44 protein-coding genes and 1 other RNA gene (1 of these 45 running past the window's edge) are annotated in these 57,671 nt (G+C 58.9%); 33 read left to right on the top strand and 12 right to left on the bottom strand.

Translation table 11 applies throughout. The annotated features are described in order from the left end of the window. A protein-coding gene (locus tag MUU53_RS11640; RefSeq protein WP_247261056.1) for a pyrophosphate--fructose-6-phosphate 1-phosphotransferase crosses the window boundary here: on the bottom strand, positions 1–751 show its 5' portion. It extends 461 nt beyond the left edge of the window; only the first 751 of its 1,212 coding nucleotides appear in the window; it begins with the start codon at positions 749–751; its stop codon lies beyond the left edge, outside the window. 338 nt (positions 752–1,089) lie between these two features. Between MUU53_RS11640 and MUU53_RS11635 the strand changes: the two genes are divergently transcribed. The 16 genes from MUU53_RS11635 (at position 1,090) to murB (ending at position 18,622) form a co-directional block, all read left to right on the top strand. Continuing rightward, the gene (locus MUU53_RS11635) at positions 1,090–1,830 is read left to right on the top strand and encodes a J domain-containing protein (RefSeq protein WP_247261055.1); all 741 of its coding nucleotides are present in this window, start codon (positions 1,090–1,092) and stop codon (positions 1,828–1,830) included. After that, positions 1,827–2,600 (top strand): N-acetylmuramoyl-L-alanine amidase, encoded by a 774-nt coding sequence (locus tag MUU53_RS11630; RefSeq protein ID WP_247261054.1) that lies wholly within the window; start codon positions 1,827–1,829, stop codon positions 2,598–2,600. The genes MUU53_RS11635 and MUU53_RS11630 overlap by 4 nt, the downstream gene beginning before the upstream one ends. 17 nt (positions 2,601–2,617) lie before the next feature. Then, positions 2,618–3,808: an FAD-dependent oxidoreductase gene (locus tag MUU53_RS11625; protein WP_247261053.1), complete on the top strand. Its 1,191-nt coding sequence runs from the start codon at positions 2,618–2,620 to the stop codon at positions 3,806–3,808. 43 nt (positions 3,809–3,851) lie between these two features. Further along, positions 3,852–4,278: RNase P RNA component class A (gene rnpB, locus MUU53_RS11620), an RNA gene on the top strand. 496 nt (positions 4,279–4,774) lie between these two features. Next, positions 4,775–5,215 carry a division/cell wall cluster transcriptional repressor MraZ gene (mraZ, locus tag MUU53_RS11615; protein WP_246658444.1) on the top strand — a complete coding sequence of 147 codons (441 nt, stop codon included), beginning with the start codon at positions 4,775–4,777 and terminating at the stop codon, positions 5,213–5,215. A gap of 14 nt (positions 5,216–5,229) precedes the next feature. Beyond that, complete coding sequence (rsmH, locus tag MUU53_RS11610; RefSeq protein WP_247261052.1) at positions 5,230–6,255, top strand: 16S rRNA (cytosine(1402)-N(4))-methyltransferase RsmH; 1,026 nt, start codon at positions 5,230–5,232, stop codon at positions 6,253–6,255. A gap of 2 nt (positions 6,256–6,257) precedes the next feature. Further along, positions 6,258–6,731 (top strand): cell division protein FtsL, encoded by a 474-nt coding sequence (gene ftsL, locus MUU53_RS11605; protein WP_062554134.1) that lies wholly within the window; start codon positions 6,258–6,260, stop codon positions 6,729–6,731. Further along, on the top strand, positions 6,731–8,470 hold the full coding sequence (locus MUU53_RS11600; protein WP_062554135.1) for a peptidoglycan D,D-transpeptidase FtsI family protein: 1,740 nt from the start codon (positions 6,731–6,733) through the stop codon (positions 8,468–8,470). The genes ftsL and MUU53_RS11600 overlap by 1 nt, the downstream gene beginning before the upstream one ends. Before the next feature lie 64 nt (positions 8,471–8,534). Then, positions 8,535–9,989 (top strand): UDP-N-acetylmuramoyl-L-alanyl-D-glutamate--2,6-diaminopimelate ligase, encoded by a 1,455-nt coding sequence (locus tag MUU53_RS11595; RefSeq protein WP_247261051.1) that lies wholly within the window; start codon positions 8,535–8,537, stop codon positions 9,987–9,989. Beyond that, the gene (locus MUU53_RS11590; RefSeq protein WP_247261050.1) at positions 9,986–11,413 is read left to right on the top strand and encodes a UDP-N-acetylmuramoylalanyl-D-glutamyl-2,6-diaminopimelate--D-alanyl-D-alanine ligase; all 1,428 of its coding nucleotides are present in this window, start codon (positions 9,986–9,988) and stop codon (positions 11,411–11,413) included. Before MUU53_RS11595 ends, MUU53_RS11590 begins: the two co-directional genes overlap by 4 nt. A 27-nt stretch (positions 11,414–11,440) precedes the next feature. Beyond that, complete coding sequence (gene mraY, locus MUU53_RS11585) at positions 11,441–12,541, top strand: phospho-N-acetylmuramoyl-pentapeptide-transferase (protein WP_247261049.1); 1,101 nt, start codon at positions 11,441–11,443, stop codon at positions 12,539–12,541. Positions 12,542–12,546: 5 nt separating this feature from the next. Continuing rightward, on the top strand, positions 12,547–13,953 hold the full coding sequence (murD, locus tag MUU53_RS11580) for a UDP-N-acetylmuramoyl-L-alanine--D-glutamate ligase (protein WP_247261048.1): 1,407 nt from the start codon (positions 12,547–12,549) through the stop codon (positions 13,951–13,953). A gap of 1 nt (position 13,954) precedes the next feature. Further along, positions 13,955–15,109: a putative lipid II flippase FtsW gene (ftsW, locus tag MUU53_RS11575; protein WP_062554140.1), complete on the top strand. Its 1,155-nt coding sequence runs from the start codon at positions 13,955–13,957 to the stop codon at positions 15,107–15,109. 5 nt (positions 15,110–15,114) lie between these two features. Further along, positions 15,115–16,239, top strand: a complete 1,125-nt coding sequence (gene murG / locus MUU53_RS11570) for an undecaprenyldiphospho-muramoylpentapeptide beta-N-acetylglucosaminyltransferase (protein WP_247261047.1) — start codon at positions 15,115–15,117, stop codon at positions 16,237–16,239. Further along, positions 16,236–17,648 (top strand): UDP-N-acetylmuramate--L-alanine ligase, encoded by a 1,413-nt coding sequence (murC, locus tag MUU53_RS11565; RefSeq protein ID WP_247261046.1) that lies wholly within the window; start codon positions 16,236–16,238, stop codon positions 17,646–17,648. Before murG ends, murC begins: the two co-directional genes overlap by 4 nt. Then, the gene (murB, locus tag MUU53_RS11560) at positions 17,648–18,622 is read left to right on the top strand and encodes a UDP-N-acetylmuramate dehydrogenase (protein ID WP_247261045.1); all 975 of its coding nucleotides are present in this window, start codon (positions 17,648–17,650) and stop codon (positions 18,620–18,622) included. The genes murC and murB overlap by 1 nt, the downstream gene beginning before the upstream one ends. Positions 18,623–18,696: 74 nt before the next feature. Here the strand turns inward: murB and MUU53_RS11555 are convergent, their stop codons facing one another. Then, entirely contained in the window at positions 18,697–20,001 is a 1,305-nt protein-coding gene (locus MUU53_RS11555; RefSeq protein ID WP_247261044.1) for an MFS transporter, read from the bottom strand. 279 nt (positions 20,002–20,280) lie between these two features. Here MUU53_RS11555 and MUU53_RS11550 point away from each other — a divergent pair, with 279 nt between their 5' ends. The 7 genes from MUU53_RS11550 (at position 20,281) to recN (ending at position 29,356) form a co-directional block, all read left to right on the top strand. Continuing rightward, positions 20,281–21,207, top strand: coding sequence for a D-alanine--D-alanine ligase (locus tag MUU53_RS11550; protein ID WP_247261043.1), 927 nt, complete (start codon positions 20,281–20,283; stop codon positions 21,205–21,207). After that, positions 21,195–22,124, top strand: a complete 930-nt coding sequence (locus tag MUU53_RS11545) for a cell division protein FtsQ/DivIB (RefSeq protein ID WP_247261042.1) — start codon at positions 21,195–21,197, stop codon at positions 22,122–22,124. Before MUU53_RS11550 ends, MUU53_RS11545 begins: the two co-directional genes overlap by 13 nt. Further along, positions 22,121–23,452: a cell division protein FtsA gene (gene ftsA, locus MUU53_RS11540; protein WP_247261041.1), complete on the top strand. Its 1,332-nt coding sequence runs from the start codon at positions 22,121–22,123 to the stop codon at positions 23,450–23,452. The genes MUU53_RS11545 and ftsA overlap by 4 nt, the downstream gene beginning before the upstream one ends. Positions 23,453–23,538: 86 nt before the next feature. Next, positions 23,539–25,389, top strand: a complete 1,851-nt coding sequence (ftsZ, locus tag MUU53_RS11535) for a cell division protein FtsZ (RefSeq protein WP_247261040.1) — start codon at positions 23,539–23,541, stop codon at positions 25,387–25,389. Between the two features lie 256 nt (positions 25,390–25,645). Then, the gene (gene lpxC, locus MUU53_RS11530) at positions 25,646–26,599 is read left to right on the top strand and encodes a UDP-3-O-acyl-N-acetylglucosamine deacetylase (protein WP_247261039.1); all 954 of its coding nucleotides are present in this window, start codon (positions 25,646–25,648) and stop codon (positions 26,597–26,599) included. 206 nt (positions 26,600–26,805) lie between these two features. Beyond that, positions 26,806–27,648 (top strand): outer membrane protein assembly factor BamD, encoded by an 843-nt coding sequence (locus tag MUU53_RS11525; RefSeq protein ID WP_377307367.1) that lies wholly within the window; start codon positions 26,806–26,808, stop codon positions 27,646–27,648. Positions 27,649–27,688: 40 nt separating this feature from the next. Continuing rightward, positions 27,689–29,356, top strand: a complete 1,668-nt coding sequence (gene recN / locus MUU53_RS11520) for a DNA repair protein RecN (RefSeq protein WP_062554150.1) — start codon at positions 27,689–27,691, stop codon at positions 29,354–29,356. Positions 29,357–29,365: 9 nt separating this feature from the next. On the opposite strand, the gene MUU53_RS11515 is transcribed toward recN, so the two are convergent. Next, complete coding sequence (locus MUU53_RS11515) at positions 29,366–29,929, bottom strand: cytochrome b (protein WP_247261037.1); 564 nt, start codon at positions 29,927–29,929, stop codon at positions 29,366–29,368. 300 nt (positions 29,930–30,229) lie between these two features. Here MUU53_RS11515 and ligA point away from each other — a divergent pair, with 300 nt between their 5' ends. Beyond that, positions 30,230–32,386 carry an NAD-dependent DNA ligase LigA gene (ligA, locus tag MUU53_RS11510; RefSeq protein ID WP_247261036.1) on the top strand — a complete coding sequence of 719 codons (2,157 nt, stop codon included), beginning with the start codon at positions 30,230–30,232 and terminating at the stop codon, positions 32,384–32,386. 103 nt (positions 32,387–32,489) lie between these two features. Next, positions 32,490–32,981 (top strand): CreA family protein, encoded by a 492-nt coding sequence (locus MUU53_RS11505; RefSeq protein WP_247261035.1) that lies wholly within the window; start codon positions 32,490–32,492, stop codon positions 32,979–32,981. Positions 32,982–33,052: 71 nt separating this feature from the next. On the opposite strand, the gene MUU53_RS11500 is transcribed toward MUU53_RS11505, so the two are convergent. After that, entirely contained in the window at positions 33,053–33,517 is a 465-nt protein-coding gene (locus tag MUU53_RS11500; RefSeq protein WP_062554154.1) for a chemotaxis protein CheW, read from the bottom strand. Positions 33,518–33,520: 3 nt separating this feature from the next. Beyond that, the gene (locus MUU53_RS11495; RefSeq protein WP_247261034.1) at positions 33,521–35,470 is read right to left on the bottom strand and encodes a methyl-accepting chemotaxis protein; all 1,950 of its coding nucleotides are present in this window, start codon (positions 35,468–35,470) and stop codon (positions 33,521–33,523) included. Between the two features lie 492 nt (positions 35,471–35,962). Here MUU53_RS11495 and MUU53_RS11490 point away from each other — a divergent pair, with 492 nt between their 5' ends. After that, complete coding sequence (locus tag MUU53_RS11490; RefSeq protein WP_247261033.1) at positions 35,963–36,562, top strand: SCO family protein; 600 nt, start codon at positions 35,963–35,965, stop codon at positions 36,560–36,562. 78 nt (positions 36,563–36,640) lie between these two features. Beyond that, a complete protein-coding gene (locus MUU53_RS11485; protein ID WP_247261032.1) occupies positions 36,641–37,528 on the top strand; it encodes a 50S ribosomal protein L11 methyltransferase in 888 nt (295 codons plus the stop codon). Between the two features lie 29 nt (positions 37,529–37,557). Here MUU53_RS11485 and MUU53_RS11480 read toward each other — a convergent pair whose 3' ends face one another. Then, a complete protein-coding gene (locus MUU53_RS11480; protein ID WP_062554157.1) occupies positions 37,558–37,731 on the bottom strand; it encodes a hypothetical protein in 174 nt (57 codons plus the stop codon). A gap of 277 nt (positions 37,732–38,008) precedes the next feature. Here MUU53_RS11480 and MUU53_RS11475 point away from each other — a divergent pair, with 277 nt between their 5' ends. Next, the gene (locus MUU53_RS11475; RefSeq protein WP_247261031.1) at positions 38,009–39,838 is read left to right on the top strand and encodes an aminopeptidase P family protein; all 1,830 of its coding nucleotides are present in this window, start codon (positions 38,009–38,011) and stop codon (positions 39,836–39,838) included. A gap of 6 nt (positions 39,839–39,844) precedes the next feature. On the opposite strand, the gene MUU53_RS11470 is transcribed toward MUU53_RS11475, so the two are convergent. The 4 genes from MUU53_RS11470 to MUU53_RS11455 all read right to left on the bottom strand — a co-directional run bounded on the left by MUU53_RS11470 (position 39,845) and on the right by MUU53_RS11455 (position 42,276). Beyond that, positions 39,845–40,153 carry an AzlD family protein gene (locus MUU53_RS11470; protein ID WP_062554159.1) on the bottom strand — a complete coding sequence of 103 codons (309 nt, stop codon included), beginning with the start codon at positions 40,151–40,153 and terminating at the stop codon, positions 39,845–39,847. Further along, positions 40,150–40,860, bottom strand: coding sequence for an AzlC family ABC transporter permease (locus tag MUU53_RS11465; protein ID WP_247261030.1), 711 nt, complete (start codon positions 40,858–40,860; stop codon positions 40,150–40,152). Before MUU53_RS11465 ends, MUU53_RS11470 begins: the two co-directional genes overlap by 4 nt. A gap of 73 nt (positions 40,861–40,933) precedes the next feature. Next, positions 40,934–41,560, bottom strand: coding sequence for a bifunctional nicotinamidase/pyrazinamidase (pncA, locus tag MUU53_RS11460; RefSeq protein WP_247261029.1), 627 nt, complete (start codon positions 41,558–41,560; stop codon positions 40,934–40,936). A gap of 386 nt (positions 41,561–41,946) precedes the next feature. Continuing rightward, complete coding sequence (locus MUU53_RS11455) at positions 41,947–42,276, bottom strand: hypothetical protein (RefSeq protein ID WP_247261028.1); 330 nt, start codon at positions 42,274–42,276, stop codon at positions 41,947–41,949. A 331-nt stretch (positions 42,277–42,607) separates the two neighbouring features. Here MUU53_RS11455 and MUU53_RS11450 point away from each other — a divergent pair, with 331 nt between their 5' ends. Next, entirely contained in the window at positions 42,608–43,987 is a 1,380-nt protein-coding gene (locus MUU53_RS11450) for a DUF2778 domain-containing protein (protein ID WP_247261027.1), read from the top strand. A 46-nt stretch (positions 43,988–44,033) separates the two neighbouring features. Here the strand turns inward: MUU53_RS11450 and MUU53_RS11445 are convergent, their stop codons facing one another. Next, positions 44,034–45,179, bottom strand: a complete 1,146-nt coding sequence (locus tag MUU53_RS11445) for an amidohydrolase (RefSeq protein WP_247261026.1) — start codon at positions 45,177–45,179, stop codon at positions 44,034–44,036. Positions 45,180–45,196: 17 nt separating this feature from the next. Next, positions 45,197–47,680, bottom strand: a complete 2,484-nt coding sequence (locus MUU53_RS11440; RefSeq protein ID WP_247261025.1) for an ATP-dependent helicase — start codon at positions 47,678–47,680, stop codon at positions 45,197–45,199. A gap of 237 nt (positions 47,681–47,917) precedes the next feature. Between MUU53_RS11440 and MUU53_RS11435 the strand changes: the two genes are divergently transcribed. From MUU53_RS11435 to MUU53_RS11420, 4 genes are all read left to right on the top strand, one after another. Beyond that, a complete protein-coding gene (locus tag MUU53_RS11435) occupies positions 47,918–49,141 on the top strand; it encodes an efflux RND transporter periplasmic adaptor subunit (protein ID WP_247261024.1) in 1,224 nt (407 codons plus the stop codon). Continuing rightward, on the top strand, positions 49,138–52,299 hold the full coding sequence (locus tag MUU53_RS11430) for an efflux RND transporter permease subunit (protein WP_247261023.1): 3,162 nt from the start codon (positions 49,138–49,140) through the stop codon (positions 52,297–52,299). The genes MUU53_RS11435 and MUU53_RS11430 overlap by 4 nt, the downstream gene beginning before the upstream one ends. A gap of 118 nt (positions 52,300–52,417) precedes the next feature. Further along, positions 52,418–53,833 carry an FAD-binding oxidoreductase gene (locus MUU53_RS11425; RefSeq protein ID WP_247261022.1) on the top strand — a complete coding sequence of 472 codons (1,416 nt, stop codon included), beginning with the start codon at positions 52,418–52,420 and terminating at the stop codon, positions 53,831–53,833. Positions 53,834–53,906: 73 nt separating this feature from the next. Next, positions 53,907–57,599 carry an AsmA family protein gene (locus tag MUU53_RS11420; RefSeq protein WP_247261021.1) on the top strand — a complete coding sequence of 1,231 codons (3,693 nt, stop codon included), beginning with the start codon at positions 53,907–53,909 and terminating at the stop codon, positions 57,597–57,599. Positions 57,600–57,671: the final 72 nt, after the last annotated feature.

Here is a 57,671-nt window from a genome sequence, read left to right as displayed (position 1 = left end):
GACGAGCCGCCTCCGCATCCAGATCGAAGGCCATCTCGGGCAGGTAGAGCCCGTCGATGTTCTTCATCTGGGTATTCATCATGAAGCCTTCGACATATTCATTGTTCTTCGTGTCCTGGATATAGGCACGGGCAGTGGCCGCGGTCAGCCAGCCACAGTGACGGCCCATGACCTCGTGAATCACCAGCGTGCGGGGCGCAGCACTTTGTTCATTGCTGACATGGTCGAAGAAGTGTGCGCCAACTTCCGCCGCAGTCCAGGCACCCAGCGACTGCTTGATGGGAACGACATCATTATCAACCGTCTTCGGCAGGCCGACCACAGTAAGGTTGTAGCTGTGTGCGCCGAGATAGGCGGCAAGGTCGGCGGCGGTTGTGTTTGTGTCGTCGCCACCGATCGTATGCAGGATCGTCACGCCATCGGCGGCGAGCCTGTCAGCGGCCACCTTCAGCGGGTTCTCGCCGTCCTTGACAAGGCCCCGCTTCACGCAGTCCGCAGCATTGGTCAGCTTGACGCGGCTGTTGCCGATGGGGGAGCCGCCATAGCGGTGAAGCAGATGCGCCTTTTCGCGCATGTCCTGATTGATTTCGATTCGATCGCCAAGCAGCAATCCCTGATAGCCCGAGCGGTAGGCAATCAACTCGATCTCTGGCGCGATATCGGAATAGCGCTCGATGAGACCGCCGACTGCCGATGAAAGGCATGGTGCCAGTCCGCCTGCCGTCAGCATTGCTACTTTCTGTTTGGCCATCGATCCTCCTTCGCGCCTCAAGCGCCTGTCTCAAAATCTGGCGAATGGATGCGACAGGTCAAACCGGCTGTAAAGTGAATTTCTCAAGAAAATCCGTCATTTCGCTGCTCAAACATGATGCCGACGCAATTCAATCGGTTCAATGAGAGTCGGATATGTTGACTGCTTGTCGGAAGCGGTAATCGTCTGTGGACAAGTCCTTACGGAGATGGCTGCTGCCATGGATCCTGGTTTCCACGAAGATCCGTGAGCATTGAGTTGACGTAAGATGGATAAAGTTTAATGCCACTGTCTTCGTCTTCGCTTGCCATTGCGGGTTAAATTTGGTCTGGTGAGTCATGATTTTCGATTTCGCATGCCTCCAACTCACCTCCCTGTGGGACCGACTGCTGAGCGCAGTGGGCGACGCCGCCACGAACGCGCTGTCGCGTGTGGTGGAGGCTGTCCGCACCTTGTTCGAAGGCGATCCTGAGACTCGCAGACGTGTGTCGTTTTCCATCGCCATCATTGCGCTCTCGGCCAAGATGGCCAAGGCTGACGGCGCGGTGGTTGCCTCTGAGGTCGAGGCTTTCAAGCAGATCTTCGACTTTCCGGAGGAAGAGGCGAAGAATGTTGCCCGGCTCTACAATCTGACCCGTCAGGATGTTGCCGGTTATGAAGCCTATGCCGAGAAGCTCGCAAATCTCTGCGGTTCCGGTGATTGCAACTGCCCCATGCTGGAGAACGTCATCGATGGCCTTTTCCATATCGCCAAGGCGGATGGGATGGTGCATGAGGCCGAACTGGCATTTCTCGCGCGCATAGCGGAAATCTTCCAGATCGACGAAGATCACTTCCGGCGTATCATGGCGCGGCATATCACCATGGATGGCGGCAACCCGTATCTTATCCTTGGCGTGTCGCCGGATCAGGATTTTTCCGAAATCCGCAAGCAATATCGCAGGCTCGTTGCCGAACATCACCCGGACAAGTTGATTGCACGCGGCGTACCCGCAGAATTGCATGCGGCGGCGAATGAGCGCATGGCGGCATTGAACGCGGCCTATGCGGCGATTGCGAAAGAACGCAAGGCAGCATGAAACTCGAGGCAGATTTCGCCGGCGCGCGCGTCGAGCCGTCCCCGAACCATGGCGAACGCAAAGGCTGCGATGCGCCGGATATGATCATCCTTCATTACACCGGTATGCCTGACCACGGTCAGGCACTGTCTTGGCTGAAGAATATCCAGAGCGAGGTTTCCAGCCATTATTTCGTCTGGCCGGATGGTCGCATCGTGCAATTGGTGCCGGAGAGCCGTCGTGCCTGGCATGCGGGCAAAAGTATTTGGGCGGGCGAAACGGATATCAACTCGCGGTCCATCGGCATCGAGATCGCAAATGCGGGCCATCCCGGTGGTTTGCCGGATTATTCCAGCGAGCAGATCGAGGCCGTCATTCGCCTCTGCCAGGACTGTATCGCCCGTTGGCGCATCCGACCAGAGCGGGTGCTGGCCCATTCGGATGTTGCGCCGCGCCGCAAGGTTGATCCCGGCGAGCGGTTTCCGTGGCGGGAGTTGCACCGGCAGGGCGTCGGCCATTGGGTTGAACCTTCTCCCATTCGCAGTGGCCGTTTCTTCCAGAAGGGTGAAAGCGGGCAGCCGATCGAGGCGCTGCAGGGCATGCTGGCACTCTATGGATACGGCATCGAAATCACGGGCGAATTCTGCGAGAAAACAGAAGGCGTCGTTGAGGCATTCCAACGGCATTTCCGGCCTGCCTGCGTGGACGGCATTGCCGATATGTCGACTATTGAAACTTTGCATCGGTTGCTGACCGAGCTGCCGCGTTTTCAAGGGACGGATGAGGTCTGACCTTCCTCCGCAGGCACATGTCGAATTTGTTCAAGTACATTGTTGTGGGTCGTGGAATGATGGGTTCCGCAGCGGCCCGCCATCTTTCACAAACAACCGATGGCGTCGCACTGATCGGTCCGGACGAGCCGAAGGATGCTGGAAACCATGACGGTGTCTTCGGCAGCCATTATGACGAGGCGCGCATTACCCGAACCATTGATCCAGACCCGGTCTGGGCTCGTCTCGCGAACCGCTCGATTGCGCGCTACGCGCAAATTGAGCAGGAGAGCGGTATCCAATTCTACCACGAAGCCGGTTGCCTGATGGTCGGTCCCGAGCGGGCCAGCGGTCACAGCTACATCAAGGGGATTCTCAACGCCGCTGAACAGTTGGGGGTGCAGCCCGAACTTCTGGATGATCCGGGACTTATCTCTCGCTTCGGCTATTTCGGCTTCGAGTCGGGTAGCGAAGGTGTCTTCGAAGCGCGCAATGCCGGTTACGTCAATCCGCGCGCACTGGTATCGGCGCAATCCGAAATTTGCCGAAAACAGGGAGCGACTTTGATTGCGGAGACGGTCGGTTCCATCCGTCGCGAGGGCGATCTGGTCTCGGTGCAGACGCGTGAGGGTTCGGTGTACCGGGCAGAGCGGGTGCTGCTTGCCGCTGGCGGATTTTCCATTGTCGAGAGTCTGTTACCACAACCGGTTCAGATGTCGGTTTATGGTCGAACGGTCACTTTTTTTGAAATACCCGAAAGCGAATTACCTGCCTTTTCCGGTATGCCGTCCCTGATCTACGAGCCACGCGACACGGCTGATCACATCTATCTGCTGCCGCCTGTGCGCTATCCCGACGGCAAGATCTACCTCAAGATCGGTGGCGATCCTGATGATCTGAGGCTGGGATCGCTTCAGGAGTTGCAGCAGTGGTTCAGGAGCGGCGGGCGTGAGGTTGCGCGGGATCACCATGCCCGGATCATACGGTCGCTGGTGCCGCAGATCGACGTTGATCGCATCTCCACGGGCGCCTGTGTGGTGGCGAAGACGGCGACCGCCTATCCCTTCATCGACTTTACGGAAGATCCCGCAATCGCAGTCGTCACGGGCGGTTGTGGTTCGGCAGCCAAAAGTTCCGATGAGATTGGACGGCTGGGTGCGCAATTGATCAAGAACGGCTCGCTGGAAGGCGAGGGCTACCCCGTTTCGTTTGCGGCGCATTTCGCATGAATTTCTATAGCCCTGCGAATGGAAACCGTTTAAGCAGGCGCTGCCAGTTGGCCGGGCAGCCGCGCTTTACCAATGCCGAAAGGCGGTAGGGTGAGGAAAGTCCGGGCTCCACGGAAATACGGTGCCGGATAACGTCCGGCGGGGGCGACCCCAGGGATAGTGCCACAGAAAGCAAACCGCCCCGCTTTCTCTTGTGCTCAAGCGAGCATCAGAGGCGGCGGGGTAAGGGTGAAAGGGTGGGGTAAGAGCCCACCGCGGGACTGGCAACAGGACCGGCAAGGTAAACCCCACCGGGAGCAAGACCGAATAGGGATGACGCGGGTGCCGCTTGCGGTGCTACAGCCTGTTTCCGGGCCAGTCATCCGGGTGGGTTGCGTGAGGCAGCGTGCAAACGCTGTCCCAGATGAATGGCTGCCACGTTCCGGGAAACCGGGGCCATACAGAACCCGGCTTACAGGCCAACTGGCGATTTCTTCTTTTGCGGGATGCTACCTCTGGGTGGTTTCGGTTTCGCCCGATCCCGGCTGCCCCGTTAACGATAGATGGTTCTCCGCCACTTCCCTTTCTGGTTGTTGGCAGCCAGATCCAAGAGTCTGAGCAGCACCTGCAAAAACCAATGATTTCAGTTGTTTGCCAACTCACGGGAGTGTGATTTTCCGTGTTCTGTCACGGACTCGGAAAGTGCCTTTGCTAACCCTTTGTTAAACTTAACGGGTTATAAATTATTAATGCCGCGATCCCTCGGTGGGGTCGCTTCCCATTGACGCCCATATGGTCCCATGGTATCCCAAATCCACACTGCGAAGGGGCACTTTACCCCCGCTCAATCGGACAGGCTCGGATCGCTTCCCACGGGAAGAAACGGGCGGAACGCGTTCCGTCCGAACGGCCGGGTTGTGTGCCTTTGTGGGTTTGACGCGGGTGGCAATGGCCGCCCGCACCTCTTGGAGGCGGATGTTTGGCGTTATGAACCGCTTCTTGTCCAATGCGACGAACCGGATCGACTCGAAGGGGCGTGTTTCCGTCCCTGCGATGTTTCGCGCCGTATTGACGCAGCGGAACGTCCAGGAGCTCTATTGTCTCCAGGACCTGGTTTTTCCGGCGATCAGCGTCGGCGGTCCGGACCTGCTCGAGCGGTACGAGCGGCAGATCGCCCAGGCGGATCCATTCTCGCCGGAGGCCAACATGATGTCGCTGCTGGTGCACGGCGGCGGCGTCTACATGCGGCTCGATGCGGAGGGTCGGTTGGCGGTCACGGATTTCATTCGCGACTTCACCGGAATCACGACGGAAGTCACCTTCGTGGGTCGCTCGGATCATTTTCAGCTATGGCAGCCCCAGGCGTTTCACGAGGCGCAGGTGGCGGCCAGAGAGGGTCGCGCTCGTCTTCCGGTGCGGCCTGCCTAGAACAGGGGATTGGAATGGCGGCGAATCTTGGCGAGGGTAACTCCGAGGCCGATGGCGGACTGGTGCGTCACATTCCGGTTATGCTGAACGAGGTGCTGGAGACTTTGGCTCCGGCTCCGGGCAAGGTGATCCTTGACGGTACGTTCGGCGCGGGTGGCTATACCCGCGCCATTCTCTCCACCGGCGCCAATGTCATTGCGCTCGATCGCGACCCCAATGCGATCGCAGGCGGTCAGCCGATGGTTGCCGAATTTGGCGGTCGCCTGAAACTCATTTCCTCGCGGTTTTCCGAACTCGCATCCCACGCTCCTGATGGTGGTCTGGACGGTATCGTTCTCGATATCGGCGTGTCTTCGATGCAGATCGATGAGGCGGATCGCGGCTTTTCGTTTCAGCGCAACGGCCCTCTGGACATGCGCATGTCTGCTTCCGGCGTTTCAGCCGCTGATGTGGTAAACCGCGCCAAGGCTGGCGACATGGCGCGCATTTTCGGATTTCTGGGTGAGGAAAAGCAGGCGGGCCGCATTGCGCGCGCCATCGAAAAGCGCCGTGCAAGCGAACCTTTTGCCACGACGCGCGATCTGGCCAACCTCATCGAGAGCGTCAACCCACGCAAGGCCAAGGACAAGATCCACCCAGCGACGCGGGTATTTCAGGCGCTGCGTATCTTCGTGAACGACGAGCTAGGTGAGCTTGCGCAGGCCCTGTTTGCGGCGGAGCAGGTTTTGAAGCCCGGTGGCCGACTGGTGGTCGTCAGTTTCCATTCGCTGGAAGACCGTCTGGTGAAACGCTTTCTGACGGATCGCTCCGGCAAGGCGAGCGGGTCACGCCATCTGCCGATGGTTGAAGACAAGCCATCCATCTTCGAGCCGGTTGGCAAAGGAATGTTGTCTGCGACCGAGGCGGAAGCATCCGTCAACCCTCGCGCAAGGTCCGCCAAGCTACGTGCAGCCTTCAGAACTGCAAGTCCGGCTCGCGCCGTGGATTTCTCGATTTTCGATCTGCCTGAACTGACCAGCCTGGAAAAGATGGGAGCCTGAACATGCTGAGGAGCTTCGATCTCGTGCTGATCGGCGTCATGACGGCTACCGCCGTCGTGACCTACAGCATCAAGCACAGGGCAGATCTCAAACTGGAAGAAGTGCGTCGGCTGGAGACGGAAATCCGGCTGGAACACGATACAATTGATCTGCTGAAAGCTGACTGGGCCTTGCTGACGCAGCCGAACCGGCTTCATCGCCTGATCGGTCAGTATCAGGCGGAATTGGAACTGGAGCCGACGCAGCCGACTCAGCTTGCGATGCCTAAGGAACTGCCGATGCCAAAATCGCAGTTGCCGCAGCCTGAGACGACGATCGAAGAACTGATCGCGCAGGTGGACCCTGAAGTTGCTGCCGCCCTGAAGGGCGTTGATGCGGCCAAGGCCAAGCCGCCGAAATCGAAGATCCCCGTGCCGCTTGCGCGTGGCAAGACTCCAAGCGTTGATTCTATTGCAACCGGATCGGTGAACCACTGATGGCTTTCCTTTCGCGCGTAATGGTTCTGAAGAGCCGGGCTCATTTTTCTGCGGGCGCCAAGAGACCCGCCTTTGGTGGCGCCAGTTTCGAGGGCAGCCGCAAGCGAAAATCCGCGCAGGCCCGCAATCGCGTCGGCATCATCATTGCCTGCTTCCTCGGCTTCTACTGCGTGATTGGCGGACGGCTGGTCTTTTATGCCATGAAGGAGCCGGAAGCGACGTCGAGCATCATGCCTGCCGACCGGCTGATGGCATCGCGCCCGGACATTCTGGACCGGAACGGCGAAGTGCTGGCCACCGACATTCGCACGGTTTCGCTGTTTGCGGAGCCGCACAAGATTGTTGATCCGGATGAAGTCATCGAGAAACTGCGCACGGTTCTGCCGGACATCGATGCCAAGCAGATCTACCACAAACTGTCTTCCAAATCTCGCTTCCAGTGGCTTCGTCGCCAGCTTACCCCCAAGCAGCAGAGCGAAATTCTGGCACTGGGTATTCCCGGTATCGGTTTCCGGCCCGAGAAGCGCCGGTTCTATCCGGGAGGCGCCACTGCTGCCCACATCGTCGGTTACGTCAACATCGACAACCGCGGCGTTGCGGGCATGGAACGATATATCGACAGCCAGGGCCTTGCCGATCTCGCAGCCGTGGGCATGACGAGCGATCAGCCGCTGGAACCCGTGAAGCTTTCGATCGATGTTCGCGTTCAGGCAATCCTGCGCGAAGTGCTGATGTCGGCCATCCAGAAGTTCCGCGCCAAGGGGGCGGGCGGTGTTGTACTGGATGCCAATACGGGTGAGATTCTGGCCATGGCGTCCGCACCGGATTTCGATCCGAACGATCCGGCGGCAGGTGGTGAGGAAGGCTGGCTGAACCGCATGTCGAACGGCACGTTCGAAATGGGCTCCACGTTCAAATCCTTCTCGCTCGCCATGGCGCTCGATTCAGGCAAGTTCTCGATGAACGACAGTTTCGATGCGCGTTATCCAATTCGCATCGGTGGCTTCACTATCAAGGATTTCCACGGCAAGGGACGTTTTCTCACCATGCCGGAAGTGTTCCAGTATTCCTCCAACATCGGTACCGCGAAAATGGCGGACGCCGTCGGCATTGAGGGACACAAGGAATTCCTGACACGGCTCGGCCTCTTGTCTCGGATGCAGACGGAGCTTCCTGAAGTTGCGACGCCGTCGCAGCCGAAAGCCTGGAAGAAGATCAACTCGATCACGATTTCCTTCGGTCACGGTGTGTCGACGACGCCGCTTCAGACCGCGGTTGCTGGAGCCGTGCTGGTAAACGGCGGTCGCCTCATCCAGCCGACATTCCTGCCGCGCTCTGTGGAGCAGGCGAACGAAGTGGCTTCGACAGTTATCAAGAAGACAACAAGCGACAACATGCGCTGGCTGTTCGGCTGGAATGGAACGCAGGGTTCTGGCAAGAACGCCCTGGTAGAAGGCTTTGATGTGGGTGGCAAGACGGGGACGGCCGACAAGGTTATCAACGGGCGCTATAACCACGATCACAACTTCAACGCCTTCCTAGCCGCGTTCCCCATCTACAAGCCGCAATATGTGGTTTTGACCTTCATCGACGATCCGCGCAGCGAGACAGACCGAGCCGTTCTGGCTGGTAACAGTGCCGCGCCCATGGTCAAGGAGATCATCAGCCGCTCCGCCGCTGTTCTCGGTGTAAAACCAAGATTTGGAGAAAACGGTTCCGCCATGCTTGTGTCCTATTAGGCCATAATGAATGGGCCCGTCGATTCGCGGCTACGGGACAGGCCGCTTCGCAGAGAGGGTACCGATGAAACTTGATTACTTCTCCGGGATCATTCCGGAGATTGCCGCACAGCCGGACGGCGTTCGCGATCTCGCAATGACCGGCATTTCTGCCGATAGCCGCAAGATCGAACCGGGCATGCTGTTCGTTGCCATTCCCGGCAACAAGGCAAATGGTGCAGCATTCGCCGCGGACGCCGTGACACGGGGTGCGTCTGCAATCATCTCGTCCGAAGAGCTCAATGTCAGCATACCGGTCATTCGTGTCGGGAATGTCCGCCGGATTCTTGCACTGGCTGCTGCCCGTTTTCACGACGCGCAGCCGGGCACGATCGTTGCCGTAACGGGAACGGCCGGTAAAACCTCTGTAGCGTCGTTCACGCGGCAGATCTGGGCGCACGCCGGTCTTGCTGCCGCGCAGATCGGCACGACGGGTGTCATTTCTCCCGCGCGCAATGAATATGGCTCGCTCACCACGCCTGACCCGGTTGCTCTGCATGCGCTGCTGGCCGAACTGGCGCGCGAGGGCGTAACGCACGCAGCCATGGAGGCTTCCAGCCACGGCCTCGACCAGAGCCGCCTGGATGGTGTGCGGTTGGCCGCCGCAGCCTTTACCAATCTCGGCCGCGACCACATGGATTACCATCCGACGATGGAAGACTATATGGCCGCCAAGATGCGGCTTTTTGATACATTGCTTCCGAAGGGCAGTCCCGCGATCATCTTCGCGGATGATCCATGGTCGGCCAAGGCCATCGAGGTTGCCAGGGCTGCAGGCCACGACGTGCTGACGGTCGGGCGTGGCGGCAATTTCCTGAGCCTCAAGCGGGTCGAGCATTTCCGGCACAAGCAGTTGGCGGAAGTGCATGTCGATGGTCAGATCCACGAAGTGCACATTCCGCTGGCCGGAGACTTCCAGATCGCGAACGCTCTGGTTTCGGCTGGATTGGCGATTGCCACAGGCGTTGCGCCGAAGGTTGCCATGGCGGCGCTGGAGCGCCTCGTTGGTGCCTCTGGCCGGTTGGAGCTGGTGGGCCAGACACGGCAGGGCTCACCGGCCTATGTCGACTATGCCCACAAGCCGGAAGCGCTGGAAAACGTTCTGACATCCGTTCGTCCGTTCACAACCGGACGCGTGATCGTCGTCTTCGGATGTGGCGGTGATCGCGACAAGGGCAAGCGTCCGATCATGGGCGAGATCGCGGCGCGGCTGGCGGATATCGTGATCGTGACCGACGATAATCCACGATCGGAAGATCCGGCGACCATCCGTTCCGAAATCATGGCTGCCGCGCCATCCGCCACCGAAATCGGCGATCGGGCGCAGGCCATTCGTCATGCGGTTTCGCTGATGGACGCAGGTGATACGCTGATCGTGGCGGGCAAGGGCCATGAGGAGGGCCAGACGGTTGGCACCACGGTGCTGCCGTTCTCCGACCATGTCGAGGTGCGAAAAGCTTTGGAGGGTGTGACGCAGTGAGCTGGCTATGGACAACGGCAGATATGATTGCTGCGATGGGGGGGCGGCCCATCGGTTCGCTTCCTGCCGGGATAACCGGCATTTCCATCGATAGCCGCACCATTGCTCCCGGTGAGGCATTTTTCGCGATCAAGGGCGACCGCGTCGACGGACACGATTATGCAACGACAGCCATGGCAAGCGGGGCGGCGCTTCTGGTCGTTGCCGAAGCCAAGCTTCCGGCCATGGGCCGCATTACCACGCCGATGATCGTTGTGGATGATGTGCTCGCAGCACTTGGTCGTCTGGCCGTTGCCGCGCGCGCCCGTACCGACGCCAAGATCGTCGGTGTCACCGGCTCCGTGGGCAAGACGACGACCAAGGAAATGCTGCGCACTCTGCTTGCGCCGTCTGGCAAGGTGCATACGGCTGTCGCCTCCTTCAATAATCACTGGGGCGTACCGCTGACGCTGGCGCGCATGCCTGCCGATACCGATTATGGTGTCTTTGAAATCGGTATGAACCACCCGAACGAAATTCGTCCGCTTGTGAAGATGGTGCGCCCGCATGTGGCCATCATCACGACGATCGCGGCGGCCCATCTCGGGCATTTCAACAGCCTGGAAGAGATTGCCTCCGCAAAGGCCGAGATCTTCGAAGGCGTGGAGCCGGGTGGCGCTGTTCTCCTCAACCGAGATAACAAGCAGTTCGCCTATCTGGAGCGGATTGCCCAGGAACTGGCGCTTGCGAACATTCTGACCTTCGGACAACATGCCAAAGCCGATTATCGTCTTGCGGATTTCGAAGGCTCCGCCGAAGTGTCAACCATCTGGGCGGTGCTGGATGGCGAAACGGTGGAAGTGCATATCGGGGCTCCCGGTCGCCACATCGCGGAAAATGCGCTGGCGGCACTGGCGGTCGTCTCGTTGCTGGGGGCAGATGTCGAGGCAGCACGTGCGGCGCTCGCGGATCTTCGCCCTGTCAAGGGCAGGGGCGAGCGGCATCGCCTGTCGATGACCGGCGGACATCTTACCCTGATCGACGAAAGCTACAACGCCAATCCGGCCTCCATGCGGGCAGCAATCGCGCTTCTGGCGGCAACGCCACCGCAGGGTGCGGGGCGCCGCATTGCGGTTCTGGGCGATATGCTGGAAATGGGCGCCTTTTCGCAGAAGGTGCATGAGGAACTTGCCGGGCCACTTCTGGCCGCTGGGATAGAGCATGTGTGGCTGGCGGGAGCGGAAATGGCGGCGCTGCGTGATACGCTTCCGGACAGCGTTCAGGTGGAATATCGCGCGACGACGCCAGAACTGGTGGAGTTTGCCGTTCGCAATGTGATACCGGGCGACGTGCTGATGGTGAAATCCTCTCTCGGCATCGGCTTCGGCAAGATCGTCGCGGCGCTTATTGACAACTATCCGCCCTTGTCTGACACGGGGCGCTGATTTGACCTTCCAGAAGAAAGACTTCCCATGCTGATTTGGCTTGTAGAGCTTGCGAGCAGCTTTCAGATTTTCAACCTGTTTCGCTACATCACGTTCCGGACAGGTGCCGCGCTCTTCACCTCAGCGCTCATCGTCTTCCTGTTCGGGCCGCGCATGATTGCGTCGCTCCGCATCCGGCAGGGGAAGGGGCAGCCCATCCGCGCCGATGGCCCGCAAACGCATTTCAAGAAGGCCGGGACCCCCACCATGGGTGGCCTGATGATCCTGACAGGTATCGTCGGCGGCTCTTTGCTCTGGGCAGACCTTTCCAACATCTACGTTGTCGCCACCCTGCTGGTCACGCTCGGCTTTGGCGCGATCGGCTTTTACGATGACTATCTCAAGGTCACGAAGCAGACGGAGAAAGGCTTTTCCGGCAAGGCGCGTCTGGGCATTGAATTCCTAATCGCCGGGATCGCGGTCTACTTCATGATGCGCGTCTCCATCGCCAATGCGCCGAACGGCTCCGTGCTCGGCACCTCGGTTACGTTCCCGTTCTTCAAGAACGTTCTCCTGAATCTCGGCGTCTTCTTCGTCGTGTTCGGCGGTTTCGTGATTGTTGCCGCCGGTAACGCCGTGAACCTGACGGATGGTCTCGACGGTCTTGCGATCGTGCCTGTCATGATTGCCGCCGCCTCTTTCGGCATCATCGCCTATCTGGCCGGCAATGCCGTCTTTGCGGATTACCTGCAGATCAACTTCGTGCCCGGAACGGGAGAACTGGCGGTGATCCTGGGCGCTGTCATCGGGGCGGGACTAGGGTTCCTCTGGTTCAACGCTCCGCCCGCCGCCATCTTCATGGGCGATACCGGTTCACTCGCGCTGGGCGGCCTCATCGGTTCCGTGGCGGTTGCCACAAAGCACGAGATCGTCATGGCGATCATCGGTGGCCTGTTCGTGATGGAAACGCTGTCTGTCATCATCCAGGTCGGCTTCTTCAAGCTGACGGGACGCCGCGTGTTCCTCATGGCACCAATCCATCACCATTTCGAAAAGCTGGGCTGGACGGAAAGCCAGGTTGTCATCCGTTTCTGGATCATTGCCGTGGGTCTTGCCATGCTTGGCCTCTCCACGCTCAAGCTGCGGTAATCACCATGATCGCTGTCACGACATTTGCCGGGCGCAAGGTCGCGCTTTTCGGCCTCGGCGGTTCGGGTCTCGCAACGGCGCAGGCCTTGATTGCCGGTGGCGCAGATGTGATTGCATGGGATGATAATCCAGACAGCGTTGCGAAGGCGCAGCAGGCCGGTGTTAAAACCGGCGATCTTCGAGAGATTGACTGGGCAGCGCAAGCAGCTTTCGTTCTCTCCCCCGGCGTACCGTTGACGCATCCCAAGCCGCACTGGAGCGTGGATCTGGCTCGCTCGGCGGGTGTTGAGATCATTGGTGATGTCGAGCTGTTCGTGCGGGAACGCCGCGCTCATGCGCCCGATTGCCCGTTCATTGCCATTACAGGCACAAACGGCAAATCCACGACCACGGCTCTGATTGCGCATATTCTGAAGTCCAGTGGACGGGATACGCAACTTGGCGGCAATATCGGCACAGCCGTGCTGACGCTCGATCCGCCCAAGGCTGGGCGCTTCTATGTGGTCGAGTGCTCGTCCTATCAGATCGATCTTGCTCCGACGATCAACCCCAGTGCGGGCATCCTGCTCAACCTGACGCCGGATCATCTGGATCGTCACGGGACCATGCAGCATTACGCGGATGTAAAGGAGCGACTGGTTGCCGGAAGCCAGATGGCGATCGTCGGTGTCGATGACAGTTACTGCACGCTGATCGCTGATCGCATCGAGCGGGCGGGTGTCCGGGTCAGTCGTATTTCTCGCCGCGCGGTGCTGGCCGACGGGTTCTATTTCGCGGATGGCGGGATCATTCAGGCGCACGCCGGCAAATCGGAGTCGATTGCGGATCTTCAGGGCATCGATACCCTCAAGGGATCGCATAATGCGCAGAACGCGGCAGCGGCCATCGGAGCTTGTCTCGCTGTCGGCGTGTCGATCGAGGAGATCCGCAAAGGGCTTCGCAGCTTTCCCGGCCTCAAGCATCGCATGCAGCCTGTTGGTCGCAAGGGCTCCGTGACCTTCGTCAACGATTCGAAGGCAACGAATGCCGATGCGGCTGCGCCAGCCCTTTCCAGCTACGACCGCATCTTCTGGATTTCTGGTGGACTTCCCAAATCCGGCGGCATCGCAAGCCTCGCGCCACTCTTCCCGCGTATTGTGAAAGCCTATCTGATTGGAGAGGCGGCTCCGGAGTTTGCGTCAACGCTGGGTGAAGCAGTCCCGTATGAAATCTCCGGGACGCTGGAACGCGCGGTTGAGCATGCAGCGAAGGATGCCCAGGCAGATGGCGGGACGAGCGTCGTGATGTTGTCTCCGGCCTGCGCGAGCTTCGACCAGTTCAGGAATTTCGAAGTCAGAGGCGACCGGTTCGTATCTCTGGTGGCAGCACTCGATGGCGTGACAATGCTCATCGTGCCGGAAAAAGGACAGTAAGATGGTAAGTCGCGCCGATCGAGGGGCACTGGCAGATTGGTTCTGGACGATCGATCGCTTTTTTCTGGCGACCTTCATTCTGTTGATGGGCATCGGCTTCATGCTGTCCTTTGCAGCGTCACCGCCGGTGGCGGAGCGTATCGGGTTGCCGAGCTTCCACTTCGTGGAGCGTCATGCCATCTTCCTCGCTCCTTCCATTCTGGTGATGATCGGGCTTTCCTTCCTGACGCCGAGACAGGTACGCCGAGCCGCCATCATTCTCCTGATTATGTCGATCGCGATGATGGTTCTTGCGCTGTTCTTCGGAACGGAAATCAAGGGCTCGCGCCGCTGGTTCGCCATCGGTAGCCTTTCGATCCAGCCATCGGAATTTCTGAAGCCCGCATTTGTCGTGGTTTGTGCCTGGCTGTTTGCCGAGCACGCGCGCCAACCGGAAGTGCCCGGCAACTTTTTCGCGATCATTCTCTTCGGCATTGTCGGTGCGCTGCTTGTGGCGCAGCCCGACCTTGGCCAGACGATCCTTGTCAGCGCGGTCTGGGGCGGAATGTTCTTCATGGCCGGCATGCCGTGGCTTTGGATCATCCTCCTTGGTGGCTTGGGTGCCGGGGGCATCGTCGGCGCCTATTACATCTTCCCGCACGTCGCGGGTCGTATCGATCGCTTCATGACGGGCGAGGGTGATACATTCCAGGTTGATACCGCGCGCGAGGCGATCATTCGCGGAGACTGGTTCGGTCAGGGTCCGGGTGAAGGCATCGTCAAGCGCATCCTGCCGGACAGCCATACGGACTTCATTTTCTCCGTCGCGGCGGAAGAATTCGGTATCGTGTTCTGCATGGCCATGGTGGCGATTTTTGCCTTTATCGTCATTCGCGGCTTGAGCCATGCCTATCGCGAAAAGAACGATTTCAACCGTTTTGCAGTCGCGGGCCTCGTTCTCCAGATCGGTATCCAGTCCATGATCAACATCGGCGTTAATCTGGAGCTTATGCCTGCAAAGGGCATGACGCTGCCGCTGATTTCCTATGGTGGCTCCTCCATGATCGCGATCTGCATCACGGCTGGTTTCATTTTGGCGCTAACCCGTCATCGTCCTGAAAAGCGGGCGCAGGAGCGAAGCCTCTTCAGGGTTTCCCACGGCGTGCCTGCGGAGTGAGATGAATGAGCAAAGGTGTTATTCTCCTCGCCGCCGGTGGTACCGGCGGCCATTTGTTTCCGGCAGAGGCGCTGGGGCACGAGTTAAAGTCGCGCGGGTGGTCTGTTCATCTCGTGACGGACAAGCGCGCCGAGCGCTTTGCAGGTTCCTTTCCTGCCGACGAGATCCACGTTGTTCCATCCGCGACCTTGGGTTCGAAGAACCCGGTCTCAATCGCAAAATCCATGTTGACCTTGTGGAAGGGTCTGCGCGCCGCGCGCAAGCTGATGGCGCGCATCCGTCCGTCCGCGGTGGTCGGGTTTGGTGGCTATCCAACGATCCCGCCGCTTCTGGCGTCGACCGGCATGGGCATTCCCTCGCTGATCCATGAGCAGAATGCTGTCATGGGCCGCGCCAACAAGGCTCTGGCCAATCGAGTTCAGGCCATCGCCGGTGGCTTCTTGCCTGATAACGGAGGAAAACACGCCGCCAAGACGGTTATAACCGGCAATCCTGTGCGCCCCGCCGTGCTTACGGCGGCGAACAGACCCTACCAACCGTCCGTCGGCAATGATCCGTTCAACCTTGTTGTGTTCGGCGGCAGCCAGGGCGCGCAATTTTTCTCCGGCGCCATTCCAACCGCTCTGGCATTGCTCAGCGAAAGTGAGCGCGCTCGAGTGCGGTTGACGCAACAGGCGCGTCCTGATGATCGGTCGCAGGTCGATAGTTGCCTCGCCAAGCTGCAGATGAACGCCGACGTCTCACCATTCTTTGGTGACATGGCGGAGCGTATTGCCTCAGCCCATCTCGTGATCAGCCGATCCGGCGCGTCGACTGTGTCCGAGCTTGCCGTTGTCGGCAGGCCCGCTCTGCTCGTGCCTTATCCCTATGCGCTAGACCACGATCAGGCAGCCAATGCTGCCGCGCTGGTGAAGGTTGGCGGCGCCAAGGTCGTGCCACAGGCGGAGCTTTCTCCGGAAAAACTGTCCAAGATCATTTCCGGCGCAATGAACGAGCCGGAACGCATGGCGCAGATGGCGTCCTCGGCCAGAAAGGTGGGGCACCCGAACGCTGCGGCCTTGCTTGCCGATCTGGTGATCGCTATTGCCGCAAAACAGCAAGTTTCTTCATTCAAAGGAGTCCCAGCATGAAGATGCCGAAGGCGATCGGCCTCGTCCACTTCATTGGCATTGGCGGTATCGGCATGAGCGGCATTGCCGAGGTGCTGCATAACCTTGGCCATCGCGTTCAGGGTTCCGATCAGGCCGATAGCGCCAATGTCCAACGCCTGCGCGAAAAAGGCATTCCGGTATTCGTCGGCCATCAGGCGGAGAACCTCGGCGACGCGGAAGTCGTTGTCGTTTCAACCGCGATCAAGAAGAACAATCCGGAACTGATCGCTGCGCGCGAGAAGTCGCTGCCGATCGTTCGCCGGGCCGAAATGCTGGCCGAGTTGATGCGTTTCCGCAATGCAATCGCCATCGGCGGCACGCATGGCAAGACGACGACCACTTCTATGGTTGCGACGCTTCTGGAAGCGGGCGGGCTGGATCCGACCGTCATCAACGGCGGCATCATCAACGCCTACGGCACCAATGCCCGCATGGGCGAAGGCGAGTGGATGGTGGTTGAGGCCGACGAGTCGGACGGAACCTTCCTCAAACTACCAGCCGATGTGGCGGTGGTCACGAACATCGACCCGGAGCATCTGGACCATTACGGCAATTTTGACGCTGTGCGGGCGGCATTCCGTCAGTTCGTGGAGAATGTTCCCTTCTACGGTTTTGGCGTGCTCTGCATCGACCATCCGGAAGTGCAGCAGCTGGTCGGCAAGATCGAAGATCGAAAAATCGTGACCTACGGTGAAAACCCGCAGGCCGATGCTCGTTTCTCCAATATTCGCATGGATGGGACACGGGCAATCTTCGACGTAGAGATTCGCCGCCGCCGCACCGGTCGCGTGTTCCAGTTCAAGGATCTCAGCCTGCCTATGCCTGGACGCCACAATATTTCGAATGCCACGGCGGCGATTGCTGTCGCCAACAGGCTTGGCATTTCGGAAGAAGACATTCGCAAGGGTCTCGCCTCCTTCGGGGGCGTCAAGCGTCGCTTCACACTGACGGGCACGTGGAATGGCGTTTCCGTGTTCGATGACTACGGCCACCATCCGGTGGAGATCAAGGCTGTGCTAAGGGCAGCGCGCGAGAGTTGCCAGGGCCGAACCATCGCTGTTCATCAGCCGCACCGCTACACGAGGCTTCACAGCCTGTTCGAAGATTTCGTCACCTGCTTCAACGATGCGGATAGCATCATCCTGGCTCCGGTCTATGCGGCTGGTGAAGATGAAATCGATGGCATCAACTCGGAAGCCCTGGTTTCCCGTATCAAGGCGGGCGGTCACCGTGATGCGCGCTACATTTCTGCGCCCAGCGCATTGCCGGGCATCATTTCCGGCATTGCAAAACCAGGTGATTTCGTGGTTCTTCTGGGGGCTGGGAACATTACGCAATGGGCAGCCTCGCTGCCCAGAGAACTGGAAAGCATTTCGGGACAATCTTGATGAAGCAGGTGAATGGGGAAAAGCTGCTGGCCTCGCTGGGGTCCGGGGTCAATGAATTGAGAGGCAGGCTCACGCCCGATGCACCGATGGACAGGGTTACCTGGTTTCAGGCCGGTGGTTTGGCCGAACTCATGTTCCAGCCGCATGACGAGGAAGATCTCATCACCTTCCTTAAGCTTCTGCCGGAAGACGTGCCGTTGACGGTGATGGGCGTAGGCTCCAACCTTCTCGTGCGCGACGGGGGGATTCCTGGTGTTGTCTTACGCCTTTCCGCAAAAGGTTTCGGTCAGCTGGAGCTTGTAGGTGAGAATCGTATTCTTGCTGGTGCCATCTGCCCCGACAAATACATCGCTGCCATGGCCATGGATAATGGTATCGGCGGTTTTGCATTCTACTACGGGATTCCCGGTTCCATCGGTGGTGCGCTGCGCATGAATGCCGGTGCCAATGGTGGGGAAACCTCTGCACGTGTTGTTGAAGTTCATGCGGTTGATCGCAAAGGCAATAAGCATGTCCTGACCAATGCCGACATGGGTTACAGCTATCGTCATTCCTCCGCAGGGGCCGACCTTGTTTTCACCCACGCGCTTTATGAAGGCTATGCCGACGATCGCGCCAAGATTCGTTCCGAAATGGATGCCGTTCGCCATCACCGCGAGACGGTTCAGCCGGTCAAGGAAAAGACTGGCGGTTCGACGTTCAAGAATCCGCCCGGACATTCGGCCTGGGAGTTGATCGATGAAGCGGGTTGCCGCGGGCTGATGAACGGTGGCGCGCAGATGTCATCGCTTCACTGCAATTTCATGATCAATATCGGCCATGCTTCCGGCTACGATCTGGAATATCTCGGCGAACTGGTACGCCAGCGCGTTTACGAGACCTCGGGTGTCAAGCTCGAATGGGAAATAAAGCGCCTTGGCATCTTCATGCCGGGTCGCGAGGTTCGACCATTCCAGGGCGTGACCACGGAATAAGCCTGATATCGTAAAAAAAGCCCGCGAAATCAGCGATTTCGCGGGCTTTTTTATGTTTTCGATTCTACTTCAGATCAGACTTCGTTCTTGCCAGAGAGAAGAATGCAGATCAGCGTGATGACCGCCGCTACACCCAAATACAGCCCGACATAGAACATGCCGTAGTTCGTCTGCAGCCATGTGGCGATGTAAGGTGCAAGCGAGGCGCCGAAGATGCCGGCGAAGTTGAAGGTGATGGAAGAGCCCGTGTAACGCACAGCCGTTGGGAACGGGGCTGCAAGGGCAGTACCGATGAGGCCGTAGGTCAAGCCCATCAGCGCCATGGATGAAGCAGAGAAGATGAAGATTGCTGTCTCTCCGCTTGTCATCAGCGTCGGCAGAAGGAACGAGAACAGGCCGATGAGGATCGTCACCAGGATCAACAGTTCCCGGCGACCAACGCGATCTGCCAGCTTGCCAGCGATGGGAATGAAGAGGCCGAAGACAACCGATCCCAGAAGCTGCACTTCCAGCGCATCGATGAAGGAGATCTTCAGAACCTTGACGTTGTAGGACAGAAGGTAGGCTGACCCGATGTAGAAGAGCACGAAGGTTGCCAGCGCCACGAAGGTGCTGAGCACGAGGCTGCACTTGTGGTTTCGGAACAGTTCCGCCACCGGGATTTCCACTCGCTCGTTGCTATCGATCGCCTTCTGGAACGCTGGCGTTTCAGTGATCGACAGGCGAACCCAGAGACCAATCGCGATCAGAATGATCGAAGAGAGGAACGGCACGCGCCAGCCCCAGCTCAACAGCGCTTCCTGCGAAATCACATGCAGCAAAAGCCAAAAGATACCGGACGACAGAAAGAGGCCGACCGGCGCATCGAGCTGCGGGAACATGCCATACCATGAGCGTTTGCCGGGCGGGGCATTTTCCGTGGCGAGCAGGACCGCGCCGCCCCATTCGCCGCCAAGACCAAAGCCTTGTCCGAACCGGCAAAGAGCCAGCAGAAGAGGGGCGATGACACCGATCTGCTCATAGGAGGGTAGCAGTCCGATGATGACCGTCGAGATGCCCATCGTCAGAAGTGCTGCCACCAGTGTCGTCTTGCGACCGACGCGATCGCCAAAGTGACCAAAGACGACGGCTCCAAACGGGCGGGCGAAGAAGGCAATCGAGAATGTGGCGAAGGACGCCAGAAGCGCTGTCATGGGATCGCTGTTTGGGAAGAACAGCGTTGGGAACACCAGGACCGCAGCCGTGGCGTATACATAGAAGTCGAAGAATTCGATCGTCGTTCCGACCAGACTGGCCGTCAGAACACGTGCAGGGGAATTCAGTGCAGCGGGTTTCAACGGCTCGGCGGCCGGCGACGCAGTGTGCATCGCATGGGTCATTTTCTTGTCCGATTTCTTAATAAGGCAGCCTTAATAAAAGGCGCGGGCCTCGTTTAGGGTAATTTTCCTTCGAGGAAAAAGCCTGAAGCAATATTTTCTGACTCTTTATCAATGTCCGCGTAGGCGTTGATCCGCAACGCTTTTCAATGGCGGGTTAACGAAAGTAAACGATTCATTAACCATGTTGCGGCACTAATGAAGATGTGCGGGAATCAGGTTCTCGCGTCAGTTTGGCGCAAGGAATGGGGTCTAATGGGCCCGGTCTTCAAGGAGTATTCGATGAGTGGCAAGCATGTGGCTGTTCTTATGGGTGGATTGTCCGCCGAGCGCCCGGTTAGCTTGTCCTCGGGAAATGCCTGCGCGACAGCTCTCGAGGGGGAGGGCTTTCGTGTGACGCGCGTAGACGTTGGGCGCGATGTTGCCGCCGTTCTGGCTGAACTACGCCCGGATGTCGCTTTCAACGCGTTGCACGGTCCCTATGGCGAAGATGGCTCCATTCAGGGTGTGCTTGAATACCTGCGGATCCCTTATACGCATTCCGGCGTACTGGCCTCGGCGCTTGCCATGGATAAGGCGCGCGCGAAGACCGTTGCTGCTGCGGCCGGCATTCCCGTTGCCGCCGGACTTGATCTGAACCGTTTCGACATCGGTAACAAGCACCCAATGGAACCACCTTATGTGGTGAAGCCGGTTTGCGAGGGTTCGTCTTTTGGCGTCGTGATCGTCAAGGAAGGTCAGTCGCATCCACCACAGGTTATCGGATCATCAGACTGGCGTTATGGCGACCGTGTGATGGTTGAGCGCTACATCGCGGGTCGCGAACTGACCTGTGGCGTCATGGATGGCGTGGCGTTGGGGGTAACGGAAATCGTCCCGGTCTCCGGTGCTTTCTACGATTACGACTCGAAGTATGCGGATGGCGGATCAAAGCATGTCATTCCCGCGCAAATTTCATTAAATATTTACCAAAAGGTTCAAACACTGGCGGTCAAGGCGCATCAGGCGATGGGATGCCGCGGCGTGAGTCGCTCCGATTTCCGTTTCGACGATACCAAGACTGAAGATGGCGAGCTCATCTGGCTGGAAATCAACACCCAGCCTGGCATGACGCCCACCTCCCTGGTGCCTGAAATGGCCGCTCACGGCGGTCGCAGCTTTGGTGAACTCGTCCGTTGGATGGTGGAGGATGCTTCGTGTTCTCGCTAAACGGTAAATCCAATACCGGTGAAGAACTGCGCTACGGTGCTGGCAAGCCCAGCGATGAGCGTCTTGTGTTGCCGCGTCCGCTTCGGCGTGTGGTGCGATTCTGCGTGAGCCTTGCAACGGGCCGCGTTCATATTCCTCGCCATACCGGTACAGTGTCCGTTTTCGCCTTCTTCGGCATGGTCGGTCTCTACGGTATGTCGCTCGGCGGTCACACCGACGATTTTGCGCAAAGCACGACGGCCGCAGTGGGCTTTGCCATCGAAAATGTCCGCGTCTCCGGCAACAGTGAAACCTCGGAAATCGATATCCTGCAACTGCTCGGGCTGGATGGGACGACCTCGCTCGTTGCGCTGGATGTGGAAGGTGCGCGCCAGAAGCTGAGCAAGCTGCCCTGGGTTCAATATGCCGAAGTGCGCAAAGTCTATCCGAAGACCATTGAGGTGACGCTCAAGGAGCGTGAGGCATTCGGCATCTGGCAGAATGGTTCCGAGCTTTCGCTTATCGAGAAGAATGGCAGCGTCATCGCACCTCTGCGCGACAGCAAATTTGCATCTCTTCCTCTATTTGTCGGACGCGGCGCTGAAAAGGCCGCAGCCTCGTTCCAGGCCGAAATGGCGGGCTGGCCGGATTTGCGCTCCCGTGTGCGCGCATATGTGCGCGTTGCCGGTCGTCGCTGGGATCTGCACCTCAATAACGGCGTCATTATCAAGCTGCCGGAAGAGGGCGTCGAAGAAGCGCTCGCCTTCCTGGCCACATACGAGGCTGCTGAAGATGTGCTTGAGCGGGATATCGCCGCTATCGACCTTCGCCTGTCGGATCGCACGACAATCCGCCTGACCGAAGGCGCACAGGAACGGCGTGAACAGGCTCTGGCCGCACGCGCGAAAGCATTGAAGAAAGCTGGAGGTCAGACGTGAGCTTGTTCGGTTCTTCCGGTTTGGGTCTGCCCCGCTTGAAGCCCTTGTCCTCGAAGCGGTCGCATGTCGTTTCCATCCTAGATATCGGCTCCAGCAAGATCGTATGCATGATTGGCCGTCTGACCCCCCGGAAGGAGAGCCAGATTCTGCCGAACCGCACGCACAATGTTGAAATCATCGGGATCGGTCACCAGCGTTCGCGCGGCGTGAAGTCCGGCGTCATTGCCGATATCGATGCCGTCGAAAGCGTCGTGCGTCTGGCTGTCGATGCTGCCGAGCGTATGGCCGGTTTGACGGTAGATAGTCTTATCGTCAACGTCTCTGCCGGTCGCCTGACCAGCGATGTCTACACGGCCAGCATCGATCTGGGCGGGCAGGAAGTCGAGGCTTCCGACCTTCGCAAGGTACTTGTCGCTGCCAGCCAACAGTCTCGCCGACAGGATCGTGCCGTTCTTCATTCGCTGCCGACAGGCTTTTCCCTTGATGGAGAGCAGGGGATTCGCGACCCGCTTTCCATGTACGGGGATCTTCTTGGCGTCGACATGCATGTGGTGACAGCTGAGCGGGCCGCACTCAAGAACATCGAGTTGTGCGTCAATCGTGCCCACCTGTCGGTGGAAGGTATTGTTGCGACGCCTTATGCCAGCGGCCTTGCGGCTCTGGTGGATGATGAGGTCGAGCTTGGTTGCGCCGCCATCGACATGGGTGGTGGAGCGACGACCATCTCCGTCTTCGCCGAGGGCAAGCTGGTTCACACTGATGCCATCAGCATTGGCGGTCATCATGTGACCACCGATCTGGCGCGGGGGCTTTCGACCCGAATCGAAGATGCTGAACGCCTGAAAGTGGTTCATGGCTCCGCCATTGCCACCGCAGCAGATGAGCGCGACCTGATCTCCGTTCCGCCGATTGGCGAAGACGATCGCGATCAGCCTACACAGGTTCCGCGCGCTCTGGTGACCCGAATCGTCCGGGCTCGCCTTGAAGAGACGCTGGAACTGATTCGCGATCGCATTCAGAAATCGGGTTTCAGCCCGATCGTCGGAAAGCGTGTGGTTCTGACAGGCGGTGCCAGCCAGCTGACCGGCCTGCCGGATACGGCCCGCCGTATTCTTGCCCGTAATGTCCGCATTGGTCGCCCCATGGGGGTCTCCGGTTTGCCGACTGCTGCCAAGGGTCCGGCCTTTTCGACTGCGGTCGGTCTTTTGATCTATCCGCAGGTCGCAGACATGGAAACGCATTCCGAGCAGGGTGGACTGTTGTCTACGCTCGGCGGCGGTGGTGGCCGTTTTGCCCGCATGGGGCAGTGGCTCAAGGAGAGTTTTTGACGCTCTAGTTTCAGGCAAGGGTGTCAGCGTAATGAAAGAGATCGGCGCGCTTGGCGAGGCGGCCAGAGAAAAAAGGAACGGTTCATATGACCATCAAGCTGCAAAAGCCGGACATTACCGAGCTGAAGCCTCGGATCACCGTCTTCGGCGTTGGCGGAGGCGGCGGTAACGCCGTCAACAACATGATCACCGCAGGCCTGGAAGGCGTCGATTTCGTCGTTGCCAACACGGATGCGCAGGCCCTCATGATGTCGAAGGCCGAGCGAATCATCCAGATGGGCGTTCAGGTCACCGAAGGTCTTGGCGCGGGTTCGCAGCCGGAAGTCGGTCGCGCTGCCGCTGAGGAATGCCTCGATGAAATCATGGATCACCTGTCCAGCACGCATATGTGCTTCGTTACGGCCGGCATGGGCGGCGGTACGGGTACGGGCGCTGCGCCGGTGGTTGCCCAGGCTGCCCGCAGCAAGGGTATCCTGACCGTTGGTGTCGTTACCAAGCCTTTCCACTTTGAAGGTGGCCGCCGCATGCGGTTGGCGGAGCAGGGTATTCAGGAGCTTCAGAAGTCCGTCGATACGCTGATCATCATCCCGAACCAGAACCTCTTCCGTATCGCCAATGACAAGACCACGTTTGCCGATGCATTCGCCATGGCGGACCAGGTTCTCTACTCGGGCGTTGCCTGCATCACCGACCTGATGGTCAAGGAAGGTCTCATCAACCTCGACTTCGCGGACGTTCGCTCCGTGATGCGCGAAATGGGCCGCGCAATGATGGGCACCGGCGAGGCTTCCGGCGAAGGCCGTGCAATGCAGGCTGCTGAAGCGGCCATTGCCAACCCGCTGCTGGATGAAACCTCCATGAAGGGCGCGCAGGGCCTGCTGATCTCCATCACCGGTGGTCGCGACCTGACGCTGTTCGAAGTCGATGAAGCGGCAAGCCGCATTCGCGAAGAAGTCGATCCGGATGCGAACATCATCCTCGGTGCGACCTTCGACGAAGCTCTGGAAGGCGTCATCCGCGTTTCCGTCGTGGCAACCGGCATTGATCGTGCGCACAACGCAAACGATCTCCGCGGAGCCGACATGCGCGCTGCGCAGAAGCCGATTATCCGTCCTTCCGCGGCCGTTGCTTCGGCTCCGGCCGCAGTTCAGCCTGCGATGATGCAGGCCCCCCGTCCTGCTCCGGTTGATCCGGTTGCGGAAACGATCCGTCAGGCAGAAGCCCAGATGGAACGCGAACTTTCGATTCCGGCACCAGTGGCTGCAGCACCTGTCCAGCAGGCGCCAGCACCGCAGCCTGCACCGGTCGCTGCTGCGCCAGCCGCTGACGAGTTCCGTCCGCAGAGCCGCCTGTTCCAGGCTGCTGCTCCGGTCGAGCCCGTTGCCCAGCGTCCGGCTCCGCTTCCGATGCAGCCATCTGCGCCAGCACCTTCCTATGGTGCAGCTCCGGCTCCGTCCTTCACGGCAGCACCGCAGGCTCCGAGCTTCTCGGCGCAGCCTGCTCCGCAGCCGATGGCCGCCTCACCTGCACCGCGTATGGCGCCTCCACCGATCGAGCCTATCGCTCCCATCGTTCGCCAGACCGTTGATCAGGTTCGCATGCCAAAGGTGGAAGATTTCCCACCAGTGGTGAAGGCTGAAATGGAACAGCGCACGCAGCCTGTGGCAGCCCCACAGGAAGAGCGTGGACCGATGGGCCTTCTCAAGCGCATCACGAATTCGCTTGGTCGCCGTGATGAAGAAGAGCAGGTTGCTTCCGACATGACGGCAGCACCATCCGCCGCGTCGCAGCAGCGTCGTGCGCTTTCGCCAGAAGCAAGCCTGTACGCACCGCGTCGCGGCAACCTGGATGATCACGGTCGTGCCGTTCCGTCATCACATCATCAGGATGACGACCAGCTGGAAATTCCTGCCTTCCTGCGCCGTCAATCCACCTGAAACAAAGAGAATCGCAAAGCAATGGGAACCCGGATCGCAAGTCCGGGTTTTTCTTTGCGGTCTAGAGGGTTGCGAGAATCGGTTGAGACGTTTTCGAGCGGGGGTTTTCGTTACAATCCGAAATGAACAGTGATTTGGATTGTGGAAGAGACCGCCGTATCTACAGGATCATAAATGGGTTCTGAGTCAGGTGGATTTGAGTCTAACCCCCAAGAACATAACTCCCGCATTGACGGGAGACATGAAGGCAAAACGAATGACTGTTGGATTTTTGGGTTTTCAAACAACGATCGCATCGCCGGTAACACTTTCGGGAATCGGTGTTCATTCCGGAAGCCCGGTCTCGATAACGTTCCAACCCGCAGATCCGGGGACTGGCATCATTTTCAGCCGCAGTTTTGCCGATGGTTCAAGTGTTGAATACAAGGCGGTGTCTTCCAACGTCGGGAATACGGATCTGTGCACGGTGCTCGGCACCTCGCTGCCACGGTCTGTTGCGACGATTGAACACGTCATGGCGGCCTTATATGCGCTTGGGCTCGACAACGTCATCGTTGAAGTCGAGGGCGCTGAAATGCCGATCATGGATGGCTCTTCCTTCCCTTTCATCGAAGCGATCGAAAGCGCCGGAATGGTCAATCTCGGCGAAAAGCGCCGTTATATTCGTGTTCTGAAGCCGGTACGCATCGAATCAGGGGCCTCGTGGTCCGAGTTTCGTCCCTATGATGGCACACGCTTCGAGGTGGAAATCGATTTCGAATCGCCGCTGATCGGTCGCCAGTCCTGGAAGGGTGATCTGACGGCGAATGTGTTCCGTGATGAACTCTCCCGCGCTCGCACCTTCGGCTTCATGCGCGATGTCGAGCGCCTTTGGGCTGCGGGGTTCGCGCTGGGTTCTTCGCTGGAGAATTCGGTGGTCATTTCAGACGACAATACCGTGGTGAACGTGGAAGGTCTGCGATTCGCTGACGAGTTCGTTCGTCACAAGACTTTGGATGCCGTGGGTGATCTGGCGCTTGCCGGTGCGCAGTTCATCGGCTGCTATCGTTCCTATCGTGGTGGACACAAGATGAATGCCAATGCCCTGAAGGCGCTGATGAGCGATCCGACCGCCTATGAGTTGGTTGAAGCCCCAAGCCGCAGCCAGCGGGTTCGCGCCAGAGAGTTCGTGCCGGTCAAGGTGCAGGAGCTCGCTCCGTCCGTTGGTTGAGTTGACATTGCAAAATCTGATTGGCCGCCCGTCCGAGGCGGCTTTTCTTTTTGGAACTTGGGCAAGCGTGCCACAAAATTGCGTCAAAGCCACATCATTGCGTTGCTCTCTTGCTTCTTATATGGCTAGAACGCCAATTCGGGCGGTCGATGTAATATCGCGTGGCAATCGGGAACTGTCGAATGACTGAGTCTATGTCTGTTGGAATGAGAAACACTGCACGAGTAGCGCTGGTGTCTCTGTTGTTGGTCGGCACGTCTGCGCTGGTCACGTCATGCCAGTCAGATCCTGACATCGATATTACCAAGCTCGGGCTTGCGACGGATCCTCCGGAGCAGCTTTACAATCAGGGCCTCGCCAATATGAAGGCGGGCAATATTGCGGAAGCCAGCCGCAAGTTCGACTCGATCGATCGGCAGAACCCTTTCACGGAATGGGGCCGCAAGGCGCTCGTGATGAGCACCTTTTCCAAGTATCGCCTTGCGCAGTATGATGAAGCCGTGGCCACGGGTAACCGCTATCTGAGGCAGTACCCCAGCTCGCAGGATAGCGCTTATGTGCAGTATCTCGTGGGTCTGTCCTATTCGAAGCAGATCGCAGATGTGACGCAGGACCAGAAGGCCGCGCGTAGCACGATCGAAGCCATGCAGAAGGTTGTCGATAACTATCCGAAGTCGGAATATGTTGAAGATGCGCAGGCCAAGATGCGGTTCGCGCGCGACCAGCTGGCCGGCAAGGAAATGCAGGTCGGTCGCTACTATCTGGAGCGCAAGGAGTATCTTGCGGCAATCCAGCGTTTCCGCAACGTGGTCGAGAACTATGGCCGTACCAACCAGGTTGAAGAGGCGCTGGCCCGCCTCGTTGAGGCCTATTACGCAATGGGCGTCCAGGAAGAGGCGCAGACGGCTGCCGCCGTTCTCGGCCAGAACTATCCTGACAGCCAGTGGTACGCGGATTCCTTCAAGTTGTTGAAGGGCGGTGGTCTGGAGCCTCGCGAAAACCGCGGTTCATGGATTTCTCGCGCTGGCGCAAAGCTGATTGGCGTCTGATTGCCCAGCGTCCCTGCTCATCCAGTGAAATAGGAACGTCATGCTCATCCAGTTGTCGATCCGCGATATCGTCTTGATCGAGCGGCTTGACCTGTCCTTCGAAAAAGGGCTTTCGGTCCTGACGGGCGAAACGGGTGCGGGCAAATCCATTCTACTCGACAGCCTTTCCCTGGCGCTTGGCGGCAGGGGCGATGGCGGCCTTGTGCGGCACGGGCTGGACAAGGGGCAGGTGACGGCTGTTTTCGATGTTCCCGGCCATCATCCCGTGCGGCTTCTTCTGCGTGAAAATGGGCTCGACGATGACGGTGATCTGATTTTCCGCCGCGTCCAATCAGCGGACGGTCGCACCAAGGCATCCATCAATGACCAGCCGGTTAGTGTCCAACTGATGCGCCAGCTTGGCCAGTACCTCGTCGAAATTCACGGGCAGCATGACGACCGCGCCCTTGTCGACATCAATGCCCACCGCACCCTGCTCGACGCGTTCACCGGCCTGACGGAAGAGGTAGCGCAGCTTGGTGGGCTATACAAATCCTGGCGCGATGCGGAACGGGCGCTGAAAACGCACCGTGCCCGTGTGGAGGCCGCAGCGCGTGAGGCCGACTATCTCAGAGCCTCGGTCGAGGAGCTTGAGGGCTTAAGCCCCCGCGATGGCGAAGAGGATGAGCTTGCGGAGCATCGCGCCCGGATGCAGAAGTCCGAGCGTATTGCAGGCGATATTGCAGAGGCCTGCGAGTTTCTGAACGGTAATGCTTCGCCGGTTCCGTTGATTGCTTCGCTGGTGCGCCGTCTGGAACGCAAGAGCCATGAGGCGCCCGGCCTGCTGGAAGATACGGTTCAACTTCTCGATGCCGCGCTCGATAATCTGTCGAATGCGCAGATGGAAGCCGAGGCTGCGCTTCGGCGTACGGAATTTGATCCGCGCGAGCTGGAGCGTGTCGAGGAACGTCTGTTTTCGCTCCGCGCTGCAAGCCGGAAATATTCCGTTGCGGTGGCGGAACTGCCCGCACTGGCCGCCAAGATGGTCGCTGATCTCGCCGAGCTGGACGCGGGCGAGGAGAGGCTTGGCGCGCTGGAGAAGGCTGCAGCGAGCGCCAAGGCTGACTATGACCGCGCGGCCACTTCCCTTTCATCCAAGCGCGTCAACGGTGCCAATGCTTTGGCGGATGCGGTGATGGCAGAGCTTCCGGCATTGAAGCTGGAGCGGGCGCGCTTCATGGTGAATGTTACGCCGGATGCGGACAATGCCAGCGCTGAAGGCATTGATACCGTCGAGTTCCATGTGCAGACCAACCCCGGCACGCGGCCAGGGCCGATCATGAAGGTGGCGTCCGGCGGCGAGCTTTCCCGCTTCCTGCTGGCGCTCAAGGTGGCCTTGGCGGACCGTGGTTCCGCTCCGACGCTCGTGTTCGATGAAATCGATACCGGCGTGGGCGGTGCTGTGGCCGATGCGATCGGCCAGCGGTTGAAGCGGCTTTCAGACAAGGTGCAGGTGCTGTCCGTCACGCATGCGCCGCAGGTTGCCGCAAGAGCAGCAACGCATCTTCTGATCTCCAAGGGTCCAGTCGAAGGATCAGACAAGATCGCAACACGCGTGGCCACCATGACGCCGGAACACCGTGCCGAAGAAATTGCGCGCATGCTCTCCGGCGCAACAGTGACCGATGAGGCAAGGGCCGCCGCTGCCCGTTTGTTGGCCAGCGGCTGATTGCTCAGCCTACTCCGCCGCGATAAGCGGACGGCCTGCCATGCGGTTCATCACGTTATCCTTCCAAACCGTGCGGTGAATGACGACCATGCCGATGTGTCCGACCACCATGGCCAGAAGACACCATGCCAGAAGACCATGTGCGGCATTGCCTGCGTTCACCATCCAGTCGATCTTCTCAGGGGCACCTGGAATAACAGGCACGCCGAAAATGGCCGCACCGCGCTGCGAGCCATAGGCGCGAAGCAGCGCAAGAAGCGGAACTATCAGCATCAGGGTATACAGCCCAAGATGCCCAAGGCGCGCCGCTGTTCCCACCAGCCCACCCTCATGGGCCGGGCGATTTCGCAAGTTGGATAGGCCCCAGAGCGCGCGGATCAGGGCGAGCGTCATCAGGAGCGTGCCGATCGAGGCATGAGTTCCGACGAAAAAGCTGACGAGCGGTGTTCGACCCAGAAGAAGTCGCAGGCTCATGCCGAGGAATTGCCACAGAAACAGCAGTGCCATGGCCCAGTGCAAGGCGCGCGTTATCTTTCCATAGTGCAAGCCCGTATCACGCCAGCCAAGCGCCATGTCTTATCTCCAATAAGTTGACTCTATTTATCCTCTATTGCTGCTGCGATGCACAATTGTCCAGATGGTTTAGGCCACACTTGCGTGAATGCCTGCGCGGCAAAGGCTGTGGGTCCGTCGAGCGGAAACCCTCTTCGGCATTTTTCATTCGTGCCGATTGCGCTAAGCGTGTCGCGATCTTTCAGATTCGCTCCTGACGCTTTAACTCTTTGTTTTATCGCATGTCGTTATCGCAAAACCGCTGCACACTTTTGCGCGACATGCTTTAAGTACGGTTCAGCGGTTTGCAGGGAGTTTGATATGGCTGCGGAACAGACATCGGTCGAAAGCTTGGACGAAGAGCAGGCCGCTGCCGAACTGGTCTTTCTGGCGGCTGAAATTGCGCGCCACGACCTTCTCTACCACGGCGGAGATGCGCCCGAGATCTCTGATGCGGATTACGATGCGCTGAAGCGCCGCAATGACGCGATTGAGGCGCGCTTTCCGAAGCTTGTTCGTGCAGACAGTCCATCGAAACGCGTTGGCTCTGCACCGCTGCCAACCTTCGCGCAGATCACGCATTCACGGCCGATGCTGTCTCTGGACAACACATTTTCCGATGAGGATGTGCAGGACTTCATTGGCTCGGTCTACCGCTTCCTGGGGCGTCTGCCGGACGATTCGATTGCGTTGACGGCAGAGCCAAAGATCGACGGGCTTTCCATGTCGATCCGCTATGAAAATGGACGGATGGTAAGCGCTGCCACGCGTGGCGACGGTACCACCGGCGAGAACGTGACGGCCAATATTCGCACCATCAAGGAGATTCCTCAGCAATTGCCGGCGGGCGTTCCGGCTGTCGTGGAAGTGCGCGGCGAGGTCTACATGGCCAAGAGCGATTTCTTCGCGCTGAACCAGCAGATGGAGGCGGAAGGCAAGCAGACCTATGTGAACCCGCGAAACACCGCATCTGGTTCGCTTCGCCAGCTGGATCCGAAAGTAACCGCCAGCCGAAAGCTGCGCTTCTTCGCCTATGCCTGGGGTGAGATGTCCGAGATGCCCGCCACGACGCAGATGGGCATGGTTGCGACATTCCGGGAATGGGGTTTTCCCGTCAATCCGTTGATTAAGCGCCTGACGAAGGTATCCGATATCCTCGATCATTATCGGGATATCGGCCTTCAGCGCCCGGATCTGGATTACGATATCGATGGCGTGGTCTATAAAGTGGATGAACTGGCGCTGCAGGAACGGCTAGGCTTCCGGTCGCGCTCGCCGCGTTGGGCGACCGCACACAAGTTCCCGGCTGAGCAGGCTTTCACCACAGTGGAAAACATCGATATTCAGGTGGGGCGCACCGGTGCGTTGACGCCGGTTGCGCGGCTGACGCCGATAACCGTCGGTGGTGTAGTGGTCACGAACGCGACACTGCATAACGAGGATTACATCAAGGGGATCGGCAATGCGGGTGATCGCATCCGCCCGGAAGGTCACGATATCCGCATCGGCGATACGGTCATCGTGCAGCGGGCAGGGGATGTCATTCCGCAGGTGCTGGACGTTGTGTTGGAGAAGCGTCCTTCGGATGCCGTATCTTACGAATTTCCGAAGAAGTGCCCGGTTTGCGGCAGCCACGCCGTGCGCGAACGGAATGAAAAGACGGGCAGGTTGGACTCCGTTACGCGCTGCACCGGCGGCTTCGTCTGCCGTGCGCAGGCGGTGGAGCATTTGAAGCATTTCGTGTCTCGAAACGCTTACGATATCGAAGGACTGGGATCGAAGCAGATCGATTTCTTCTTCGAGGCGGAAGATCCTTCGCTCCAGATTCGGACAGCGCCCGACATTTTCACGCTGAAGCAGCGTCAGGAGGCTTCACTCACCAAGCTGGAGAACATTGAAGGCTTCGGCAAGGTCAGTGTGCGCAAGCTCTACGAGGCCATTGATAACCGCCGGGAGATTGCGCTCAACCGATTCATTTTCGCCCTTGGCATTCGTCATGTGGGTGAGACGACCGCGAAGCTTCTGGCGCGCTCCTATGGCAGCTATGAAGCCTTCGAGGCAGCCATGAAGGAGGCAGCCAGCCTGAGCGGCGAGGCCTGGAATGATCTCAATGCGATCGAGGGTATCGGCGAGGTTATGGCGCGCGCGATCGTCGAATTCTTCAAGGAGCCGCGCAATATCGAGGTCATCTCACGGCTGCTGGAAGAAGTGAAGCCGCAGGCGATGGAGCCTGTTGCCGCCACCAATAGCCCGGTGGCAGGCAAGACGGTTGTCTTCACCGGCTCGCTCGAGAAGTTTACGCGCGATGAGGCCAAGGCACGGGCCGAAGGTCTCGGCGCCAAGGTTGCCGGCTCTGTATCCAAAAAAACGGATTACCTCGTCGCGGGTCCCGGTGCTGGATCGAAACTCGACAAGGCGCGCGAACTGGGCGTGACCGTTATGGACGAGGACGAGTGGCTGGCGCTGATTGGCGGGTAGGGGCTCTTTCAGATCGTTGCGCGTCGTCAATGCGCGGCTCTGAGTGCTTGTAATAATCCCGCTCGTTCTTATGTGGATACATCTGCTGGATGGGGAATTGATCATGCATCGATACGCGTCACTTGCCGCTGCTGCGTTCGCGACGGCTCTTTCGGTAACGCCTGCTCTCGCCGAAGTTATCGGCAAGGTGGGTGTCGACTGGATGGGCAATGACATCATTGTCGATGCAATGAGTGATCCGAAGGTCAAGGGAGTGACCTGCCACGTGACCTATTTCGACCGCGGTGTGCTGGATCGGTTGAAGAACGGTAACTGGTTTGAGGATCCCTCGAACAACTCCATTGCCTGCCGCCAGACCGGCCCAATCGAGATCGATGATATCGAGCTCTCCAAGGAGGGCGAAGAGGTCTTCAAGCAGGGCATGTCGCTGATCTGGAAGAAGCTTGTCGTCAACCGTATCTACGACAAGCCGAACAACACACTGGTCTACCTCATCCACTCGCGGCAGATCGTGGACGGCTCTGCCAAGATGGCAATCTCCACCGTTCCGCTCTTCAACCAGAACGTTATCTGGAAGAACGGTCCTCCCAAGTGATACAAAACGCCGAAAGCCCCGGTCTTTCGACCAGGGTATCGGTGCCATCACGAAGCAGGTGGTGAACTGGCTCAGGCAGCCTGAGCGAGTTCGTCCGCAATTACGGTGTCGAGGTTGAGGAAGCAGACCATGGTCTTTTCCAGCGCAACGATGCCGCGGCAGAAGGCGCGCTGTGCTTCCGGAATGATTTCCGGCGCAGGCTGCAGATCCTCGCTCTTGATGGTCATCATGTCGGAGACCTGCTCGACCAGCAGGCCAACCAACTTGCCGGCGATATCGGTCACGATGATGGCGGCACGTTCCGATGGCTCGGTCATTTTCATGCCCAGGCGGCAAGCCATGTCGATAACCGGGATCACCGCACCGCGCAGGTTGATGAGGCCGAGAACATAAGGCGGCGTGTGTGGCATCGGAGTGACCGGCGCCCAGCCACGAATTTCACGAATTGCCATGATGTCGATGCAGAATTCCTGATCGCCCAGATGGAATGAGACGATCTCGAGATAGGCTCCGGACTGCTTGATAGCGTTCGACATGGTTTAGAACTCTTCCCATTTCTCGTTGGATTCGGTCGCGACTTTTTTCGCGGCAGAACTGTTGCTGGTGATGGCGCTCGCAACCCTGTTCATCAGGGTGCGGGCAGGGGACGGACGGTGAACCGATGCGGCAGGCGCTACATGATCCTGCACGGCAACGGGGCCACTACCATTGACGCGGAACTGCCGCATGAGCCTGGCAAGGGTTTCTGCATCATTGGCCAAGGTATGGCTCGATGCGTTGGTTTCCTCCACCATGGCCGCGTTCTGCTGCGTCGTCTGGTCCATCTGGCCGATTGCGGAATTGATTTCCGAAAGCCCAACGAATTGTTCGCGCGCCGAGGTTACGATTGCACTAACGTGCTCGTTAATTTGCAGAACATCGTCGCCGATTCTATGCAAAGCCTCACCCGTTGCCTTGACGAGATCAACTCCAGTTTGTACTTCGGCATTGGATCGCGTCACGAGTGCCTTGATGTCCTTTGCGGCGCCAGAGGCGCGGCCTGCCAGTTCGCGCACTTCCTGCGCTACGACGGCGAAGCCCTTGCCGGCTTCGCCAGCACGCGCGGCCTCGACGCCGGCATTGAGCGCCAGAAGGTTCGTCTGGAAGGCGATCTCTTCGACCACGTTGATGATCTTGCCGATTTCGCCAGTCGCCGCCTCAATGCGCTCCATGGCTGCCATCGCATCACTCACGACCTTGGAGGAGCTTTCCGCAAAGTCCTTCGAGTTGCTGACCATCTGGCTTGCACCCTCCGCCCGGTCGGTCGCCGTGCGCACGGTGCGGGTAATCTGTTCCAGCGCCGCAGAGGTTTGCTCAAGAGAGGCAGCCTGCTGTTCGGTGCGTTTTGCCAGATCGTCTGCGGCAGAGCGCATCTGCTGGGCATTGGCCTGGATAGAGGAGGAGCTCTGGTTGATTTCCTGCATGACCAACCGAAGCTTTTCACTTAGTCGGTTCAGGTCTTCGCGAATGGGTTCCAGGTCTGGACGAAACGGCTTTTCGAGTGAAACATGCAAGTCGCCACCGGTCAGGCGGGATAGAGCGGACGCAATTGCCATGGTCGCTTCTCGGATCGAGTCGGCATCTGCCTGTTGGGTTGCAATTCGCTCACGGCTTTCCTGATCAATGCGGGCGCTCGCTTCGGCTGCCTCCTGCTCGAGATTGCGCTTCTCGAGAGCCGCACGCCTAAAGCGCTCGGTACTGCGCGCCATGGAGGCGATTTCGTCTTTGCCCTCGGTGCCGGAGACCGGCGTCGAACAGTCGCCATCGGCAATGCGCTGCATACTGGAAGACAGGTTTGCCAGGCTTCTGCGAATAACCCCGGTGTGCAACAGCTGCAGGATTGCGACCGTGACGAATGCGAGAGCGGCCACCATTAGCTGGAAATAGAAGATGTTGTCCGACAGGGTCTGCACTTCGGCCATGCGGGCATTGGCCAACTGATCGCCTTCGGTGGAAAGCGTGTCCAGGATCCCTGTGACATGGTCGCCGGTTTGATCGATGAGATCATCAATCTTTCCGAAGGCGTCGGCGTTGGCGCGTGCCTCGATCAATGCGGGTAAGTCGCGACCGATCAGGCTGGACAGCTTTGCGACATCAGCGGCGTAATCGCGTGCAATATCCTGCTTCGCGACGGTCGCCGCAAAGCTGGTCACCACAGACGTCGCAGCGGCAAGCTCCGTAGTCGTCTTCCTGATTGTTTCAATGCGCTCCGGCTTCATCTTGCCTTCTTCGCGGTCAATGATGGAATCCATCGCCGTCAGCGCAAGTTCAAGCGATGCGGAGCGCAGATCCGCAATCGTGGCCACAACCTTGCGGACCTCGGCCGCATCGTGCAAGTTCTGCTCAACCTGATGCTTCTGGTACCAACCGGCCGCCAGCATGGATGCCATGCCCAGAAACGCTGCAAAGCCAAGGGTCAGCAGCCGTTGATTGACAGTCATCGAAAACATGCCCGCATTCTTCGCCATAAGGGACCGCATTTTGTTTGAGAGCCAAGGTGTCTTTGAAGGGCAAATCTGATACAAATGATGAAAGCTAACTTTCACGCGTGCGGCAATTCTGCGACTACCTCTCCGCGAGTTAGAGAATGAACATTAACTCGTTAAGCATTCGATAATCACGTTCCACTGAAAATGAGTGGCAAAGACTGCGGTATGTGGCCAACTAGATCTGAAATATACTCAAGTTTGATGTATCGTCGCGGTTTGACTGCGTTGATTTTGCTGGTGTTGACGGCTGCACTGAGCTTGGGCTTTGCGGGCTGGATTGCTAACGGCTCTGCGCTCTTTCTGGCGATGTCGGAAAATCTGGCTGCCTGGTGCATGTGAGCACATCTGCGTGAGGCATATGCGCGCGCTCAGGCTCCACATGCTTCAAACAATTGCAGTTCCACCCACAAGGTTCTAAACGCATATCTGGTTTTGGAGTGCGAGGATCAATCGTTGAGAACTGTGCGGATCGTCCTTTGGGTTGCTGTCGCCGTCATGGCGGGCATTCTTGGCTGGCTCACCTACGATGTGACCCGGTCGCAACAACAGATCACTGAGGGGCCGTTTGGGGTGCCGTTCCAGTTGGTGGCGCAGAATGGCCAGCCGATCACCGAAAAGGCATTCCAGCAAAAGCCCACAGCACTCTTTTTCGGTTTCACCCATTGTCCGGAGGTCTGTCCCACAACCTTGTTCGAGCTGAATGGCTGGCTGCACAAGGTTGATCCGAATGGTGACAAGATTAACGCCTATTTCGTTACGGTCGATCCCGAGCGCGATCCGCCTGCGCTGCTGAAAGACTACATCTCAAATGTCACCGACCGCGTTGTGGGCATTTCCGGTGACCCCAGCAAGGTTGCCGAGGTCATCAAGGGTTTCCGCGTCTATGCGCGCAAGGTGCCGGTAGACGAGAAGCAACCGAACGGCGAATACACGATGGATCATACGGCGTCCGTTTTCCTGCTCAACAATGGCGGACGCTTCTCTGGAACGATTGCTTACGGAGAGAACCCTGACACGGCGATAAAAAAGCTGGAAAATCTCATCAAGGGCTAAGGGATCTGCGGCTTGCCGCTGCGGGGGCTTTCGTGCCATTGGTTCCGCTTGATTTGTCCGGGTCAGAAAGAGCTTTCCGTGAGTGAACTTCGTCTTTTCGTTACCGTCACCGAGCGGGAATCCGAGGATATCCTTGAACTGCTGTCGCTGTGTTTCGGCGAAGAGGATTATGCCATCGGCACCACCGAGATCGACGAAAAGGCCGACCGCTGGGAAGCATCGATCTACATGATGCTGGCTGATGAGGACGAGGTACGCGCACGTTTTGCGGAGACGATCGCGGAGGGTTATCCCACGCTTGAAATCGAGCGCGAAGTGCTGCCGGATATCGACTGGATTGCCAAATCGCTCGAGGGACTGAAGCCTGTGCGGGCGGGCCGCTTTCTTGTCCATGGCTCCCATGATCGCGACAAGGTGCGATCCGGCGATCTGGCAATCGAAATCGATGCGGGCCAGGCTTTCGGCACCGGCCATCACGGCACGACTTCCGGCTGCCTCGAGGTTATTGAAAGCGTGGTTCGCTCGCATCCGCCGCGCAACGCGCTGGATCTGGGAACCGGTAGCGGCGTGCTGGCAATCGCCGTGTACAAGCTGCGCAAAATCCCGGTTCTCGCAACCGATATCGATCCGATTGCGACGCGTGTCGCGCGCGAGAATGCCAAGCTCAACGGTATTTCGGCTGGCATGAGTTTCGAGACGGCGCCGGGCTTCTATTCCGCGGCGTTCCGTAAGCACGGACCGTTCGATCTCATCATCGCGAACATTCTCGCCAGACCGTTGATCAAGATGGCACCGCAGTTGGTGACACATCTGTCGCCGGGTGGAGATGTCATTCTCTCCGGCATTCTTGCATCACAGCGCTGGAAGGTCATCGCTGCCTATAGCGGTGCCGGTCTGGCCCATGTGAAGACGATCTGGCGTAATGGCTGGGTGACCATCCATCTGCGCCACGAGGCGCGGAGCTAGCGCCTCGCATATTCAAGTCTATGTCGGCTTCAGAGCGGGAAGTTGGAAGCACCTTCGCGGCGAAGTTCTTCGCGCGACTTGCCCAGTGCCGCGAGGCTCGTATCGTCCAGCCGCAGTAGAGCGCTGTTGACGTAGCGGCGGGCTTGACGTTCGCGGGCTTCCACGATCCGGTTGAAAGCATTGTGCAGGAATGAATTTGCCATTGTCTAGCCTCCTAGGCTGGTGGGTGCCGCTGCGCCCTTCGATGACTTTAATGTAGGCGATCGATGCGCCGAGCGTTAGGTGCACTGCAACATGAGTGGATTGCGCCTGTTGCATATGTCGAACTGCTATCAAACATGGCGCGGTGGTTCTCGTGATCCCGACATTTTCTCTTGAGGGGGCTGCGAACGGATGCAAATGTCGGGATCGAACCACTCGGATTGGAATCGCGCTTCAGGCGGACGTCCAATCGCAGGCGATCAACTGAAAGACATGCCCATGTTCCAGTCCTTTGAAACCACGTCCTCCCCGCAAACAGGTCCGGCGCGCGTTGCCGCGCTTCGCGAGCGTTTCGATGCTCTTGGTATCGATGGCTTTCTGGTGCCGCGTGCCGATGAGTTTCAAGGCGAATATGTTCCGGCATGCGCTGAGCGGCTTGCCTGGCTCACCGGCTTTACGGGATCCGCTGGTGTCGCTCTCATTCTCCGTGACAAGGCAGTCGTCTTTGTTGATGGTCGCTACACGACACAGCTCGCTCAGCAGGTGCATCCCGATACGTTTACCGGTGGTGATCTTGTCGCGAAGCCACCGCATCTCTGGCTCGCCGAACATGGATCAAAAGGACTGCGGCTGGGCATCGATCCCTGGCTACATGGTGGCAGCGACGTGAAGCGGTTTGAAAAGGCGCTGGACGAGTGCGGTGGCTCCCTGATCCTCGTGGATGCCAATCCTGTCGATGCAATCTGGGCTGATCGCCCGGCAGAGCCTCAAGGTGCCGTCAGCGTTCAGCAGGAAAGCCATGCAGGCAAGCCTGCAACTGACAAGATTTCAGAGATTGCTGCCTGGGTGAAGGAGAAGGGGGCCTCTGCTGTTTTGATCGGTGATCCTTCGTCCGTGGCCTGGATCTTCAACGTGCGCGGCCAGGATGTGCCGCACACGCCGCATCCGCTGGCGCGGGCGGTCATCACGGCAGACGGCAAAGCCGAGATCTTTATCGACGCGTCAAAGCTGGTCGGAGAAGCGAAAAACCATGTCGAAACCTTGGCGTCAGTTCATGCTCCGGCATTGGTTGTCGAGCGCGTGACAGCCTTTGGCGCCAATGGCGGCAAGATACTGATCGACCCGGAAGCAACGCCATTTGCGTTGAAGCGGGCCATCGAGGCAGCAGGCGGTATCGCACTCGAAGCGATCGATCCGGCGCGTCTGCCGCGCGCGGTCAAGAACGCAGTCGAATTGCGCGGATCGGCGGAGGCCCATGTTCAGGATGGCGCTGCCATGGTGCGCTTCCTGCATTGGCTGGATAGCCAGCAGCCGGAAAGTATCACGGAGATCGATGTCGTGACGCGGCTGGAAGGGTTCCGCGCCGGCGTCGGGCAGGATCTTCAGAACCCGCTGAAGGATATTTCGTTCGATACGATTTCCGGGGCGGGACCAAACGGCGCGATCATTCACTATCGGGTGACGACAGAAACCAACCGCAAGCTTTCGTCCGGTGAACTTTTCCTCATCGATTCCGGGGCGCAGTACGTCAACGGCACGACCGATATCACCCGCACGGTTGCGATTGGCGCGGTGCCGGAAGAACAGAAACGCTTCTTCACGTTGGTGCTGAAGGGCATGATCGGGATTTCGACCGCACGCTTCCCGAAGGGCACGCGCGGCTGTGATCTGGATCCGTTGGCACGTATCGCTCTCTGGAAGGCTGGCGCTGATTATGGTCATGGAACAGGCCACGGTGTCGGCTCTTATCTCTCCGTGCATGAAGGGCCGCAACGCATTGCGCGGCTCTCTACACAGGAGTTCCTGCCGGGCATGATCCTTTCCAACGAACCCGGATACTATCGTCCGGGAGCGTTCGGCATTCGTATTGAAAACCTGATCTATGTCAGCGAACCGGAGACGATCGAGGGCGGTGACATTCCCATGATGCGCTTCGAGACCCTGACCTGGTGCCCCATCGACCGGCGTCTGGTTCTGCCGGATCTCTTGACCTCCGAAGAGCGCGACTGGCTGAATGCCTACCACGCTACGGTGTGCGAGAAGCTGTCGCCGCTGATTTCTGAGGCGGATGTGCTTGATTGGCTGAAGCAGGCAACTCAACCAATCTGAGGCTTCTCAGGTCATCACGAAATGCCGCAACACCATGGCAGCTCCCCATCCGGCCAGGATGAGGGGGATGCCGTTGTGGCGCAGACCGACCAGCAGCGCGACAATCATCGCGATCTTGAGTTCAATCCCGCCATCGAAGAAGGCGGGCGCAACAAGCGTTGTCAGAACCGCTGCCGGTACGGCGTTCAATGCTGTCTCCAGCCGTGGAGGCAGGTTTTTCACATTGCTCAGCAGCCAGAAGCCACCGATCCGTGTGAGATAGGTCGCGATGCCTGCGGCGAGGATGATGAGGGCGGTTCTCAGATCGAGACTCATGGCTTTGCGCCCTCATCTGGGTTAGACGACTGCGGCTTATGAAGGATGAGCGCAGCAATAATGCCAGCCGCGGCTCCAATGCTGACATGCCATGGGGAGCCGACCGTGTGCATTCCGATGATCGAGGCTACGGCACTGACGGGAACGACAGCGCCGAAGAGCGGGCGTTTGCGAAACCCCATCACCAGTCCAAGGAAATAGATCGGCAACAATGCATCGAAGGCCCAAGCTTTCGGGTTGCCGATCAACTGCCCGAACACTGCGCCAAGCGCTGAACTTCCCACCCAGACGACGTAGATGATGAAGGCTGCGCCGAAGTACCACGCGGTTTCCAGCTTGCCGACGCGATCCACACGCTTGGCGGCTTCGGCAAATTGCGGGTCCGTGAGGAAGAAGAAGGCCGCAGCTTTCTGTAAGCGACCAAAGTCCTTGACCAACGGCGTCATGGCCGCCGAATACAGGATGTGACGGAAATTGACCGCGAAGACGGAAAGCACGATCAGCCACGCAGGCACATGGCTGCCGAACATTTGCACACCGACCAATTGGCTCGCGCCGCCGAATATGATGCCGCTCATCAATGTCGCTTCAAGCGGACTGACGCCGCCGTCTACCGCGATTGCGCCAAACAGCAATCCGAAGGGGGTCGTTGACATTGCAACGATAAGGCCGGCCCTGATGCCGTGCCAGAAGGGAAGGGTGCGCATGGAATACCTCTATGCGCGAGGCAATTAAGCTTATTGCGATAGGGCGGCAAGCCTCTGCATCCCGAAATGCAGCTCAGTCTGCCAGAATATCAGTGCTTCTGCATATGGATACGCCTGCGGCGCGCATTTCTTCGATAGCGGCTTTCACGCCTTGAGGATCGATACCGCGGCTCGCATCTTCGATGAAACGAACCTTGATCTCTGGCAGCATCTCTCTTGCGTCCAGCGCAGAAAATTTCACGCAATAGTCCGTTGCCAGTCCGCACAGATCAAGCTCCGTCACCTGCTGCGCCCGCAGGTAGCCCGCAAGGCCGGTGATTGCGGCCTGATCATTGTCGCGAAACGCAGAGTAGCTATCGACTGCCGGGTTCTCACCCTTTTGCTGAATGTAATCGATATGCTCCAGATCGAGATCCGGATGAAACTCTGCGTCGGCAGTACCCTGAACGCAGTGATCCGGCCACATGACCTGTGGCTGTCCGGAAATCTCTCCCATGTCGAACGGCTTCTTGCCCGGATGTTGTGATGCGAAACTGCCGTGATTGTCCGGATGCCAGTCTTGCGAGGCGACGATCACATCATAGGGCCCTTCGTCGATCAGGCGATTTGCGATAGGCACGATCGCGTCGCCGTCCGGGACGGGGAGATTTCCACCGGGGCAGAAACCGTTCTGAATATCGATCAGCAACAAGGCCCGCATGATGTGTCTCCCATGATTTGCTGTGCCGCAAGATGCCAATTTGCCGAGGCTCGATCAAGTTTGTTGCTTATGCGATTTCAGCCGCAGTTAGCCTCTAATCCCAACCTTGGTTCCGGGGAGTCTTTTGCAGAAACAAATGCTACTCCACTTCCCCGACCGTTGTTTCCGTCGTCAATGATGCCAAGTTTACCCACATAGCGAACAGCTTTGTAGTATTTTGATTGAGGCGGCTCATCAGGAATTGTTCCAAGTTGTGCGCTCTGATCGAGATATCTCCATAGTGGGGGCGCGCCCGGATCGATCTGCTCCTGTCCACGGAAACCATCGACAAGCAATTGTTGAGCAAGCTCTGTTCGCGATAGAGCTAGTGAGCTATCGCAGCGCATCTAAAAGGATTTCTGGCTCGCGTCTATCACAATGAGATTGTAACTGGTTCCTATGTAGCAAGTTTTGCCATCCTCGCTGGCGTAGACAGCAGCGCCCGAATTGTAGGGCTTCTGCAATATCTCGATCCAGCCACTGGTTACCGATGACCAGGGTCTCCAGCGCTGACCCACTGTGAAACGCTGGCTCATGCCGAAGCCCCAGGCAACCGTGTAAGTGAGCGTAAGGTCCGGCCCAAGCTCGACCGCTGTGGAGCGTCGGGTGAGGCTGTGCCAACCTGCTGCAACTAACAGGCTTACGAGGTAACGATGAGGATTGCTCTGCGCATTCATTTCTCTGTGCTGTTTTGACTGATCCAGATCGTAAAAATCGGACGGTTGATCATATTGATACACCTAAAAATTGCTGATATGCGGCATTTTGACGGCTTGCCGTCGGTTTGCCGCATTTCTGTTAAACTTCCGGCGGTATCGGTTTATAATGGCTTGCTGAACTTTCAGGGGGCCTTGTAAACACATTGGTTACCATACTTTGTCATTCTTATCCGCGAACGTCTCATGTTCGTGGGTACTCCCAAGCTCACGTCGATTGCAGGCGGGCTCTTCTATCCGGAGCAGGTTTGTTCGCTTCGGCTGTTCGACTGAGTAAGGGGTGATGCGTATCATGGCAGTGGCTTTCGAGACGGCTCGGACCGTCAAAACATCTTCGCGACGCCGCCAGACGAAGCAGGCGTCTCCCGCCTATGGTCTCATCAAGGGTACGGTTGCACTCGGTTTCGGCCTTGCCATTGGTGGCTGGATGATGGGCGCGCTTGCGACCGTTCACAGCATGGGTAGCATCAAGCCGTCTGATTATTCTCATCAGCTGAAGGCTTCGCTGAATTTGAAGCCGATTCTCGCGGCTCCCATCTCCGAAGCGGAGCGGGTTCTGAAAATCGCGAAGTTCTCCCGCCTGAATGGTGGAGCGACGGAGAAAGCGGCGCGGCTTGAGGGTGCGCATCTGGCCTACCTCAATGCCCAGGTTCCCGCCGATCACGCCGTCAAATCCGGTGTTGCGGCAGCTCTCGCCCAAGCCGAGATGGACAAGCAATTCGCCAGCCTTGCCGCCAAGCGGCCTAAGGGCGGCGACGTGAAGACCGCCCTTGTGGCTGCGCTGGACGAGACCGTCATCATCGCGCCTCCGACCGAGACTGCCTGGGATGCATTGCCAAAGGGTAATGTAGACGAGGGGCAGGTTGAAGTTGCCGACCTGCAAAGCCCTGCCGAGCTTGCTGTGGCAGAAGCCATGGCGCCATCCGTGGATGATGGCCTGCCGATGGCTGGTCCACTTCCGATCCGTCGTCCGGCAGCCAACGCGTTGGCCATGGCGATTGCGCCATCTGCACAGCCAAAGCCAGTTCAGAAGCCCGCGGTTGAAGAGGAGGAAGAGGAAGCTCCGAAGGCACTCGCCTTTGCCCGTCCTGAAAACCCGATGAAGGAAGCGCCTGCCAAGAGCGTTCCGTGGCCGGATCGCGGCGGCAACAGCATGAAGGTCGCGGTCTACGACATCACCAACGGTGTCGTGCACATGCCGAGCGGTGAGCGTCTGGAAGCCCATTCCGGCATTGGTGAAATGCGTGACAACCCGAAATATACGCATGTGAAGATGCGTGGTCCGACCCCACCCGGTACCTATCGCCTGTCGATGCGCGAAAAGCTTTTCCACGGTGTCGCCGCCATTCGTCTCACGCCGACCGATGGCGTCAATCCGCTCGGTCGGACCGGCCTGCTGGCGCATAGCTATCTGCTGCGGACGCGCGGTGACTCGCATGGCTGCGTGGCATTTGCCAATTACGACAAGTTCCTGCGCGCCTTCCAGCGTGGTGAAGTCACGCACATGATCATTGTCGATCGTCATAATGGTACGATCCCGGCGGCGGCCCTTCGAAAACTGAACCTGCGTGGCGGTGGCTCCGCGCCTGCCAGCACGGCCTCCGCATCAGACAATGCGCCGGATAACGGCGCTCGTCGGACGCTTGTGGACTATCTGAAGGGCGATACCTGATTGACGCCATGATCGTGTCGGGGCTGAAGTGCCGACACGCAGACCTCTATCCCAGCAGTTCTTTCGCGATGCGCAGGAATATGCGTCCGCCGATCGGGATCAAGGCGTCGGGAAAATCATAGTCCGGGTTATGAAGAGCGGGCTGATTTTCTCCGGCGCCAATGAAGAACATGGCCGCTTTCGCAGCGTCTCCGAAACGGCCAAAGTCTTCGGAAAACTTGAACATCTTACCGGCCGAATGGGGAAGATCTTCCTTGTCCATGGCGCGACGGATGATGTCCACCGCCTCTTCATCGTTACGGCAATGACGAAACTCATCGTGATAGCTGAAAGAGACGCCTAGCTGATGTTTCTCGGCCAGGTTTCGGGCCAGACCTTCCGCGGCCTCGCGCAATTCGGACATGCCGTCATCGCTGACGGTGCGCAGCGTTACCCAGAGTTTAGCGTCACCCGGTGCCACGCCAAATGTCGGTTCACCCACTGCAACGTGAGTGACCGTGGTCAGTATCAGATCCTCGGTTTCGATATGGCCTTTTCGTAGAGCCGTCAGGGCAGGAATGAGTTCTGCGATGGCAGGAGCCGGAGAGGTGCCACTCTCTGGCGAAGAGGCATGCGCGGTCTTGCCTGTCAGCGCGATCCGCAGCCCGCAGGAGGCGCAATTGACCGGGCCTGATTTGATCCAGCTGTGTCCAAGAGGCAGACCGGGAATATTGTGCAGCGAAAACGCAAAGTGGGGCTTGAATGCCTTGAATGCGGGATCTGCTATCACGGCCGCGGCGCCGGCACCGGTTTCTTCAGCGGGTTGAAAAAGCAAGATGACGCGTCCCGATGCCGGGCGCTCACGCCTGAAAGCTCGCGACAGACCGGCCACCATCGCCATATGCCCATCGTGGCCACACATATGGCCTTTGCCAGTGATCTTCGACCTATGTGTAACTTCGGTCACTTCAGCAATCGGCAGGGCATCGAGTTCCGCACGAAACAGGACTGTTGGCCCCGGCTCTCGACCGTTGAACACCGCCGCAACGCCCGTGCCGCCGAGACCCGTCACAATCTCATCCGGCGACGAAGCCTGCAGAAAGCACACGACCTCTGCCGCAGTCTGGTGCTCTTCACCAGAAACCTCCGGCATGGTGTGGAGGTGACGTCTCCACGTGATCAGGTCGGTCAGGTCGGTATCTGAAGTGCTCACATCTGCCTCTTGCGGACTTACGTCGCTTTCTCGACGAAGCCATCAAGCACGCGCTTCTGGCCAGCCTTGTCGAAATCGATCGTCAGCTTGTTGCCTTCAACGTTCGAGATATTGCCGTTACCGAACTTGATGTGGAAGACGCGGTCGCCCACGCGGAACTTCGACGGCGTATCGGCTACCGACTTGGCGACCAATTCGCCGTCAATGGTCCTGCCGCGTGGTCCGCTCTCGCCGTAGCCAATCCGCTCTACAGCATGGCCGGAACGGCTGCCCCAGTTGTCGCGGGTGGCTTCGCTCTTGTTGGCTTGAGCGCGCTTCCAGCCGGGAGTGGAATAGGAATTGGCGAAGGGATCGGCCTTGTCGAAACGCGACTGTCCGTAGCCGCCGCGACCATAACCGCCATAGCTCGATTCCGATTCGGCTACATCCACATGCATGGGCGGCAATTCATCGAGGAAACGCGACGGCATGGTGGATTGCCAGAGGCCGTGGATGCGCCGGTTCGAAACGAACCAGATGTGGCAGCGCCGCTTGGCACGGGTGATACCGACATAGGCGAGGCGACGCTCTTCCTCTAGGCCTGCGCGACCGCCTTCATCCAGCGCGCGCTGATGCGGGAAAAGCCCTTCCTCCCAGCCGGGCAGGAAAACCGTTTCGAATTCCAGACCCTTGGCCGAATGCAGCGTCATGATGGAGACCGCATCCATATCCTCGTTTTGCTCGGCATCCATGACAAGAGAGACGTGCTCCAAAAAGCCGCGCATGCTCTCGAACGCTTCCATGGAGCGCACGAGTTCCTTGAGGTTTTCCAGACGACCCGGCGCCTCTGCCGACTTGTCGTTCTTCCACATATCGGTGTAGCCGGATTCCTCCAGAATCTGCTCGGCAAGCTCCGTATGGGGAGTCGTTTCAAGCAGTTCCGACCATCTCCTGAAACTTTGAATCACATCGAAAAGCGCCTTGCGCGCCTTGGGCTTCAATTCATCGGTCTCGATCAGGTCTGCCGCAGCGGCCAGCATGGGAATGTCACGGGCGCGGGCATAATCATGCAGGGTGCGGACGGTCGTATCGCCCAGCCCACGCTTTGGCGTGTTGACGATCCGCTCGAAGGCCAGATCGTCCGCCGGTTGGCAGGTGAGGCGGAAGTAAGCCATCGCATCGCGAATTTCGAGGCGCTCGTAGAAGCGCGGACCGCCGATGACCCGGTAGTTCAGGCCGAGGGTCACGAATCGATCTTCAAACTCACGCATCTGGAACGATGCGCGAACAAGAATGGCCATGTCGTTCAGCTTGTGCTTGTTGCGCTGAAGCTGCTCAATCTCTTCGCCCACGGCACGGGCTTCTTCTTCCGAGTCCCAGGCCGCGTGAACGATCACCTTTTCGTCATCGGGATTGGTGCGTTCCGTGAAAAGTGTCTTGCCGAGGCGACCTTCATTGTTCGCAATCAGGTGTCCTGCGGCGCCGAGGATATGCTCGGTAGAGCGATAGTTCCGTTCAAGGCGAATGACCTTCGCGCCGGGAAAATCCTTCTCGAAGCGCAGGATGTTATCCACTTCAGCGCCACGCCAGCCGTAGATGGACTGGTCGTCGTCACCGACGCAACAGACGTTTTGCGGCACATCCTTCGGGCGCTGTGCCAGAAGCCGCAGCCACATATATTGGGCGGTGTTGGTATCCTGATATTCGTCCACCAGAATGTAGCGGAAGCGTTGATGATAATCTTTCAGCACATCCGGATTGCGGCGGAACAGATCGATCGGGTGCAGCAGGAGGTCACCGAAATCGCAGGCGTTCAGTGTCTTCAGCCGTGCCTGATAGGCGGCATAGAGCTCGCGACCCTTGCCGTTGGCAAAGGCGCGCGCATCGCCTTCGGGGATATCCTTGGGCGTCAGCCCCTTGTTTTTCCAGCCGTCGATCATGCCCGCGAACTGGCGCGCAGGCCAGCGCTTGTCATCCAGGCCTTCAGCCTGAATAAGCTGTTTTATCAGACGGATAACATCGTCCGTATCCAGAATGGTGAAGTCGCTGCGAAGGCCGACGAGCTCTGCATGACGCCGCAGAAGCTTCACGCCGATCGAGTGGAAGGTGCCAAGCCATGGCATTCCCTCGACCGCACCGCCGACGAGAACGCCGATGCGCTCCTTCATTTCGCGCGCAGCCTTGTTCGTGAAGGTCACGGCCAGGATCTGGCTTGGAAAGGCACGATTGGTCGCAAGGATATGGGCAATGCGCGTGGTGAGGACGCGCGTCTTTCCCGTGCCCGCACCGGCCAGCACCAGAACGGGTCCATCCAGCGATTCGACTGCTTCCCGCTGCTCCGGGTTCAGGCCGCCAAGATAGTCAGGTGCCGGGCGGCTCTGGTCGCGTGCGGCTATGGCACGCGCCGCAATGCCCAGGCCGCTGCCGGGCGCTGCCGTGGAGGGAGCAGGGGGCTTGGAACGGCGGGAGCCGTGATCCGGTTCTTCATCGAAGAACGGAATGTCATCGAAACTGTTCGTCATCAGCGCAATCTAATGATTCCGGAAGCACAAGGCCATAGGCTACGTTCTGGTTTTATTCCAGTGGTGCGCCAGATGAGAAATGGCATCAACGTGCATATTCGTATCCTGTGGCTTTCGGCTCACGATTCCGTGAGTTTCCGTCAAGTTACAATTTGGCAAGATTGGTAATCCAGCGTTGTCTAACCAGCCGTAGAACGCGATACTTGATAAAGTCTTCAATTCAACCGGAGTGACTGAATGCGCATCTGGAAGCAATTGCTCCTCAGTATTGTCGTGCTGTTCGCGGGGCTCTGTCTGTGGATCTTTGTCAGCGCCGATGCTGCAAGAAGTCTCGTTGGAATGGGTGTGCCCGCGCGTCTGGTGGGTCTCATCCAGCCGGCAGCGATGGACGCGCAGAAAACGGCTCAATCTGATAGCCCCGCGCGAAACGGCCAGGGTGCTGCCCAAGGGGCAGGGCAGGGTCAGGGCGCTGGTCAGAGTGGAGGTCAAGGGGGAGGTCAACGGGCCACGCTTATTGCCGTTCGCCCAGTCGTGACAGCCACGATCAATGATCGGCTGACAGCCATTGGCAGCGGCGTTGCCATCCAGTCCGTCGTGGTGATGCCGCAGGCGACCGGCACGATTGACGAAATTCTCGTCAGGGCAGGCCAGAAGGTTACCAAGGGTGAGGTTCTCGCCCGTCTCGACGATGACGAGCAGTTGATCGAGCGCGACAAGGCGCAGGTGGCGCTGAGGAGTGCGGTCGAGAAGGCTGCGTCTTACAAGAACCTCCAAAGCGTGACCCGTCTTGATGCGCTGGATGCGCAGATTGCCGAAGAGGCCGCCAAGCTGGCGCTGAGCACGGCGCAGTTGAACCTCAAGCGGCGAGAAATCACCGCGCCGATCGATGGTGTGGCCGGTATCGTCCCGGCGAATGTCGGTGACAACGTTACGACGCAGACAAGTATCGTGACGCTGGACGATCGGTCTGAAATCCTGGTCGATTTCTACGCGCCGGAACGCTTCATCACCCAGATCGAAACGGGAGCTTCCTTCGAAGCAACCTCCGTCAGCCGCCCGGGACAGGTGTTCAAGGGCGTGATCGACTCCGTGGACAACCGCGTGGATGCTGCAAGCCGTACCGTCCGCATTCGTGGCCGCATCGATAATCCAACGGATCTGCTGCGTGCGGGCATGTCGTTCCAGGTGGCGATGCGGTTTGCCGGTGAAAGCTATCCGGCAGTGGACCCCCTGTCGGTTCAATGGGATGCCGAAGGTGCCTTCGTCTGGAAGGTAGCCGATAGCAAGGCGCAGAAGGTTCGCGTCAGTGTCATCCAGCGCAATCCTGATACCGTTCTGGTGCAGGCACCCCTGAAGCCGGATGACCGGATCGTGACTGAAGGTTTGCAACGTGTTCGTGAAGGCCAGCCGGTTCGCATTCAGGGCGAGCCCCAGCGCGTGGCGGAGGCAGCGACCCGATGAGCAGCAAGGATCAGCACGACATGAAGGCAGAGGATGCAAAATCCACCTTCACGGCTCTGTTCGTTCGCCGCCCTATCCTGGCGGCGGTTATCAATACGCTTCTGGTCGTGGCCGGTCTGGCTGCCTTCGTCGGCGTGGAAGTTCGCGAACTCCCTGATGTTGATCAGCCGGTCATTACTGTTCGAACCGACTACGAAGGCGCCTCGCCCCAGACGGTTGACCAGGAGTTGACGCAGGTCATCGAGGGCGCTGTCGCCCGCGTCAGCGGGTTGAAGGCCCTGTCTTCCGAATCGCAGTTCGGTGCCAGCCGCGTAACCATGGAGTTCAACGACACGGTTGATCTTGCTGTTGCCGCAAGCGATGTGCGCGATGCGATTGGCCGCGTTTCCTACCAGTTGCCTGATACGGTGGACGAGCCGCGCATCGTCAAGGCGGACTCCGATTCACAGCCGATCATGCGGCTTGCCGTAACGTCTTCAAAGCTTTCGATGGAAGATCTGACCCTGCTTGTCGACAAGCAGGTGGTTGACCGTCTGGCAGCGGTGGAGGGCGTTGCCGATGTCGAGCTTTACGGCGATCAGGAAAAGATCTTCCGTGTCGATCTCAATCAGGCGGCTCTCGCCAGCCGTGGCCTCACGGTTACCGATGTCTCCACTGCGTTGTCCAGTGCAGCGCTCGATGTTCCAGCCGGTTCGCTCACAAGCCGTACGCAGGATATCGTGGTTCGCGCAACGGCAAACCTTGAGACGCCGCGCGACTTCGAGAACGTACTGATCAAGGACAATATCCGCCTTCGTGATGTCGCAAGCGTCAATCTCGGCGCCGATGACGGAACCACGACGCTTCGGTCCAATGGCGTGCAGGGCGTCGGTCTCGGTATCATCCGTCAGGCGCAATCCAACACGCTCAACATCTCGACGGGTGTTGCAGCGGCGGTCGCCGAACTGCAGAAGGTGCTTCCAGAAGGAACGCGGATCATCATAACCTCGGATGACGCCGTGTTCATTCGCGGGGCGCTGCACGAGGTGGAACTGGCGCTGGGGCTATCCGCGCTCATCGTGGTCGTCGTTCTCTATCTCTTCCTGCGCGACTGGCGCGCGACGCTCATTCCGGCGCTCACCATGCCTGTTGCGCTGATCGGAACGCTGACGGCGATTTATCTCGTCGGTTTCTCCATCAACATCCTTACGCTGCTGGCCATTGTTCTAGCGACGGGTCTCGTGGTGGACGATGCGATTGTGGTGCTCGAGAACATCGTGCGCCGACGCTCGGAAGGCATGGGGCCGCGCGCTGCGGCGGTGCTGGGTACGCAGGAAGTTTTCTTTGCGGTTCTCGCCACTACGGCAACGCTGGCGGCTGTGTTCATTCCGCTTTCCTTCCTGCCCGGACAATTGGGTGGCCTGTTCCGCGAGTTCGGTTTCGTGCTGGCATTCGCCGTGGGGCTTTCGTCGATCACCGCCCTCACGCTGTGCCCCATGCTGGCCTCGCGCATGCTGACCAAGCCGATGAGCGAACCGAAGGGGCTTCTTGCCAGCTTCGGTAATCTCTTTGCGAACACCTATGAGAAGTGGCTGCGGTTTACGCTCAATGCGCCGATCGTCATCATCGCAGTGGCGGTCATGTTTGGCGCGGCCGCCTTCGTCGCTTTCGGTCTCGTCAAGAACGAACTGACGCCGCTGGAAGATCGCTCCCTCGTCTCGATGCGCCTGACCACGCCGCAGGGTGTGAGCCTTGAGTACACGCAGGACCAGATCCGCCGCGTCGAGGAAAATCTCCAGCCGCTGGTCGACTCTGGCGAGATCCGCAACATCTTCTCCATTTCCGGCATGGGCAATTCCACCAATAGCGGTTTCATGGTGATGACGCTGGCGCCCTGGGGTGAACGCACGCGCACCCAGAACCAGATCGTTGAGGATGTGAATGCAGCTGCGGCGAAGGTTCCGGCGGTGCGTGGTTTCGCGATCCAGTCCAACAGTCTGCGTATTCGCGGGGCGGGGAATGGCCTGCAGTTCGCGCTGGTGGGCAATGAGCACGCGAAGCTTACGGATGCCGCCATCAAGCTCGTTCAGGCGATGGAAAAGAACCCGGATTTCCAGACGCCGCGTCTCGACAATGAACCGACGCAGGCGCAGCTTTCGGTCTCCATCGACCGCGAGCGTGCCTCTGATCTGGGCATCGACATCACTGGCCTGTCCACTGCCATGCAGGCACTCCTGGAGGGGCGTTCTATCGGTGATGTCTTCGTCAACGGAGAGGCCTATCCGGTCAAGCTGACCTCCACGATGCAGCCGATCGACGATCCGACCGATCTGCAGAACATCTTCCTGCGCACCAATGACGGCAAGGTCGTGCCAATGTCCACCGTCGTCAGCCTAAAGGAAGGGGCGGTCGCGCCGCGCCTGAACCGCGAGCAACAACTGGCCGCGGTTTCGATTTCGGCTGGACTCGGCGATGGCGTTTCGCTTGGTCAGGCGCTTCAGGAAGCGCAGGCACTGGCGCAGCCGCTTCTGCCTCCCGGTGCGCGACTAATGCCACTGGCGGAAGCCAAGACGCTGGGTGAGAATTCAAGCGGCATGGCAATTACCTTTGGCTTTGCGATTGCCATAATCTTCCTGGTGCTGGCCGCACAGTTCGAAAGCGTCTTGTCGTCCATCATCATCATGACCACGGTGCCGCTTGGTCTTGCCTGCGCCATCTTCGCCCTGGTGCTTACGGGATCAACCCTCAACGTCTACAGCCAGATCGGACTTGTTTTGCTTGTCGGGGTCATGGCCAAGAACGGCATCCTGATCGTGGAGTTTGCCAATCAGCTGCGAGATCAGGGTATGGCCGTTCGAGAAGCCATTGAAAAGGCCTGCCGCCTTCGCCTGCGTCCGGTCATGATGACGATGATCGCGACGATCCTCGGCGGCGTGCCGCTGGTGTTCGCGCAGGGTGCGGGTGCGGAAGCGCGTATTGCACTCGGCTGGGTCATCGTCGGCGGGTTGGGTCTCGCAACGATCGTCACCCTGTTCATTACGCCGCTTGCCTATCTCCTGATCGCACGCTTTGCCAAGCCGCATGCGCATGAAGAGCAAAGGCTGCATGAGGAACTGGTCACCGCGTCGCGTCCGGCCGCCAATGAGGAGAAGGAAAGGCCGCTTCTGGCAGCGGAGTGAGCCCATCCAATCGTTGCACGTAGAAGGGTATTGGTGAGCCAAAACTGATAGACAAAACAATGATCCTCTCCTACCAAAGATGTCGGGTTCTACCGCTTGGCATTCAATGGAGAAGATCATGGTCTTGAGGGATGTACGCCCCGGTGTGCGAAACGAGGCCGCAGTCGCCGCTGTCATCGAGGCGTTGCGGGGGGCGCTTGGCGACAAGCTTCAGACCGGGCAGGCCTTTCGCGAGCAGCATACCCACACGACGACCTATCTGACCCGGCAATTGCCGGATGCCGTCGTCTTCGTTGAAGGTTCCGATGACGTGAAAGCGGTGGTCAGAGCGTGCTCTGAGCATGGTGTGCCGATCATTCCGTTCGGCACCGGTTCGTCGCTGGAGGGGCAGGTCAATGCACCTTCGGGCGGCATATCCATCGATTTCTCGCGCATGAATCGTATCCTGCGCGTTTCGCCGGAAGATCTGGATGTGACCGTCGAGCCGGGCGTGACGCGTGAGCAGTTGAACGTTCATCTTCGCGATACGGGCCTGTTCTTCCCGATTGACCCCGGTGCAAACGCCTCTATTGGCGGCATGACGGCCACGCGCGCTTCTGGTACCAATGCCGTGCGTTATGGCACCATGAAGGACAATGTGCTGGCCATGACTGTGGTCACGGCAGACGGCGAGGAGATTGCTACCGGAAGCCGCGCCAAGAAGTCTTCCGCAGGTTACGATTTGACCCGGCTCTTCGTGGGCTCGGAGGGGACGCTCGGCGTCTTCACCTCCATTACGCTTCGTCTTCAAGGCATTCCTGAAAAGATCGGTGGCGGTGTCTGCGCTTTCCCAAGCGTCAAGGCGGCCTGCGATGCCGTGATCATGACCATCCAGATGGGCATTCCGGTTGCACGTATCGAACTGCTTGATGAGGTCCAGATCCGCGCCTGCAATGCCTATTCCGGTCTTTCCTACGAAGAAAAGCCAACTCTCTTCCTTGAGTTTCATGGCACGGACCAGACAGTGACCCTGCAATCCGAGCAGTTTTCCATGATTGCCGAGGAATGCGGTGGCGAGAGTTTTCGCTGGACGGCAGATGCGCAGGAGCGCGCCAAGCTGTGGAAGGCGCGGCATGATGCGTATTGGGCAGCGCGCGCGCTGCGTCCCGACCTTACGATACTGGCAACGGATGTATGCGTGCCGATCTCTCAGCTGGCGGATTGTGTGGCTGCGACCCATGCGGATATTGTAGAGAATGACTTCCTCGCCCCGATTGTTGGTCATGCCGGGGATGGCAACTTCCATCTGTCGATATTGTTCAACGACAAGGATCCAGCAGATGTTGCGCGCGTCGAAGCCTTTGTCGAGCGGTTGAACCGCCGCGCTCTGGCCTGCGGCGGAACGTGTACGGGCGAGCACGGCATCGGGCAGGGCAAGATGAGTTTTCTCGAAGATGAGGCGGGACCTGCGCTTGGCCTGATGCGGACAATCAAGCGGGCGGTCGATCCGAAGAATATCTTCAATCCCGGCAAGATCCTGCGGGAAACCGCCTGATGCGACCCTTGTACGGCTTGTGCCGGAGCTTGTAGAATTTTAAATAGACCTCCGAAATCAAGGAGTGGTCCGGTTGCTGGGACGTCTTTTCCTGCTGTTTGGCGGTCTGGTGGTCATCGCGTTGTTCGCCGCGCTGTTCGCTCCGCTATTCGTGGACTGGAGCAGTTTCCGGCTCAGCTTCGAAGAACAGGCCAGCCGCATACTTGGCAAGAAGGTTACCGTGCATGGTAGCGTCGATGCCCGGCTTTTGCCTTTTCCTTCGGTCACGATGCGCGATGTGCGCGTGGGGCAGGACCTCGATGGAACGCCACTGATCCAGGTGGCGGAGTTTTCCATGGATATGGAACTGGCGCCGTTTCTCTCCGGCGAGGCGCGTGTTTTCGATATGCGGCTGGTGAACCCCAAGGCCCGTATCCGCCTTTTGAAGGACGGTAAGCTGGACTGGATGCGCGGCAGCCGTCCGGCTATTCCCGCGCGTAACGTCGTGCTGGAAGATGTGCACATCACGGGCGCCGAGATCCAGTTCATTGACGAGGCGACCGGTCGCAACAGAACTCTCAGCAAGCTCACCGCCGATCTGTCTGCAAGCTCGCTTGCTGGACCGTGGCGCGCCGAAGGCAATGGAACGCTGGACGGTTACGAGGCGAAGTTTTCGCTGAGCAGCGGCGAGCCAGACGCGCAGGCCGGTCAAGTGCCTCTCAAACTCCGCCTCTGGCCGGATATCCAGCCGGTGGAGGTTCAGCTCGACGGTATGCTCGGCGTGGCAGATGCGAAGCCGGCCTACAAGGGCGCCTTCAATCTTGTGTTCCAGGATCAGCCGGTCGCCAATGGCGTGGCGGTTGCGGAGAAGCGCGTTCCGCCGCCACGCACCAAGGGCAAGTTCGAGCTGATGAACGAGCGCATCCGGATCCCCGAATACCGTGTTGAAGCCGGTGCCGTCGATAACCCCTATGTCATTACCGGCGAGGCGACTCTGGACACCGGGGATAGACCGGAATTCCTGCTGACGGCGGACGGCCAGCAGGTGGATGTCGAGAAGCTGGCGGGCGACATGCTGGCCAAAGGCAAGACGGCCCGCGATCCGCATGTTTCTGCCCAAAGACGCCTTCATGCCCTGATTGAAATGGCTGCCAATATCCCCGTGCCGCAGGTGCCAGGACGGGCAACGATCAGCCTTCCGGCAATCGTGACGGAGGGGACGACCCTGCGGGATATCCGTCTGGACATTCGCCCTGCCCAGATGGGATGGCAAATCGAAAACGCAGTTGCCACGCTTCCGGGCCGGACACAGGTAGAACTCGATGGTCGGTTGACCCTCAGGGATAGTGCCGGTTTCAAGGGCAAGATGGTTCTTGCCTCCAACCAGCCTTCCGGCCTTTCCGACTGGTTGACCGGCAAGGTCGATCCGGCAATCCGGCGTCTCAAGGCAGCCGGGTTCTCCGCCGATGTCGATCTGACGACCGGCGTTCAGGTCTTCAACAATTTGGAAGTCGCCGTCGGTGGCGCGACGCTGAAGGGGCAAGTTCGCCGGACCTCCGCCACAGAGGCGGCAGCGGTGCCGCAGCTTGCGGTGGATCTTGCAGGCAATGAGATCGATCTCGATGCCTTGCGGGCACTGGCCTCTCTGATGACCGGCAATGACGCCGGTGACGATGTGCTGGACCACAAGCTGTCAGCGCATTTGAAGGCTGACAGGCTCACGGCTTTCGGCGTTGGCGCGCAGGGATTTGAAACGCGCTTCGAGTTTGGCGGCGGAAAATTGACCGTGCCGCAACTGGCCATTGCCGATCTGGCAGGCGCCAGCATTCTGGCAAAGGGGAGTGGAGAAGGCTCGATCTTCGATTATGCGGGGCAGGGCACTGTCAGTCTCACGGCGCCGGACGCAGCAGGTTTTCTGGCGATGCTGAGAGAGCGCCTGCCGCGACACCCAGTGCTGGAACGCATGGCGCGTAGTGCTGACCGGTATGCCGATACGAAGCTGACGGCGGACATCACGCTGGGTGATGAAGCTGTCCTTAAGGTAAGCGGCAGTTCGAACGGCACGCTGATCTCCTCTGACATTAAGGCCCTGCATCTCTTTGACCTGACGCAGGAAACCGAATTTCAAGCCTCGGCCAGACTGGCGAACACCGAATCGCTCACGCTTCTCGACCAGATTGGCATTGCCACTTTCCCGTTTGACGGAGACTACAACGGCGTCATTGATGTCAGCGCCAGTGGCAAGCTTTCCCAGCCGATACAGGTTCGGTTCGGTTACCGAACGGATCTGACCGAGGTGGTGGCTGAAGGCGGGATGAACCTTGCGCCGGACAGTTTCGGCAATGGCAGCTATTCTGTAAGCCTCAAGAGTTCTGATCTCGAGCCAACCCTGCTTGCCGGCGGTTTCGGCCTGCCGCAGCTCGGTACCGGTCTGCCCGTCGATCTGCGATCAAAGATGACGTTGGATGCGAAGGCTGTTCGTCTTGGTGAACTCTCCGGTACTGTCGCTGGCAATACGCTGGGCGGCGACCTCCTTTTTGACCGTGCTGCCCCAATCCCCACGATCAGCGGCAAGCTCAACCTGGGTGCCATGGACCTATTGTGGCTTGCCGAAGCGGTTTACGGACCGCTGCAGGATGCTGAAACGGGTGAACTGTCCACCAAGCCATTGGCAGCGCCAATGTTCCGGCAGGCTGACCTCAATCTCGATGTGTCTGTAAACGAGATTCTCGTATCGCCGGGCACCCAGCCTGCGCAAAATGTGGCGATGCGTTTCGTCAATCGCAGTGGCGGCATGACGCTGGAAGAACTGCGGGGCAAATGGCTCGGCGGCACGATTTCCGGCCGTCTGGCGCTGTCGAACAGCGATGGCATCGGTCTGCTGCAATCGCGTCTGGCGCTCAAGGATGCAGATCTGGCGCCTCTGATGTGGCTGCGCGCCAACCATCCTGTTGCGACGGGGAAGCTCAGCTTCGAACTGGCCGCGGAAGCCACGGCCAAGACACCGGCAGGCCTGGTGACGGCGCTCAGCGGGTCGGGCTCGTTGCGACTTGCTGATGGTGTCTTGCCGGATCTGGCACAGGATCCGGTGAGTTCTCTCCTCAGTGCCGCCGACCGCATTCAGGGCGATGTGACCGAGAGCAAGGTTCGCCCGATCGCGGAGGCGGTGCTTTATGCAGGGCCAACCCGAATCGGAGCCGTGACGTTGCCCTTCACCATGAGTTCTGGCCAATTGCGCTTTCAAAGCATTGCCGCAAAGGCGGGACCGGCTGCTTTGTCCGGGGAGGTGCGGTTCAATCTTCCCGACCAGACTTTGGATGGAAAGCTCGTTGTCACCTATGCGCTTGGGGAGAACGCGATTGCAGGCGGCGAGGCGAGTGTTGGACTTCAGTTTTCCGGTCCGTGGGACGCGCCCACGCGTGAGTTGGAAGTGGGTGGGCTAACGAACTATCTTTCTCTTCGCGCTTTCGAGCGTGAGCGCAGACGGGTCGAGACGCTTCAGGCCAGTGTTCTTGAAAAGCAGCGGCTGCGCAGGGAAGTGTCCCTATACCAATCGCTTGAGGTGGAGCGCAAAGCGCAACGGGAAAAGGCGGAGGCCGAGGCGCGTGCCCGCGCCGAGCAGGAAGCGAAAGAGCGAGCGGCGGAAGCGCAGAGACAGCGTGAGCAGGAAAAGGCGACCGACCAGCGTCAGCCCTCCGCGGAGGATACGACGCCCACGCTGACAATTCCCCCAACCGGCGATCAATTCCGTTCGAACAATGGTTTGCCCGGAGTCACTCCTAACTAGGCGGTAGTGACGATTTAGCTATTTGAGCCAGATGGCGATGGCTGCGAGTTTGACGAATCCCATGAAGTTGGC

The organism is Affinirhizobium lemnae, from assembly GCF_022968395.1.
In the GTDB taxonomy this organism is placed as follows: Bacteria; Pseudomonadota; Alphaproteobacteria; order Rhizobiales; family Rhizobiaceae; genus Neorhizobium; species Neorhizobium lemnae.
Note: the sequence above shows the minus strand (reverse complement) of the source record. Positions and strands in the feature narration are given on the sequence as shown.

Bases quoted from the DNA above. Each gene is read 5' to 3' on its own strand.
- MUU53_RS11635 (WP_247261055.1), top strand. From the start codon at position 1,090: ATGATTTTCGATTTCGCATGCCTCCAACTCACCTCCCTGTGGGACCGA.
- MUU53_RS11630 (WP_247261054.1), top strand. From the start codon at position 1,827: ATGAAACTCGAGGCAGATTTCGCCGGCGCGCGCGTCGAGCCGTCCCCG.
- MUU53_RS11625 (WP_247261053.1), top strand. From the start codon at position 2,618: ATGTCGAATTTGTTCAAGTACATTGTTGTGGGTCGTGGAATGATGGGT.
- mraZ (WP_246658444.1), top strand. From the start codon at position 4,775: ATGAACCGCTTCTTGTCCAATGCGACGAACCGGATCGACTCGAAGGGG.
- rsmH (WP_247261052.1), top strand. From the start codon at position 5,230: ATGGCGGCGAATCTTGGCGAGGGTAACTCCGAGGCCGATGGCGGACTG.
- ftsL (WP_062554134.1), top strand. From the start codon at position 6,258: ATGCTGAGGAGCTTCGATCTCGTGCTGATCGGCGTCATGACGGCTACC.
- MUU53_RS11600 (WP_062554135.1), top strand. From the start codon at position 6,731: ATGGCTTTCCTTTCGCGCGTAATGGTTCTGAAGAGCCGGGCTCATTTT.
- MUU53_RS11595 (WP_247261051.1), top strand. From the start codon at position 8,535: ATGAAACTTGATTACTTCTCCGGGATCATTCCGGAGATTGCCGCACAG.
- mraY (WP_247261049.1), top strand. From the start codon at position 11,441: ATGCTGATTTGGCTTGTAGAGCTTGCGAGCAGCTTTCAGATTTTCAAC.
- murD (WP_247261048.1), top strand. From the start codon at position 12,547: ATGATCGCTGTCACGACATTTGCCGGGCGCAAGGTCGCGCTTTTCGGC.
- ftsW (WP_062554140.1), top strand. From the start codon at position 13,955: ATGGTAAGTCGCGCCGATCGAGGGGCACTGGCAGATTGGTTCTGGACG.
- murG (WP_247261047.1), top strand. From the start codon at position 15,115: ATGAGCAAAGGTGTTATTCTCCTCGCCGCCGGTGGTACCGGCGGCCAT.
- murC (WP_247261046.1), top strand. From the start codon at position 16,236: ATGAAGATGCCGAAGGCGATCGGCCTCGTCCACTTCATTGGCATTGGC.
- murB (WP_247261045.1), top strand. From the start codon at position 17,648: ATGAAGCAGGTGAATGGGGAAAAGCTGCTGGCCTCGCTGGGGTCCGGG.
- MUU53_RS11555 (WP_247261044.1), bottom strand. From the start codon at position 20,001: ATGACCCATGCGATGCACACTGCGTCGCCGGCCGCCGAGCCGTTGAAA.
- MUU53_RS11550 (WP_247261043.1), top strand. From the start codon at position 20,281: ATGAGTGGCAAGCATGTGGCTGTTCTTATGGGTGGATTGTCCGCCGAG.
- ftsZ (WP_247261040.1), top strand. From the start codon at position 23,539: ATGACCATCAAGCTGCAAAAGCCGGACATTACCGAGCTGAAGCCTCGG.
- lpxC (WP_247261039.1), top strand. From the start codon at position 25,646: ATGACTGTTGGATTTTTGGGTTTTCAAACAACGATCGCATCGCCGGTA.
- MUU53_RS11525 (WP_377307367.1), top strand. From the start codon at position 26,806: ATGAGAAACACTGCACGAGTAGCGCTGGTGTCTCTGTTGTTGGTCGGC.
- recN (WP_062554150.1), top strand. From the start codon at position 27,689: ATGCTCATCCAGTTGTCGATCCGCGATATCGTCTTGATCGAGCGGCTT.
- MUU53_RS11515 (WP_247261037.1), bottom strand. From the start codon at position 29,929: ATGGCGCTTGGCTGGCGTGATACGGGCTTGCACTATGGAAAGATAACG.
- ligA (WP_247261036.1), top strand. From the start codon at position 30,230: ATGGCTGCGGAACAGACATCGGTCGAAAGCTTGGACGAAGAGCAGGCC.
- MUU53_RS11505 (WP_247261035.1), top strand. From the start codon at position 32,490: ATGCATCGATACGCGTCACTTGCCGCTGCTGCGTTCGCGACGGCTCTT.
- MUU53_RS11500 (WP_062554154.1), bottom strand. From the start codon at position 33,517: ATGTCGAACGCTATCAAGCAGTCCGGAGCCTATCTCGAGATCGTCTCA.
- MUU53_RS11495 (WP_247261034.1), bottom strand. From the start codon at position 35,470: ATGTTTTCGATGACTGTCAATCAACGGCTGCTGACCCTTGGCTTTGCA.
- MUU53_RS11480 (WP_062554157.1), bottom strand. From the start codon at position 37,731: ATGGCAAATTCATTCCTGCACAATGCTTTCAACCGGATCGTGGAAGCC.
- MUU53_RS11475 (WP_247261031.1), top strand. From the start codon at position 38,009: ATGTTCCAGTCCTTTGAAACCACGTCCTCCCCGCAAACAGGTCCGGCG.
- MUU53_RS11470 (WP_062554159.1), bottom strand. From the start codon at position 40,153: ATGAGTCTCGATCTGAGAACCGCCCTCATCATCCTCGCCGCAGGCATC.
- MUU53_RS11465 (WP_247261030.1), bottom strand. From the start codon at position 40,860: ATGCGCACCCTTCCCTTCTGGCACGGCATCAGGGCCGGCCTTATCGTT.
- pncA (WP_247261029.1), bottom strand. From the start codon at position 41,560: ATGCGGGCCTTGTTGCTGATCGATATTCAGAACGGTTTCTGCCCCGGT.
- MUU53_RS11455 (WP_247261028.1), bottom strand. From the start codon at position 42,276: ATGAATGCGCAGAGCAATCCTCATCGTTACCTCGTAAGCCTGTTAGTT.
- MUU53_RS11450 (WP_247261027.1), top strand. From the start codon at position 42,608: ATGGCAGTGGCTTTCGAGACGGCTCGGACCGTCAAAACATCTTCGCGA.
- MUU53_RS11440 (WP_247261025.1), bottom strand. From the start codon at position 47,680: ATGACGAACAGTTTCGATGACATTCCGTTCTTCGATGAAGAACCGGAT.
- MUU53_RS11435 (WP_247261024.1), top strand. From the start codon at position 47,918: ATGCGCATCTGGAAGCAATTGCTCCTCAGTATTGTCGTGCTGTTCGCG.
- MUU53_RS11430 (WP_247261023.1), top strand. From the start codon at position 49,138: ATGAGCAGCAAGGATCAGCACGACATGAAGGCAGAGGATGCAAAATCC.
- MUU53_RS11425 (WP_247261022.1), top strand. From the start codon at position 52,418: ATGGTCTTGAGGGATGTACGCCCCGGTGTGCGAAACGAGGCCGCAGTC.